Genomic DNA, 57671 nt, shown 5'->3' with positions numbered 1-57671 from the left:
GAAAATCAGCGACGAGGAAACACAATATCTTTGCAATGCGGCCAGCGAATATTTCGCCGAACCGGTCACAAAGGATGATATTGTCTGGACCTATTCTGCGGTGCGCCCGCTCTATGATGACGGCGCCTCCAAGGCGCAGGAAGCCACGCGTGACTATGTCTTGAAGCTTGAGAACACGGATGGCGAAGCGCCATTGCTGAATGTTTTCGGAGGCAAGCTGACGACATATCGCCGATTGGCGGAACACGCGCTGGAGAAGATCGGTGAGGCGATTGGCGGCAAGGGCGCGCCATGGACGGCAAAAAGCTCGCTTCCGGGCGGTGATTTCGCGGCCACCGGTTACGAAGCCGAGGTGAACAAACTCACCACAAAGTATAGCTTTCTATCTGAACGGCAGGCGCGCAGACTGGTGCGTCTCTATGGTACGAAAGCATATGCCATTCTGGGCGATGCAAAAAGCATGGAGGCACTCGGCCAGCATTTCGGCGGCGATCTCTATGAGCGCGAAGTCGAATGGCTGATGCGTCAGGAATGGGCCAGAACGAGCGACGACGTGTTGTGGCGCAGAACGAAGCAGGGCCTGCATTTTTCCAAGGAAGAAGCAGCCGCGCTGAACGACTATATGGCGGCGATTGCCGTCTGACGAATGCCCGCAGGGGCACAAAACACTGACATTGAAGCAGAATCTTGCAGGTTGGGAGGCCTCGGGACGGCATGCTGGAATTACGCAATATCGCCAAGATAGTGGGTGGTGAGTACCACATCTACCCCACCAATCTGACCCTCAAGCGGGGCACGCTCAACGTGCTGCTGGGGCCGACGCTTTCTGGAAAAACATCACTGATGCGGCTGATGGCCGGTCTGGACAAACCGACCGAAGGGCAGTTGCTGTTCGATGGCGCGGATGTGACGGGCAAGCGCGTGCAGGACCGCAGCGTGGCCATGGTCTACCAGCAATTCATCAATTACCCGGCGCTCACCGTTTACGAGAACATCGCCTCCCCGATGCGCATTGCCAAGAAGGACGCAGCCACCATCGACCGCGAAGTGCGGAGGGCGGCGGATCTGCTGCGGCTGACACCTTACCTCGACCGCACCCCGCTCAACCTTTCCGGTGGCCAACAGCAGCGCACGGCGCTCGCCCGCGCCATCGTCAAGAATGCAAGTCTGGTGCTGCTCGATGAGCCGCTGGCCAATCTGGATTACAAGCTGCGCGAAGAGCTTCGCGAGGAATTGCCGAAGATTTTTGCCCTTTCCGGCGCGATCTTTGTCTATGCGACCACGGAGCCATCGGAAGCCCTGCTTCTGGGCGGCAATACCGCGACGCTGCATCAGGGCCGCATCACGCAATATGGCAGTACAATCGACCTCTACCGCAACCCGGTCGATCTGATTTCCGCCCGCACCTTTGCCGATCCGCCGCTCAACATCATCGAACTCACCCGCTCCGGCGCATCATTCCTCAATGACGGCAAACCCGTTTTCGAAGTTCCCGCCCATCTTGCCGGTATTGCGGATGGCCCCGTGACCGTGGCCTTCCACCCGCATCACCTCTATCCCATGCCTGCCCATGACGGTGCGGTCAGACTTTCTGCAAAGACGCTGATTTCCGAAATCGCCGGTTCCGAAAGCTTTGTGCATGTCGATTTTGCCGGCAATCGCTGGGTCATGCTGACGCGCGGCATTCTTGACATCGAGCCGGACAGGCAGATCGATATTTATCTCGACACCCGCCATCTGATGGCGTTCGACGCGAATGGCCGCTCGCTTGGCGCCCCGCAACATCTGGCCGCGTGAGGAGAAGAGATCATGGCACGCATCAGTCTCGATCACATCCGCCACGCCTATAACGCCAAGGCCAAGGCGGCCAATGATTATGCCCTCAAGGAAGTGAACTACGAGTGGAGCGATGGCGGCGCCTATGCGCTGCTCGGCCCCTCCGGCTGCGGCAAGACGACCCTGCTCAATATCATCTCCGGTCTCATCAATCCCTCGGACGGGCGTATCCTCTTCGATGGCAAGGACGTCACCAATCTGCCCACAGAGCAGCGCAACATCGCGCAGGTCTTCCAGTTTCCAGTCATTTACGACACCATGACCGTATACGACAATCTGGCCTTTCCGCTGCGCAATCGCGGCGTTTCGGAAACCGATGTGGACCGCCGCGTCAACGAAATCCTTGAGATGATCGACCTGTCATCCTGGGCCAAGCGCCGCGCACACCGGCTGACGGCAGACCAGAAGCAGAAGATTTCGCTGGGCCGTGGGCTCGTCCGCAACGACGTCAACGCCATCCTCTTCGATGAGCCGCTAACGGTCATCGACCCGCATATGAAATGGGTGCTGCGCTCACAATTGAAGCGGCTTCACAAGCAGTTCGGCTTCACCATGGTCTATGTCACGCATGACCAGACAGAAGCCATGACTTTCGCTGACAAGGTCGTCGTCATGTATGATGGCCAGATCGTGCAGATCGGCACGCCTGCGGAGTTGTTCGAACGGCCAAGCCATACTTTCGTTGGCTACTTCATTGGCTCGCCGGGCATGAACTTCATGCCGGTGGCGCTGGATGGCGCCGAGGCCCGCATCGGCGACCAGAATGTGTCGCTTTCCGCAGCACCAAAGGTGGCGGCGGGCGCAAAGACAGAGCTTGGCATTCGTCCTGAATTCATCTCGCTTGGGCGCCAGGGCATGCCGGTCACCATTAGCAAGGTGGAAGATATCGGGCGGCAGAAGATCGTGCGCGCCAGCTTTGCCGGACATCCGCTGACCGTGGTCATGCCTGAGGATGGCGATATCCCGTCTGAGCCGCATGTCACGTTCGATCCCAATGCCATCGGTATTTACGCCGATAGCTGGCGCGTTGGCACGGGAGCCTGAGCCATGGAAAAAACCGTCAACAACAAGGCCTGGTTTCTGGTCATCCCGGTTCTCATACTCGTCGCATTTTCCGCCGTCATTCCGCTGATGACCGTGGTGAACTATTCGGTTCAGGATACGTTCGGAAACAACCAGTTCTTCTGGGCCGGAACCGATTGGTTCGTGCAGATGCTGCACTCGCCCCGCTTCTGGGATGCGCTGATGCGCAACCTGATTTTCTCCTTCGTCATTCTGGCAATCCAGATACCGCTCGGAATTCTGATCGCGCTGAATATGCCGAAGACTGGACTCGGCGTGCCCGTCTGCCTCGTGCTCATGGCACTGCCGCTTCTCATTCCGTGGAACGTGGTTGGCACGATCTGGCAGGTCTTTGGCCGCGTCGATATCGGCTTCCTCGGCCATTACCTGTCGATGCTTGGCATCGATTATAATTACACGCAGGACCCTGTGGATGCCTGGGCAACGGTCATCATCATGGATGTCTGGCACTGGACGAGCCTTGTGGTGCTGCTGTGCTATGCCGGTCTGGTCTCGATTCCCGACGCTTATTATCAGGCGGCGCGTATCGATGGCGCATCGCGCTGGTCAGTCTTCCGCTATATCCAGTTGCCGAAGATGAAGCGCGTGCTACTGATTGCCGTGCTGCTGCGTTTCATGGACAGCTTCATGATCTACACCGAACCCTTCGTGGTTACCGGCGGCGGCCCAGGCAATTCCACCACCTTCCTCTCGATCGATCTTGTGAAAATGGCGGTCGGCCAGTTCGACCTGGGACCAGCGGCGGCCATGTCGATCATCTACTTCCTGATTATCCTTGCCCTGTCCTGGATCTTCTACACCGTCATGACCAATAGCGACGAACAGGCGTGAGAAAGGAGATTATCATGAGCAATTCAAAGTCCATCACGCGCTTCTCCTTTCTGATCCCGACGATCTACATCCTGTTCCTGCTGCTGCCGATCTACTGGCTCGTCAATATGAGCTTCAAGGAAAACGGCGAGATTCTCGGGGCCTTTTCGCTGTGGCCGCAAAACCCGACGCTGCGCAATTACACCGTCATCTTTACCGACCCGGCCTGGTATAACGGCTATATCAACTCCATCATCTATGTGGTGATGAACACGGTGATCTCGGTTGCCGCCGCACTGCCTGCCGCCTACGCCTTCTCGCGCTACCGCTTTTTGGGCGACAAGCACCTGTTTTTCTGGCTGCTGACAAACCGCATGGCGCCACCCGCCGTGTTTGCCCTGCCCTTCTTCCAGCTCTATTCCGCCTTCGGCCTGATCGATACGCACATCGCAGTGGCCATTGCCCACTGCCTGTTCAACGTCCCGCTGGCGGTCTGGATTCTCGAAGGCTTCATGTCGGGCGTGCCGAAGGAAATCGATGAGACCGCCTATATTGACGGTTATTCCTTCCCGCGCTTTTTCGTGAAAATCTTCATGCCCCTGATTGCAAGCGGCATCGGTGTCGCGGCCTTCTTCTGCTTCATGTTCTCATGGGTTGAACTGCTGTTGGCGAGAACGCTGACGACAACCGCCGCAAAGCCGATTGCGGCCACCATGACACGCACCGTCTCCGCCTCGGGCATGGATTGGGGCGTGCTGGCTGCCGCAGGTGTGCTCACCATCATTCCGGGCGCGCTGGTCATCTATTTCGTCCGAAACTACATCGCCAAGGGCTTTGCCCTCGGCCGCGTCTAAGAAAGGAAGAGGAGATGAGTTTTTCCTGGATGGCGTGGACGTTACCCACGGCACTGTTTTTTCTGACCATTCTGGCGCTTCTGATCGGCATGGCGGTTTGGGAATATGTGTCGCCCGGCGGCAATCCGCGTATCGGCGTGCTGCGCTTTGAAACCACACGCGGCGACCGCCTGTTCGTTTCGCTGCTCGGCTCTGCATTCATCCACCTCGGTTGGCTTGGCCTCGTCGGCCCCGGCCTCTGGTGGGCACTGGCTCTTTCGGTGGTCTATGCGATTGGCGTCTTCCGCTTCGTCTAGGCTCTCCGACTGAAATACCGGGAGGGAGGACCGCCCGGATCTATCGTTACGCAATCGCAAACCTTGGGAGGATGATTATGCGAATGCATCTTTTGACGACGACAGCAGCATCCCTGCTGGCACTGGCCGGCGTGGCAAACGCCGGAATGAACGAGGCCAAGACCTTCCTGGACAAGGAGATCGGCGATCTCTCCAGCCTTTCCCGCGCAGAGCAGGAAAAGGAAATGCAATGGTTTATCGATGCGGCAAAGCCTTTTGCCGGCATGGATATCAAGGTTGTCTCGGAAACGCTGACGACGCATGAATATGAATCCAAGGTGCTTGCGAAAGCCTTCACCGAAATCACCGGCATCAAGATCACCCACGACCTGATTGGTGAAGGTGACGTGGTTGAAAAGCTGCAGACACAAATGCAGTCTGGTGAAAACATCTATGATGCCTTTGTCAACGATAGCGACCTGATCGGCACGCACTGGCGCTATCAGCAGGTGCGCAACCTGACGGACTGGATGGCGAAGGAAGGCAAGGACGTGACCAACCCCGGCCTTGACCTGAAGGACTTCATCGGCACCAAGTTCACAACGGCACCTGATGGCAAGCTCTACCAACTGCCGGACCAGCAGTTCGCGAACCTCTACTGGTTCCGTTATGACTGGTTCAACGACGAGAAGAACAAGGCGGATTTCAAGGCTAAATACGGCTATGATCTCGGCGTTCCCGTCAACTGGTCTGCCTATGAAGACATTGCTGAGTTTTTCACCGGTCGTGAAATCAACGGCAAGAAGGTCTATGGCCATATGGATTATGGCAAGAAAGACCCATCGCTGGGCTGGCGCTTCACCGATGCCTGGCTGTCCATGGCTGGTAACGGCGACAAGGGCCTGCCGAACGGTCTGCCGGTCGATGAATGGGGTATCAAGGTCAACGACAAGTCCCAGCCGGTCGGCTCCTGCGTTGCACGCGGTGGCGATACCAACGGCCCGGCCTCGGTCTACGCCATCCAGAAATATCTCGACTGGATGAAGGCCTATGCTCCTCCTGCCGCGCAGGGCATGAACTTCTCCGAATCCGGTCCCGTACCGGCGCAGGGCGAAGTAGCGCAGCAGATTTTCTGGTACACGGCCTTTACGGCTGATGCCGTCAAGAAGGGCCTGCCTGTCGTGAACGAGGACGGCACGCCGAAATGGCGCATGGCTCCTTCCCCGCACGGCGTCTACTGGAAGGATGGCATGAAGCTTGGCTATCAGGACGTCGGCTCCTGGACGCTGATGAAATCCACGCCTGACGACCGCGCCAAGGCCGCATGGCTCTACGCGCAGTTCGTGACCTCAAAGACAGTGGACGTGAAGAAGAGCCATGTCGGCCTGACTCTGACGCGCGACTCCTCGATCAACCACGAGAGCTTCACCAAGCGTGCGAAGGATCTCGGCGGCCTGATCGAGTTCTACCGTTCGCCTGCCCGCGTTCAATGGTCGCCAACCGGCACCAACGTTCCTGACTATCCAAAGCTGGCACAGCTGTGGTGGCAGGCCGTGGGTGATGCGTCCTCGGGCGCAAAAACCGCGCAGGAAGCCATGGACTCGCTTTGCGCCGAACAGGAAAAGGTTCTGCAGCGTCTGGAACGCGCTGGCGTTCAGGGCGAAATCGGACCGAAGCTGGCCGAAGAGCATGACCTTGAATATTGGAACAAGGACGCCGTTTCCAAGGGCCACCTTGCACCACAGCTGAAGGTCGCCAACGAAAAAGAAAAGCCGATGACCGTCAACTACGACGAACTAGTCAAGAGCTGGCAGAAGTAAGTCTGCGGGATTGAAACGTTGAGAGGGCAGCTTGCTGCCCTCTTTTTCATCGCATCACACTCACCACCGTCATACCGGCCTTGAGCCGGTATCCAGCCAGCCCAAGTCTTTGGGCTGAAAGAACCTTTCTCGGCGCGCAGACGCGCGCCAGCTGGACCCCGGCTCGAGGCCGGGGTGACGGAGAGAAGCGTCATCCGTTCCAAAACTAGAGATGACCGTCAGTTACGCCGAGTTGGCCATGAAATGGCAGAGGTTATACTGTGGAATTGAACCGTGCAGAGGGCAGCTCGCTGCTCTCTTTTTTATCGCACCATACACACCACCGTCATACCGGCCTTGAGCCGGTATCCCGTCAGCCCAAGTCTTTGGGCTGAAAGAACCTTACTTGGCGCGCAGACGCGCACCGGCTGGACCCCGGCTCGAGGCCGGGGTGACGGAGAGAAGTTCTCATCCATTCCAAAAGTAAAGATGACCGTCAATTACGTCGAGTTGGTCATGAAATGGCAGAGGTAACTTGGCGGGGTTGAAACGTGCGGAGGGTGGCTTGCTGCACTCTTTTCATCGCACCACACTCACCACCGTCATACCGGCCTTGAGCCGGTATCCAGTCAGCCCAAGTCTTTGGGCTGAAAGAACTTTCCTCGGCGCGCAGACGCGCGCTGGCTGGACCCCGGCTCGAGGCCGGGGTGACGGGGAGAAGCGTCACGCTCCAAAACAAAAAAGCCGGGACGGTATCACCGCCCCGGCTTTTACTTCAAATGCCAATTACGAAATAACCGGGTCCAGCGAGCCGGACGCATAGCGCTTTGCCATGTCACGCAGCGGAATAGGCGTGATCTTGGACGCCTGTCCCTCGGTCCAGAAGAGTTCGAAACGTTCCTTGCAGAGCTTCGTCATGGCTTCCCGGGCAGGCTTCAGATATTTGCGCAGATCGAACTCTGCCGGTTCTTCCATCAGCACCTTGCGGATCTGGCCGGTGATGGCCATGCGGCAGTCGGTGTCGATGTTGATCTTGCGCACGCCGTTCTTGATGCCGCGCTGGATTTCCTCGATCGGAACGCCCCAGGTCGGCTTGATCGCGCCGCCATAGGAATTGATGATATCCTGCAGGTCCTGCGGCACGGTGGAGGAGCCATGCATGACAAGGTGCGTGTTTGGCAGCTTGTTATGGATTTCCTCGATGACATTCATGGCAAGCACGGTGCCATCGGGGCGGCGGGTGAACTTGTAGGCGCCGTGGCTCGTGCCCATTGCAACGGCCAGCGCGTCCACCTTGGTTTCGCGAACGAATTTCACGGCCTCGTCCGGGTCTGTCAGCAACTGGTCATGGGACAGAACGCCTTCGGCGCCGTGGCCATCTTCAGCCTCGCCCATGCCGCTTTCGAGCGAACCGAGCACACCGAGTTCACCTTCCACGGAAATGCCGCCGTAATGGGCCATGTCTGTGACCTGACGCGTGACGCCGACATTGTAATCCCAGTCACCCGGCGTCTTGCCATCGGCCTTCAGCGAGCCATCCATCATGACGGATGTAAAACCGGCCTGGATGGCGGTCATACAGCTGGCCGGTTCATTGCCGTGGTCGAGATGAACACAAACGGGAATATGCGGATAAATTTCCACAACCGCGTCCATCATGTGTTTGAGCATAATATCATTGGCATAGGCGCGTGCACCACGCGATGCCTGCATGATCACGGGAGAATTGGTCGCATCCGCCGCATCCATGATGGCCAGCGCCTGCTCCATATTGTTGATGTTGAAGGCAGGTACGCCGTAGCCGTGTTCTGCCGCGTGATCGAGCAACTGTCGGAGCGTTATTCGAGCCAAGGTATTTCCCCTTAAACAATCTGATTTGAAAACGAGATGCTTTTTTCACCCATCCGCCAAGGAACGGATGTGTACTATTGCCCCGGGAATAGGAACTATCCAGCTTTTTTTGACAGCTATCAGCAAAGATTGGGCCTTTTCGCGCAGTTTCTCTGGCCATTTCAGGCTTGCGAGAGCCATTTTGGCGCTTCCAGCCGAAAATCTTGACAGAAGATTAAAATCGGGCGGCTGTCGTGGTTTGGCAGATCACCGTCGCATTTTGTGCAGGTTGCGGGCGGCCTTCGCGCCATCATCCCTGCAACCTTGCAAAAGACAAGAACAGTGGCAGGCCCAGCGGCAGGTCTGCTCTCTTATAAGCGCCGCCAATAAAGGGAACAGCGATGAATAAACTGCTTGCATCAACCTGTCTGGTGTTCGGCCTGTTGGCTGGCGCCTCCGCATCCAGCGCCGCAGATTGCGGTAGCCCGACAATCGCCAGCATGAACTGGCAGAGCGCGGAAGTGCTCTCCAATATCGACAAGATCATTCTCAACGAAGGCTATGGCTGCAGCGCCGATATTACCGTCGGCGATACTGTCCCCACCATCACCTCCATGGTGGAAAAAGGGCAACCGGATATCGCGCCTGAGGCATGGGCCGATACATTGCCAGAAGTCGTCAAGCGCGGCGTCGACGAAGGCAAACTTGTCGTTGCCGCAACGGCCTTGCCGGATGGCGGCATTCAGGGTTGGTGGATACCCAAATACGTGGCTGAAGCCCACCCGGAGATCAAGACGATCGGCGACTTGATGAAAAACCCCAAGCTGTTTCCCGATGCAGAAAACCCTGACAAGGGCGCCATCGTGAACGGCCCGCAGGGTTGGGGCGGCACCGTTGTCACGGCGCAGCTCTACAAGGCATTCGGCGCTGAAAAGGCGGGCTTCAACCTCATCGACAGCGGTTCGTCTGCCGGTCTCGACGGCTCCATTGCCAAGGCATATGAACGCAAGCAGCCATGGGTCGGGTACTACTGGTCGCCAACGGCACTTCTCGGCAAATATGAGATGGTCAAGCTGGAGCCGGGTGTTGCCGCCGATCCCGCCGAATGGAAACGCTGCAACACCGTTGCGGATTGTCCGGATCCCAAGCCGAATGCATGGCCTGTCGACAAGGTCGTGACGCTCGTTGCGAAGCCTTTCTCGGAGAAGGCCGGACCTGCCGTGATGGATTATCTCAACAAGCGGTCCTGGAGCAACAACACCGTCAACAAGCTGATGGCATGGATGACGGACAACCAGGCGACGGGTGAAGACAGCGCCAAGCACTTCCTGAAAGAAAACCCCGATATCTGGACCAAATGGGTCTCTGCCGAGGCTGCCGAGAAAATCAAGGCTTCGCTCTGACGCGCATCCCTGCTGCCGGCGCTTGCGCCTGCAACCACGCAAGAGAACAGGCGGCTGGCCATTGCCAGTCGCCCGTCGTCGCGAACTCTGGGGAATTTCATGGACTGGTTTTACGCGTTTCCGCACATGAACGACGATGGCCTTCGCAATCTGAAAAAGATGATCGATGATGGCTTTCGTGAATTTACCCGTGCCTGGGGAGGCACGATTGAAGGTTTCTTCTCACCCCTGCAGCAGTTCCTGATTGCCGCAGAACGGTTCATGACACAGACGCCATGGCCGATCATTATTCTGATCATCATGGTCATTGCCTGGTTTGCCAGCCGCAGCGCCAAGATCGTCGCAGGCTGCATGTTCACGCTGCTGGCCATCGGCTATTTCGACATGTGGACGGATACGATGCGGACGATCTCGATGATCTTTGTCTGCACGGTTCTCTCCATCGTCATCGGCCTGCCCATTGGCATTGCCATGTCCCATTCCAATCGCTTCCAGCGGGTCGTCAATCCCATTCTCGATGTGATGCAGACGATGCCAAGCTTCGTCTACCTCATCCCGGTGGTCATGCTTCTGGGTATTGGCAGGGTTCCGGGCCTGATCGCCGTGGTGATCTACGCCATTCCTCCCATGATACGGCTCACCAATCTCGGCATCCGCCTGGTAGACCGCGATGTGCTGGAAGCAGCCGATGCCTTCGGCTCTTCCGGCTGGCAGAAGCTCTTCAAGGTTCAGCTGCCGCTCGCCCTTCCCACCATCATGGCTGGCATCAACCAGACCATCATGATGGCGCTGGCCATGGTCGTCATCGCCTCGATGATCGGGGTGCAGGGACTGGGTCAGCCTGTCCTCAAGGCAATTGCCAACCAGTATTTCACGCTCGGCATCTTCAACGGCCTTGCCATTGTCGGCATCGCCATCATCTTCGATCGCATCAGCCAGGCTTATGGCAAGAGGCTCCAGAAACATCAGGAGATGACCCATGGCTGAAGGCGCATTCGGCGGCATCAAAATCAGAAATCTCTACAAGGTTTTCGGCAGCAATGCTCAGACCTTTGTCGATGCCGTGAGGAACGGCATGAGCAAGACGGAGCTGAATGAAAAACATGGTCACGTCCTCGGTCTGCGGAATATCAATATCGATATTCCTTCGGGCTGCATACAGGTCATCATGGGGCTTTCGGGCTCCGGCAAATCCACGCTGATCAGACACATCAACCGACTGATTGACCCCACGGCGGGCGAGGTGCTGGTGGACGGCGTGGACGTTGTAAAAATGAACGTGCAGGAGCTGCGCAATTTCCGCCGCCACCAGACAGCCATGGTCTTCCAGAAGTTTGCCCTCCTGCCACACCGCAACGTGCTGGATAACACGGTCTACGGCCTGGAGGTGCAGGGCATATCCCGGGCCCGAAGCGTGGAAGTGGCGATGGGCTGGCTGGAGCGTGTCGGATTGAAGGGCTATGAAACCCGTTTTCCCAACCAGCTGTCGGGCGGAATGCAGCAGCGCGTCGGACTTGCGCGCGCACTTTCCAACGACGCACCGGTGCTGTTGATGGATGAAGCCTATTCCGCGCTCGACCCTCTCATCCGCACCGACATGCAAACGGTGCTTCTCGACATCCAGAAGGAGATCAAGAAGACCATCGTTTTCATCACCCACGATCTCGATGAGGCTCTAAGGCTTGGAGACCAGATCGCAATCCTGCGAGATGGCGAGGTCATTCAGCAGGGCACCAGCCAGGACATCGTGCTTCGCCCGGCAGATGATTACATCGCGACCTTCGTCAAGGAAGTGAACCGCGGACGCGTCATCACCGTCGAAGCCATCATGTCGCCCACCAGGGTGGGCGGCGGCTATCATCGTCAGTCCATTCCAGCGGAAACCAGCGTCGAAGAAGCCATGCGCACATTGTCGATCAGCGGAGAGGACGATGCGGCGGTTACTGCAGCCTCTGGCGAAGTTGTGGGAACGGTCAGTTTCCGCCAGCTTGCCAGCGCGATTGTCAACGCTGGCGTTACGGATACGGGGGCCAAAAGCCGGACTGATGGCACTGCGGCGTCAAGGCCTGAACAGACTGTTCACAATCCTGCCGATACATTCACCGCGTAGCGCACTATATGTTCGGCAACGAAACATATGCGTTACAGGTGAAAACACATGAAGAAGATCGGCTTTTTGTCCTTCGGTCACTGGAGCCCCGGCCCGCACTCGCAGGCCCGTACGGCAAAAGATGTGCTGAAGCAATCCATCGAGCTTTCCGTTGCAGCTGAAGAGATCGGCGTCGACGGAGCCTATTTCCGCGTGCACCACTTTGCCCGCCAGCTGGCCTCTCCCTTTCCGCTGCTGGCAGCCGTGGGCGCGCGAACGAAGACGATCGAGATCGGCACCGGCGTCATCGACATGCGGTATGAGAACCCGCTCTACATGGCGGAAGATGCGGGTGCGGCCGACCTGATTTCGGATGGCCGTCTGCAACTGGGCATCAGCCGAGGCTCTCCCGAACAGGTCATCGATGGCTGGCGCTATTTCGGTTACCAGCCGAAAGAAGGGTCCGATGATGCGGAAATGGGACGGCACAGCGCCGAGGTGTTTCTGGAGGTGCTGAAGGGCGAAGGTTTTGCCGAGCCCAACCCGCACCCGATGTTCCCGAACCCGCCGGGAATGCTAAGGCTGGAACCGCACTCCGAGGGTCTTCGCGACCGTATCTGGTGGGGTGCCGGCTCCAACGCGACGGCAATATGGGCCGCAAAGCTTGGCATGAACCTGCAAAGCTCGACGCTGAAGAACGACGAGACCGGCGAGCCTTTCCATGTTCAGCAAGCGGCGCAGATCCGTGCCTATCGCCAGGCCTGGAAGGAAGCGGGCCACAGCCGCGAGCCGCGCGTATCCGTCAGCCGCAGCATCTTTGCGCTGGTGGATGACCGTGACCGCGCCTATTTCGGTCGCGGCAGCAAGGAAAGCGACAGCATCGGATATCTCGACGCCAGCACGCGCGCCATCTTCGGACGTTCCTATGCGGCCGATCCAGAAACTCTGGTCAAGGAGCTTGCGCAGGATGAAGCGATTGCCGAAGCCGATACGCTGCTTCTGACAATCCCGAACCAGCTGGGTGTCGAATACAACGTCCACGTCCTCGACTCCATTCTCAAATACGTCGCGCCGGAACTCGGCTGGCGTTGATTGCAGGCTGCACGGCATTGATCGGTGCCGTGCAGCTTTTCCGTCATTCGGCAACATCCATCACCAGACCCTTCGTCAACTCCAGCGCCTGCCGCTCGAACAGACCGCGATAGATACCGCCTTTTTTCTGGATGAGGCTGACATGGGTACCCTCTTCCGCAATTTTCCCGTGATCGAAGACGAGCAACCGATCCAGCGATCGCACGGTTGAAAGCCGGTGTGCCACCACAAGGGTCGTGCGCCCCAGCATCAAACGCTCCATCGCGGTCTGGATCAGCATTTCCGATTCCGAATCCAGACTGGATGTTGCCTCATCCAGAATGAGTATCGGTGCATCCGCCAGAAACGCCCGCGCAATCGCGATCCGCTGCCGCTCTCCGCCGGAAAGCTTGACGCCGCGTTCGCCCACCAGTGTGCCGTACCCCTTGGGCAGAGCCGAGATGAAGCCATGGGCACTTGCAAGCCTTGTCGCATTCTCGATTTCCTTCTGCGTGGCGCTTGGCCTTGCATAGGCGATGTTTTCCGCCAGCGTCCGGTGAAACAGGATCGGCTCCTGCTGCACGATGGCAATCTGCTGTCGCAACGACATCTGCGACACCTGCGAAATATCCTGCCCGTCAATGCGTATCGCACCATGGCTCACGTCATGCAGCCGTTGGATAAGCTTGATGAACGTCGTTTTACCTGAGCCCGAATGCCCAACCAGACCGACGCGTTCGCCCGGCTTGATCGTGACCGAAAAGTCCTTGTAGAGCGGTGCCAGATGCTTTCCATAATGGAAGCTCACCCCATCAAACTCGATCCGTCCTTCATTGATGACCAGTGCTTTTGCCTTGGCCACATCGTCGATGCCGAGCGGTTGCGCATGGATTTCGACAAGTTCCTCCATGTCGTTCACCGAACGCTGCAGGTTGCGGATATGCATCCCGATTTCACGCAGATAGCCCTGCAGGATGAAGAACGATGTCAAAACGAAAGTGATATCACCGGCATTGGCTTTGCCAGCGGCCCAGAGCAACAGAGCAAGTCCAACCACACCCGCCCGCATGATGCCGAGCAGACCTGCTTGAAGCGTGCCGTTGATCGTTCCGCGCGTCCAGGTGCGCCGGGTCCGGTCTTCCCATTTGCCCATGACACGCGCCAATCGCTTGTCCTCACGGTCCTCTGCACCAAATGCCTTGACGACAGCATTGCACGTCACCGCATCGGCCAGAGACCCGCCAAGGCGTGTGTCCCAGGCATTGGCAAGACTTGCCATGGGCGCGACAAAGCCCAACGACATGCTGGCCGTGATGCAGACAAACAGCAACGAGCCAAGCCCCACGAGCAGGCCCATCATCGGCCAGTACCACGTCATCAGCACCGTGGAGCCGATGAGCATGACGACGGATGGAAACAGGGCCACGAAAACAGTGTCGTTCAGCAAATCCAGCGCCCACATGCCGCGCGTGACCTTGCGCACTGTCGAACCGGCAAAGCTGTTGGCGTGCCAGTCCGAAGAGAAACGCTGGATGCGGTGGAAGGAATTCGCGGCAATATCCGCCATGGACTGCAACGTGAAGCTGATAATGGTCATGAAGGTGACGTGCCGCAAAATGACAGCCAGAAGCGCAAGCCCGATCAGCCAATAGAAAGCGTTGATTGCATTGCTCCACGCAGCGGGATCACTGCCGGAACCGGACACGACCGCATCCACCAGCCGCCCGGCAAACATGGGCGTCAACACATCGGCAAGTGTGGACATGAGCACCGCGCACAGCATGAAGCCGGCACGGCCCGGCTGCTGGCGCCAATGCGACCAACAGAAACGAAAAACAGTGCTAAACGCCTTGCTCCGGCGTATTTTCAAACCAAAAGACATGAATAGCATCCGGCACGCGGCCGGTCCCATGAAAGAATCTAGTGTGGAATCCGCGCGAGCTTGCGGCGCGAAACGATGGGGAAAACTTGAAAGAAACGACCGGATTATCGGTGTTTGTGGCTGAGTTTCTCGATCAGATCAGAGAACCCGCGGGCGCGGGCGCTGCGGAGGCCACCGGGGAGTTGGAAAAATATGCCATTTGAAACCTCCCTCGCTCAGGTTGAAGCTGGCATAATAGGCAGGCGCCTTTAAAAGCCAACCCGAATTTTTAGGTTTCGGGAACTAAACCTCTAGCTGCGGCAAAGCTGCCACAGTTCCCATCGGTTACGATGGATCACAAAAGCTGTCGGAAGTCCGTTGCAAGCCCGAAAAATACCGGGCCTGCGCCGTCACGAACAGTTCAGACGGATGAGCGCGGCTTGTGCTCAGCCATTGTCGCGCTTGAAGATCCAGTCATGATCCGGGTGGTTCTGGAACCGCCATTTGCGCATGGGGCCAGCCATGACGTTCAGATAATACATCTCATAGCCATAGGGCGCGCCGCAGGGATGGTGCCCCTTCGGTACCAGCACAACGTCGCCATCGGAAACCGCCATGGTTTCGTCCAGCGTGCCATCTTCGGTAAACACCCGCTGGAAGCCGAAGCCCTGGGCGGGATTGAGTCGGTGGTAATAGGTTTCTTCCAGATAAGTCATATCCGGGAAATTATCCTCGTCATGCCGGTGCGGAGGATAGGACGACCAGTGGCCGGAGGGTGTAAACACCTCGGTAACGAGAAGGCTCTCGGCCACATCCCGGTCTTCCATGGCAATCGGGAAGATGTAGCGGGTGTTTGCGCCCTTGCCGCGCTCACTCAGCGAAATGCCTGCTGGACCGATGACCTGCGCCTCCCTGCCGGGCTTTGCCGGGGCCGTGCAGACGCCAATGGTGCAATCGCTTGTCGCCTTGAGCGACCAGGAGGAGCCTGCTGGAATGTAAACGCAATGCGGTGGCTTGCGCTCAAAGACATTCATCCTGTCTCCAAGCTCACCAAAATCTTTGCCGCCGGAGGAAACCTCGGCCTTGCCTTCGACGAGAACCAGAATAACCTCCGTCTCGCCCGTTTCCTCAACTGCCGTTTCGCCCGGCTTCAGCCGATAGAGGCCAAAACCAACATAGCACCATTCGGCGCTTTCAGGCGTGATGTCGTGAACCTTGCCATGGGTGCCGACAGGTTTGCGCAACAGATTAGCCATGGATCATCTCCTTTGCTCAGGCCTTGTCTAGCCCGGCCTGCCTGGCGAATTCCCGAAGGGATTTGAAGCCAAGGCTCTGATATTGATATGGATTGCGCACATCGGGGTCCTGCTCGGCCTCGATAACGAGCCAACCGCTATAGCCATGTTCAGCCGCAATCTTCAGCACCGGCAGGAAGTCGACACCGCCTTCCATATCGCCGGGAACGGTGAAGACACCGCGTCGCACGCCTTCGAGGAAGGAGAGTTTCTCGTCACGCACCTGACCTGCGATGGCTGGGCGAACATTCTTCGCGTGGATATGCCCGACGCGCGCCATGTGTTTCTTTGCCAGCCTTTCAGGGTTGCCCCCGCCAAACAGGCAATGGCCGGTATCGAGCAGCAGCTTGGTGTGGGGTCCCGTATTGTCCATCAGCCGATCGATCTCATCTTCACTTTCGATGATCGTGCCCATGTGATGGTGATAGACGAGTGCAATGCCCTGTTCGGCGGCAAACTTTGCCAGCGCTTCCACGCCTTCGCCAAATGCCTTCCAGTCCGCATCGGCAAGCTTGGGGCGGTCGTTGACGGGCGTAGCGTCATCGCCATGGATTGCGTTGGATGTTTCGCAGACGATGATGACCTTTGAACCCATTGCTTTCAGCAGATCAAGCGCTGGCTGCATAGCCGCTTTTTCGTCTTCGACAGAGTTTGTAAGAAGGTTCAGTGAATGCCACCCGGAAACATAGCGCAAGCCGCGCGGCTCCAGTACCTTCTTCAGCGCATCCGGCTCCTGCGGAAATTTGTGGCCCTTTTCAATGCCATCGAAACCGATTTTCGATGTTTCGTCCAGGCATTGGTCGAGGCTGATATGCGCGCCGAGCGTGCGGTCGTCATCATTGCTCCAGGCGATAGGGTTGGTGCCGTAGAGGATCATCTTACTGTCTTTCCTTCAATGCCGCCTCATAGGCAGCGCGTGCATCATTAACCTCGCTGCGGGCGGAGACTTCCGGCACCGCAACATCCCACCAGTAACCGCCAGCGTCGGGCGTCGGGTACGGGTCCGTATCGATGACGATGACGGTTGTTACCGTGGCCTCGCGGGCAGCAGCCAGCGCCGCTTCCAGTTCCGCAATCGACGATACCTTGCGGGCATCCGCCCCCATGCTGGCAGCGTGAGCGGCAAAATCAATGGCAATGGGGTTGGCATGGGTGGTGTGGGCATAGAGATTGTTGAACTCAGCCCCGCCCGTGCCCATCTGCAGCCGGTTGATGCAGCCATAGCCCCTGTTATCAGTGATGACGACGGTGATCTTCACGCCCATCGCGACAGACGTCGCAAGCTCGGAATTCATCATCATGTAGGAGCCGTCGCCCACCATAACGACAACATCACGCTCGGGCTCGGCCATCTTGATTCCAAGACCACCGGCAATTTCATAGCCCATGCAGGAAAAACCGTATTCCATGTGGTAGGATAGCGGCAGCTTGGCCTTCCACAGCTGGTGCAGCTCTCCGGGCATGGTGCCCGCAGCACACATGACAACCGTATTTTCCCGCGATGCACGCTGCACAGCGCCTATCACCTGCATATCGGTGGGCAGGCTGTTGCCATCCTTGGGCGCCGCCGTCACGGCGTCAGCCTTGGCAAACCATGCCTGCTTCAGACCGGCCTCTGGCGCTTCAAAGCTGTGGTCGCCCAAGGCTTTGGAAAGCTTCTCAAGGCCCACTCTGGCATCTGCGGTCAGGCTGATGGCATTGTGCTTGGCGCTGTCATAGGGCTGAACGTTGAGCGCCAGAAGCCTGGCGGAAGGGTTCTTGAACAGAGCCCAGGAACCCGTCGTGAAATCCTGGAACCGCGTTCCGACGCCGAAGACAAGATCGGCCTTCTCGGCAATGGCATTGGCGCTATCGGCACCGGTCACGCCGACCGGACCGAAGTTCAGATCATGGTCCCAGGCAAGAGCAGATTTACCAGCCTGCGTTTCCACCACAGGAATGCGGTGACGTTCGGCAAAGCTTTTCAGCGCCTCGGTCGCGCCGGAAAAATGCACGCCGCCACCGGCAACGATGACCGGATGGGATGCGGATTTCAAGGCTGCAACGGCTGCTTCGAATTCGCCAAGATCCGGCTCGGGGCGGCGTTGATGCCAGATTTTCTTTTCGAAAAAGCTGACGGGATAATCGAAGGCTTCCGCCTGTACGTCCTGGCAGAAGGCAAGCGTAACGGGGCCGCAATCGGCCGGGTCCGTCATGGTCCGCATGGCGCGCGGCAAGGCCGTCAAAAGCTGTTCAGGACGCATGATGCGGTCGAAATATCGGCTGACCGGCTTGAAGCAATCATTGGCCGAAATCGTGCCGTCACCGAAATCCTCGATCTGTTGCAACACCGGGTCTGGCCCGCGATTGGCGAACACATCTCCGGGAATAAACAGGACCGGCAGGCGATTGACATGGGCAAGCGCAGCAGCCGTCACCATATTGGTTGCACCCGGGCCGATGGAGGATGTTACCGCCATGGCGCGGCGACGCCCGAGCTGCTTTGCATAGGCAATTGCCGCGTGAGCCATGGATTGCTCGTTCTGGCCTCGATAGGTCGTCAGCTCATCGCGGATGCCATATAGTGCCTCGCCCATCCCTGCGACATTGCCATGGCCGAAAATTGCCCAGACACCTGCGATAAATGTCTCGCCATGCTCGTTCATCTGCGCGGCGAGATACCGGACCATCGCCTGCGCTGCCGTCAAACGTATTGTCGTCACGCTGCCTCTCCCTTTTTCCCGGCGGCCCGCGCCTTATCCCAGATCTGGCATAGCGCGTTGTAACGGTCGGCCATCTGGCTTACCGCCTCCCCGTCATTGATGCTGCCCGAAAGCCACGCCCGCGCCGCATCCGCAAAAATCGTCCGCCCGACCGCAAAACCTTTGACCAGATCAAAGCCCGCCGCAAGCTTGAAACTTTCCTCCAGCTCCGCCTGTGGTGCATCCAGCCCCAGTACAACGATCCCTCGCGTATAGGGGTCATTGCGCTTGACCGCGTCGACTGCATTTTTCCATGCGGCTTCGGTTTTCATCGGCTCAAGCTTCCACCAGTCCGGATACACTCCGATCTCATAGAAACGGTCGATGATGCTCGCCGTCGTCTGATCGTCAACCACCGCGACCTTTGATGGTATGACCTCTAAAAGAAGCTCCAGCCTGTTGCGGCGTGCGGCCTGAAACAGGCGCAGCACGGTATCTTCCTGCTGCTTGCACAGTTCTTGCGCGTCTTGCGGATGATAGAAACACAGGACCTTCACGACATTCGTCGCCGGCCACTCGCCCAAGCCGCCAAAATCGAGGCCAAGCTCCGGCTCAAGCGTCAGCGGTCGGGAGCCCGGCCATTCGACGGGCCTCCCAACCCAAAGACCTGTGCCGTTGGCTTCATAAAGCGCGTCACGGCCCAGACGGCTATCACACAGAATGCCGTAGCCCGCCTCGTTACCGGAAACATAAAGCGCTGCTTTCAGGCACAGCTTCTTGAACTCACCGATTCTGGAATGTTCGACACCCGCCTCATCCGCCATGGCTTCCAGCTGCATCCGGTGATCGAAGGCGAACACGCGCATGGTGTTCCAGTCACCCTTGCGGTTGGTGGCCCAATGCACCTGATCCAGCGCCTCGTCCTTGCGCAGCGCCTTGTTTTTAATGCCGGTGCGGAAGAAGTATTGAAGCTCTTCCCAGCTTGGATAGGCGGGCGTGCAGCCATGACGAGACACGGCAAAGGCGCCGCAGGCATTGGCGTATTTCAGCGTTGTCGGCCAGTCCTCGCCCCGCAGCCAGCCGCGAAACAGGCCAGCCATGAAGCCGTCACCGGCGCCAAGCACGTTGAAAACCTCAATCGGAAAGCCTTCCCCGGACTCGCCATCATCAAGACTGGCTGGAATTTCGTCGGGAAACACCACAGCGCCCATCGGTCCGCGTTTGCACACAAGCGTGGCTTTCGAGACGTTGCGGACGGCCTTCAGGGCCTCCAGCGTATCCGTAGAGCCACCGGCAATATGAAACTCTTCCTCCGTCCCGACGATGAGATCGAACAGATGCAGGGTTGATTGGAGCTTTGCCGTGACCTTCTGCGATTCCACGAACCGGCTCTCGCCGTCGCCGTGACCGGCCACGCCCCAGAGGTTCGGACGATAATCGATATCGAGCGCCGTTCTTGCCCCGCCTTCACGTGCCAGCCGCAGAGCCTTGAGAACGGCGGCTTCTGTGCGCGGGTGCGAAAGATGCGTCCCCGTTGCGCAGACGCAAGCAGCATCCGCAATGAACGCAGGATCGATGTCGTCCTCGCAGAGCGCCATGTCTGCGCAATTCTCGCGGTAGAAAATAAGCGGAAATTGCGACTGGTCGCGGATGCCGAGAAGGACGAGCGCGGTCAGGCGTTCCGGGTCGGTCTTCACGCCTGTGGTATCGACACCTTCGCGTATCAGCTGCTCTCGAATGAAACGGCCCATATGCTCATCGCCCACGCGGGTGATGACGGCCGTTTTCAGACCCAGGCGAGCACCGCCCGCCGCAATGTTGGTGGGGGAACCACCAATATATTTGTTGAAGGAGGACATATCCTCCAGCCGGCCGCCAACCTGCGCGCCGTAGAGATCGACCGACGAGCGGCCTATCGTAATGAGATCAAGCTTTTTCACGATCGTCCTCCAATCGCGCTGACGCGGGTTCCGAACTGGAAACGACGCTCCTCAGTCGTTTCCGTTCAGTCTATTTTTGGACTATAAATTCCATTTTTTTCTGTTTCAACATAAATATTCAATTTTGGCGATGCGTACCCACGCCGACAGCCAGCGCGATCGCAACGCATAATGTTGCCGAAAGGGAGCGGAACGCGCCGAAATCCACCTCTGACACCGCAAGGATGGTCGCCCCCAGCTTGCGCATCGGGCTTACGGCTGTATCCGTGATCGCAACGACGGGAATTCTCCGGGCAAGGCTGGACGAGACGAGATCCATCGTTTCCACCGAGTAGGGCGAGAAGGTAATCGCCAGCACCACGTCGCCGTAACGGATCGCGCTTTGATTGTGCAATTGTCCGACCGATGCATGGAGCATGGCCGGAACACCCATCTTCTCAAAGGCATAGGCAAGATAGCTTGCTACAGGAAAAGACCGGCGAAGGCCGACGACGTGAATGGTATTTGCCTCTGAAAGAACCCGGATCGCGGTCTCGAACTCCTGCGGATCGACTGTTTTCAGCACATTTTCAAGCGATGCACGGCCAGCATCGACGAATTCAGCCAGCAACAGGGCGCCGCCATCCTCTCCATTGTCACGCAAGTTGCTGAGCCGCGTCGTATAGTCCGGCCAACCGCCGGTATAATGCTCGCGAAACAGGCGCTGCATCTCCGAATAGCCGGAAAAGCCCATGATCTGGCTGAAGCGCATGATGGCGGATGGCTGCACGCCTGCACTCTCCGCCAGCTCGGCAACGGTGGAAACGGCAATGCGGTCAGCATGAGCGGCGACATAGTCGGCGCACTGACGCAGACGTTTCGGCAGGCTGTCCGTCACCTCCAACAAACGTTCCTGAAAAGCTTCTACCGTGGCCGGAATTGCGTTTGCGCTCATGTCATCTCCCTCATTCACCCGAACTGCTGCCAATATGGAATATCCATTCCAAAATATTTCACAAGCATTCCATGATGATTCACCTGATGACAGCATTGGCACGGCATGGCATAGGGACGCCAAACCTCCAGCTTATCGGTTACTCCTCCATGATCCGCATCGAAAACATCAGCAAATCCGCCAGCCATCGCATCCTCTTCATCGAGGCGTCGGCAGCACTCAACAAGGGTGAGAAGGTCGGCCTCGTCGGCCCCAACGGCGCTGGCAAGACGACGCTGTTTCGCATGATTACCGGCGAGGAGATGCCGGACGAAGGTCAGGTTGCGGCGGAAAAGCACGTTTCCATCGGCTACTTCAATCAGGACGTCGGAGAAATGGCGGGGCGCAGCGCGGTTGCCGAAGCCATGGAAGGGGCAGGCCCGGTCAGCGCGGTCGCTACCGAGCTGCGTGAGCTTGAAGCGCGGATGGTCGATCCCGACCAGCTGGATCAGATGGATGAGATCATCGAGCGGTACGGCGAAGTTCAGGCCCGCTACGAGGAACTGGACGGCTATTCGCTGGAAGGCCGCGCGCGCGAAGTGCTTGCTGGCCTCAGCTTTACGCAGGAGATGATGGATGGCGATGTCGGCAAGCTCTCCGGCGGCTGGAAGATGCGTGTGGCGCTGGCCCGCATTCTCCTGATGCGGCCCGACGTCATGCTGCTTGACGAACCGAGCAACCATCTGGACATCGAGAGCCTCATCTGGCTTGAAAACTTCCTCAAGACCTACGACGGCGCGCTTCTGATGACCTCGCATGACCGCGAGTTCATGAACCGTATCGTCAACAAGATCATCGAAATCGATGCGGGATCGCTGACGAGCTACACCGGCGACTATGGCTTTTACGAGCAGCAGCGCGCCCAGAACGAAAAGCAGCAACAGGCACAGTTCGAGCGCCAGCAGGCCATGCTTGCCAAGGAAATCAAGTTCATCGAACGTTTCAAGGCCCGCGCGTCCCATGCCTCGCAGGTACAGAGCCGGGTCAAGAAACTGGAGAAGATCGACCGCGTAGAGCCCCCAAAGCGCAGACAGACCGTTGCTTTCGAATTCCAGACGCCACCGCGCTCGGGCGAAGATGTCGTTTCGCTGAAGCAGGTGCATAAGGCCTATGGCCAGCGGACGATTTACGAAGGTCTGGACTTCATGATCCGCCGCAAGGAGCGGTGGTGCATCATGGGCGTCAACGGTGCGGGCAAGTCCACGCTGTTGAAACTGATTGCCGGAACAGCCGAACCCGATGTCGGCAGCGTCAATGTCGGCGCAAGCGTGAAGCTGGGCTATTTTGCGCAGCACTCGATGGATCTTCTTGATGGTGAAGCAACGATCCTGCAGTGGCTGGAGCAGCGGTTTCCGAAGGCGGGGCAGGCCCCGTTGCGGGCGCTGTGCGGCTGCTTCGGCTTTTCTGGTGACGATGTCGACAAGAAATGTCGCGTTCTCTCGGGCGGTGAAAAGGCGCGCCTCGTCATGGCTGCCATGCTGTTCGACCCGCCAAATTTCCTCGTACTGGACGAACCGACCAACCACCTCGATCTCGACACCAAGGAAATGCTGATCAAGGCGCTCGCAGAATACGAAGGCACCATGCTCTTCGTCTCGCACGACCGCCATTTTCTGGCAGCCCTTTCAAACCGCGTGCTGGAACTGACGCCGGATGGCATTCATCAATATGGCGGCGGCTACACGGAATATGTCGAAAGAACAGGCGCGGAGGCTCCTGGGCTGCTATAACTGACCCATGCTTCAACGCTAAGCCCTGTTCTGGAGAGAGTGGCAGGGTTCGGGAGGAGAGAAGAATGGGTAAGGCGCAGATCGTCGGCTGGGCGCATGGACAGTTCGGCAAGTCCCCGCTGGAGAATACGGAGCAGCTCATGGCCTCCGTTGTGGCACCGGCTGTGGCCCATGCGGGCATAGAGGTCACCGATATCGATGGCATCTTTGTCGGGGTCATGAACAACGGCTTCTCCCGGCAGGATTTTCAGGCCGCTCTTGTCGCCATGAGCGACGAAAGGCTGGCGCATACGCCTGCCGTGCGCTTTGAAAATGCCTGCGCCACAGGCTCCGCTGCCATCTACAGTGCCATGGATTTCATCGAAGCCGGTCGTGGCCGCATCGCCTTGGTGGTCGGTGCGGAAAAAATGACCGCGCTGCCGACCGATCAGGTTGGAGATATCCTGCTTTCCGCCAGCTACCGCGCAGAGGAAGGCGATATACCTGGCGGGTTTGCGGGCCAGTTCGGGCGTATCGCCCAGACCTACTTTCAACGCTATGGGGATCGGTCCGAAGAGCTGGCAATGATTGCGGCGAAGAACCACGCCAACGGCGTCAGCAATCCCTTCGCCCATATGCAAAAGGACTTCGGGTTCGCGTTTTGCAATACGGTTTCGGAGAAGAATCCCTATGTAGCCGCCCCGCTTCGTCGTACCGACTGCTCCCTGATTTCCGATGGGGCAGCCTCAATCATTCTGGCGGATGAGGAGGTAGCGGCCACCCTGCAACGCGCCATAGGCTTCAAGGCGCGCACCCAGGTCAATGACATCATTGCACTCAGCCATCGAGACCCCCTTGCCTTCGAGGGAGCCCGTCGCGCATGGGCGGCCTCGCTGGAAAAAGCGGGATTGGATATATTCGATCTCTCTCTGGTGGAAACACATGATTGTTTCACCATTGCCGAACTCATCGAATATGAAGCCATGGGCTTATCCAAGCCCGGTGAAGGGCACCGGGTTGTCCGTGAAGGGATTACGCGAAAGGACGGTCGCCTTCCCGTTAACCCGTCTGGAGGGCTTAAGGCAAAGGGCCACCCCATCGGGGCAACCGGGGTATCCATGCACATCATGGCTGCAATGCAACTGGCCGGGCAAGCGGGTGATATGCAAGTTCCCGATGCAAGCCTTGCAGGGGTATTCAACATGGGTGGAACGGCGGTCGCCAACTACGTTTCAATTCTGGAACGCGTCAAATGAGGCGAGTTTCTCGCAAATCCGCGCATAAAAAATGCGGCCTCAAAGACCGCATTTTGGGGTAGAACTGGCAAGACTAGTTCATTGTTTCCCAACCGCTGCGCACATCCGCAGCAGATTTGCTGAGGTGAACGTGGGCGTCGACGTGGTCGACCCAATCAAGCGGGATGAGGTGATGCTTGCCGTCGTCAGCGTCGGTCTTGGTCAGCTTGATACGGTTCTGACCTTCCATGTGGTCAACAGTGCCGACGTGGCTGCCATCAGCCGAACGGACTTCCATATGCTCGCGAATTTTGTCACCAGAAATCATTTCTGTTTCCTCCTGTGTGTTTTTCAACTTGCGAGGAGGAAATGGAAATGCCCGGTTTTCGTTCCAGTTTTTTCGCGCGAAGACTTAGTCCGGCAGGATCACCGTCGCCTAGAAAAGGGCGTCGGCAAAAAGATCATCGTCATCAGACGCCGATGACTGGCTATTCGAGACGGCCGATGCGCTGGAAGATGAATTCGAAACATGAGACGGCAGGAAGCGCGCGTGAATGTCCCGCTCCTGCGACATCGTGTAAAGCTTGTAGACGCGGTGGCTAAAGCCTTCGATCTTGTCCGAGAACCGGGAAACGTCTGCCTCGAAACCTTCCGAGAGCTGCGCTGCAATCTGGCAGCATTCATTGAAGGTGGAGCCGAGCTCGCTTTCGAAATCAAGCGTGACGACCGCGGCGCTGATACGGCTGAAAACCGCCTGCCCTTCTTGCGCCAGCGCTTCCACGCCGGAGTCCATCTGTGACTTGGCGTGGCGGATGGTCTGCAAAGCCTCATTCAGAGGCGATGCCATATCCGTCGTTACTCCGCCTTTTGCGAGCTGCGCCGTGGCTGTCTCAACCTTTTCCAGCTCTTCCACGATCGCATCTGCGGGCGTTTCAAGCTTGGCTGCAAAGATGCGCATCTCACCGCTGACAACGTTGACAGACCGCCCTGCATCGCCAAGCTTGGAACAGCGCAGGTTGGAGTTCAGCGCCATATAGTGAATGTCGATTTTGATGGACCGCAAGATCTCGATGCCGCGCGACAGTTCCTTGGCGCTATTGGTGACGGACATGACGACATCGTCTGCATCAGCGCTGCTGCCCTGGACGCGACCGACAAGATTGGTGGCGTCGACAATGCCCTTCTCCATCAGAGCCAGAATGTTGCTGTCACCGTTGCGGGTCTTGTCGATCAGCTCGTCACGTAAAGACAAAATCCGGGCAGCATCATCCGCGAAGCTGGAAATGCTGGCAAAAATCTTGGAGCAATCCCGGTGAAAATCAGCGGCGGTCTCATCCATCTGGGCACCTGCAAGCTGCAGGACGGCTTCCTGCAGAACCGCAAGCTCCGCTGCGTCAAGCGCTTTACCTTCACTGGAAGAGGCGAATTCCTCAAGCATCTCTAGCGTGCTTTGAATGTGCTCGATACGCTGACGCGTAATGTCGCCAATCTGCAGCGAGGACAGGACAGATCCAATTTTGCCCTGGACCGTCTGTGCAATCTTTTTGGCCTGTGCCGCGATATCGGCCATTTCGCGATGCTGCTTTTCGATCAGCCCTGAATTCTCATTGAGGCTTTCGATGATCTGCGGAATGGTCGAATGGAAATCGGAAAGCGTGTCTGTTGAAAAGGACCGCGCCTTTATCAACTGTTGATGCATTTCTTCGAGATTTTTGGCAAAGCGACCGACTTCGTCCGAACCGGATTGTATACGTTCGCGGATTTCATCAGCAAATCCGGCAAATTCCGTAAGGCCAGCACCGGTGATCTTAACCGTGACAGCGAAGGTCTTCAGATATCTGATCGTCTCATGGATCTCATCAATATGTTCTCCGGTCAGAGAACACATATCGGCAAGATTGTTGAACGCCGCCTGGCGTTCTTCTTCCGTTTTTGGCAACTGGGCCAGATCGTTGATGGTCTGACGCAGGCCTTCAAGCGTGTCGCGGGCCATCTTTCCGTCGATCGTTCCCGTCATCCCGTCGAGAATGCCGATAAGATTGCCGAGAATGTCCATCACCGAGACAAGAACCGCTCCGCCATCAAGAAATTTCTTCTCGATTTTCGCGTGCGCGGCAGAAAGCTTGGCACTGAATTCGGCCTGCCGATCGATCTTGAAGGTCTCTTTTTGCCGCAGCATGGTATTCATCGTCGTTTTCCGATCTTGTGTTGTGCGGAAAAGCTAGACGGATTTATAAAACGACAGGTAAATCTAAGTTCGCGTCAAAGCTGAAATCCGAAACAGAGTTAATATTTCTTACAAGACGATAGTTAACGATACACCCACGCTGCGTGGCTACTTTATGCCCTCAGTTTTTCCATCGATCTCCACTGCCTTGCATTGCTTCTTTGTTGAAGAATCGTGAAGCAGCTTCAGTCCGGTTTCTCACATTCATCTTCTTGTAGATATTACGGACATGAACCTTCACGGTATTTTCGGAAAGATGCAGCCGGTCGGCTATGATCTTATTCTGCGTTCCCTTGCAGAGCAGGTCGAGTATCTGCACCTCCCTCGTCGTCAAAGCGCAGAACTCATTGTTGCGGGCCGCCAACGCATCCGCACGATTGGCAACGATCGATGGTGTATCCTGCACGGTGCGGCTTGATATTTCCGGCCCAGAGGTGAGTTTCCCCAGCAAAGCCGATGGGAAGTGCTCACCGCCTTTTATCAGAAGGTCGACCGCCGCCATGAAGACATCAAGCCGCAGATTGAGTGGAAGAACGCCGTCTATGATGCGCGTGCCCACCAGTTGCTTGAGGTATCCTTCGATCATCTCTATCGCATCGATCACCAGGGCGATCTGTGCATCGGGGTGCTTGGTGCGAACCTCCGTCAGCATTCGTTCCAGCTGTGTTCCCGAGAGCTTGTAGATGAGAACAAGCTTGACATCTCCAATGGGTATGTCCGGCAAAGGCGCCGAAAAAGGCGAGGACATGACGTTGCAGGCGGGAAACTTCTTGGCTAATGCCTCGACGAGACATTCGGAAAAAAGATCCGCATTGGCAACGACAATGATCTTCCCGCCAACCCCCAATGCACTGTTGCTGCTCTTTCCGTCTAGTACGCGTGATGCGACCATGAACATATACGCCTCCCTCGAGCGTTACGCAGATACTGTGTTCTTTCACAAGCGCGCCGAGAGTGTGGAATACCTTGCTGAATGAGCGTTTCCACTTCTCCGAGCTAAGCTATTATGCGTTAGTTATTTATTAATCATAAGAACTAATACAAAAAAACACTAAAATAAATTGCCCAAACGGATTAGTGAATCGGAAGCAACATATCCGGACGAATATGACGCATGGATTTACTCGCTTTTTCTGGCAAAACGCAAATAAAGATGGGTTTTTATACATCCATCGATTTTGCTTGTGACGACGTAGACTAACTAGGGTTGAGTTTTATTCTGAAAATTTTCGCGGTTTCTGAATACCTCATTGCATTTTTTAACCCGCCAGGTTGACGTTTGTCGGGTCTGAACGGGAAACCTTCAACCAACGTGCAACAACCTACGCAATTTAATTAGCATCCCCGATGCACGCAGCCGCATCCCTCTCTGCTTAATCCCATTTAGCAACTGGAAACCTTTCCGCATCTCGGACACATTCAGCGCCGTTGCAACTGACAGCAACCGGTTCGACCCGATCATCCCTTGTGTTTGCGTCCGGATGGCAGGCCGAAAACAACGTACTCAAACAGACAGACCTGACACTCTGCAGTCTTGCCGACTGCGGAACTGGATATGCGCATGTTCGTAACCGCGTCTTGTGCATCTCCCAAAAAACCACGGCCTGACAAGCGGGCCGCTCACCGCAGACGAAATGTTGGAAGTACGTCTGCATTGGATGAACACTCGGAGTAAGCGCGAATAAAATCCCGTTTGAGATGAGAGGGATTTCGAAAGCTGCTCCGAACTTTCTCGGAGGGAATTGAAATGGGAAATTATCCACAGCCAGCTGGCGACGACATCACCAAGATCGGCGCACTTTCCGAAGGCTTTGCCAACACATCCACCAATGACAGTGACGTGGACGACAGCAATGTCGGCGTTGGCAACGGCGGCAACCGCGACAACACCTACACGGACAACAGCCAGAGCCTCGACGTCGACGCCAAGATCCAGGTCGCGACCGACAATGGCGACAATCGCGACAACAGCTACGACTGGGACTACGACAGCAAGACCAATACCTACAGCGACAACGATACGAATTCGAACAACAAGACGACCAACATCAACGACGCCGACACCAATGTGAAGACCGACTACGACTGGAGCTATGACAGCAAGTCCTATAGCGACAACGACACGACCGTCATCACGCACACAGACACGGACACCAAGACGTCCAGCTATTCGAGTGCCGATACCGACACCAAGACGACGACGGACAGCTTCAACGAAAGCTTCTCGAAGTCTGATGATGATTTCGCCACCATCGAAGACGTCAAGGACATCGGCAATCTTGGCGTTGCGGGCGGTGACATCGCGTTCAATCTTGGCGATGACTTCTCCTTCTCGCTCAATGTCGACAACATCCTCAACAACTCGCTGAACGGCGATGGAAACGACTCGGCATTCAGCCTTGTGCAGGCCAGCCACCTTGCTGACCAGGACTCGGCCTACAACGTGCAGATGAACAACCAGGACGCCATGAACGACCTGACTACCACCGGCGGCACAGCGCACGGCGCCGAAGGTATGGACATGGACGGCAAGGGTTGGGATCTCAAGGCCGGCGATGATGCTGCAGGCAGCAGCAACGCAAACGCTTCCTCGATCCTGGCAAACTCCGGCTACCATCTGGAACTGGTACAGGGTGCAAACCTTCTTACCAACTCCTTCGAAGGCAGCGTCATCGGGGGCAACTCGGACAGTGTAGGCGAAGACGCGGGCTCCTGAGCCCCTACTCTCTGGATGGCAAGAACTGCACCGGCTGGCGCCGGTGCAGTTTCCGGTTTGGACAGCCGGCAATCCCCGCGGATGACAACACCCCCTTACGCCAGACCGGCGCACACGGTGATGGCATTGTCGCTCCGGGGCTGAAGAGGAGGGACACAGCATGTATACCGACAAGATTTCCGACATGATCGCCCATTTCATCGGCTTTTTCGACATGGAAATCGATGAAGCACGCATGAGGGCGCACTACATGCAAGGTACTGGCCTGCGTCCAGATGCGGTGCTTCCGCCGTCTGACGATGTCGCGGCCGGTTTTCTAATCGATGACACAAAGCTCCAGGATTTCGATCCGGGCGTGAAATATCGCGCTGGCGATTTCGATTTCATGGGCGGCCGCGCCCGACACGCAATGTCCTTCGATGACGCGATGCGCATGCTCTCGCGCAATGGCGATCAGGACCTTGTCGGCAGCCATTACCAGATGCCTGGCCAGCTCGACGAACTGGAAGAGCAGCCCAGGCTCGTCGTTTACACGGGGCCGGGCTCCGTCATCGCGCACGTCTCCCAGATGACACTGCTTGAAGACGATGACGATCTCAACATGACCGATACGCCTCGCGCCCCACGCGACACGACATTCGTGACAGAACGGACGATGGAATTTTACGATGATGCGGGTCGCTTTACGCCTTTCGCAGACCATCACCGCACCGACACCTATGAAGGATTGCAGGCCATTGCGAAGGATGCGCACGACTTCATTACCCATGCCAGAGACAATCATGTCTCCTCCATGGACACAGGCGCAGACCAGGACGTCGTCATCGCCGACCATTCCCTGACCGGAACCTATGTCAACGGACAGCTGGTGGATGAGCTGCCTGACGTCGACGATTACATGCCTGATCGCGGCCTTGCCAAACCGGCAGCGGAGCCTGAAGAAAGCGACACACCGCAGCACAGCGAGGCCGAAGCGGGAAACAGCTTGGAAGTGGAGGCCGGGGCCAATGTCGTCGCCAATATCGTGTCGGTGGTGAATACGGGTGTCATGACCCCGGTCCTTGCCGTGATGGGCGACTACCATCAGATCGACGCCATCACCCAGTCATATGTTTACAGCGACAATGACGACATAGACGCATCTTTCACCCAGGAAAATCATGCGCAGACCGTCGCGAACAATATTGCAGACTTCCAGCGCACCGATCTCGGCGCGGATTCCGACACAAGCGAGACAGAAAGCGCTGAAGGCGAACCGATCTTCCCGACAGCATGGCGCGTGAGCTATGTCGAGGGAGATGTCTCCTTCGTCCACTGGATCGAGCAATATCATTTCGTATCCGACAACGACACCATCACCGTGACCACTTCCGGTGTCGACATAAGTGTTCTGACCGGCGGCAACGCGGCAATAGATCTCATAAGTTTCCTCGGCATCGGTCTTCAATATGACCTCGTGATTGTTGGCGGCAACGTCCTCGACATGAATATGATCGCGCAGATAGCGATCCTCTATGACAATGACACGGTACGGGCACTGTCCGGCGCCGCGGAAGGCGCAACGGTCCAGTCGAGCAACAACCTGCTGTGGAACGAGGCGACCATCCACAATGTCGGCGCCAATGATCGTTTCGAGGACATGCCGGACTATATGGTCGAGACGGCAAAGGCGATCAACGAGCGAGACCCGAACATGCCGGACGGGCTGGCGACCGATGCCAATTTCGCCGGTTATGCCGGACTGAACGTCCTCTATATCAGCGGCAATCTCTATGACGTCACCTATGTCAAACAGGTCAGCGTGCTGGGCGACTCCGACGATGTGACACAGGCTGCGGCCAAGTTACTCGCCGACAATGAGGGCGCTTCCATCAGTATCGACACCGGAAGCAATGCCGTTATCAACATCGCCCAGATCACCGACTACGACAGTTTCGGCGGCTCGACCTATGTCGGTGGGCAACTCTATTCGGACGCGGTGCTGATACAGGGCGGACTTATCGACAACGAAGGGACGCCGCGGCAAACGGCAGCCCTGGCCAATGAAGTCATCGCCTTTCTGCACGACGATAGCGCAACAGATCAACCTGCAGAGACCGTCATCAATGCGGGGCACGACCTTTCCTGGTCGCAGGCCCATCCCGTCGATGTCATGCAAACAGCTGTCGCCTGACAGGCTCTGGGGGACTGAAACATGGATCATATCTCAAGAAACAAGATCGAGAACGGGCGCATTCTCGACCTTTCCGGCAAACGGGAAGGTGATGTCGAAAGCGACCTGACCGACGCCTGCATCGCAGCGATCAACGAAGCAGTCGATAATCTGCGCCAGCTTTCAGCAGCGACGGCAAAGCACGAAGCAGGAGATGAACCGAAAGCCTCTGCTGCCGAGACGACGCCCGCCGTCAGTGAACCGACGATGCGCGACGCACCCGCCGAAAAAATCGATCTCAAATCCAGCCCGGATCTGCCCTTCATCAAAACCATTGAAAACGACAATGGGCCGATCCGCGAAAACGAACGAAGGCCGACCACCGGTGGGGGCGGCAACGGCAAGGAACCCGATCTCGGCGGTGGAGGTGGCGGTGGCGGCGGTGGAAACAGGCACGGCTTTCACAAACGCAGCGAACCGGTAAATTTTGCAGCCAGTCTGGCAAAGGGCATCGCCGCTGTTCGGCGCAACATGGTCATCGTCATGTTGTTTACGATCGCCATCAATATTCTGCTGCTCGCGATCCCCCTTTATCTCTTCCAGATTTCCGACCGCGTTTTGACCAGCCGGTCCATGGACACGCTTGTCATGCTGACCATTGCCGTCATAGGCGCGGTTTTGTTGCAGGCCTTCATGGATTCCATCCGTCGCTTCATTCTGATGCGGACAGCGGTGGAGCTGGAGGTACAACTCGGCGCACCCATTCTCAGCGCTGCTGCACGGGCATCCCTGCACGGCAGCGGCAAGGATTACCAGACACTGCAGGACCTGCAGCAGCTTCGCTCATTCCTGACCTCGGGAACGCTGATCGCGTTCCTCGACGCGCCGCTGATGCCTTTGTTCGTGCTGGTCGTCTATCTCGTCCATCCGCATCTGGGCATCATCATCATGGCGTGCTGCGCGGTGCTCTTCATCATTGCGTGGTTGAACCAGAAGTTTACCGCAAAGCACTTCGCGGAAGCCAATGGCTTCGTCAGCCGCGCAAATTTTCACCTCGACTCCATGTCGCGCAATTCGCAGATCATCAATGCACTCGCCATGATACCGGAAGCCGTAAAGATGTGGGGGCGAGAAACCGCAGGCTCGCTACGCTCCCATGTTTCGGCACAGGACCGTAACATCATGTTCTCTGGCGTTTCCAAAGCCTGCCGCATGATTACCCAGATCGCCCTTCTGGGATGGGGAGCGCATCTTTCGCTCGCCGGAGAACTGACGGGCGGGATGGTGATTGCGGCCTCCATTGTCTCGGGCCGAGCGCTTGCGCCAATCGAGGGCGCTATCGAAGGCTGGCATCAGTTCAACAAATCCGCTTCTGCCTATGGCCGCATCAAGCAACTCCTCATCAATTCTCCCTTGAATTTCCCCCGTCTTCGGCTGCCCAATCCGGAAGGACGTCTGGATGTGGAGCGCATCCTCTTTGTGCCTCCTCCACAGAAAAAGGTGATCCTCAACGGTATCTCCTTCTCACTCAAGAAGGGCGAGTCTCTGGCTATCATCGGCAATTCGGGATCCGGCAAGACAACGCTTGGCAAGATGCTGGTCGGCTCCATTCTTCCCACATCGGGCAATGTCCGCCTGGACCTGATGGATTTGCGCAACTGGGACCAGCGGCAATTCGGGGAAAGCATCGGATATCTGCCACAGGATGTTCAGCTGTTTCCCGGCACCATCAAGGCCAATATCTGCCGGATGCGCGACGATGTCGAAGACCGCCAGATTTACGAAGCCGCTGTGCTGGCCGATGTGCATGAACTGATTGCAGGTTTTCCGCAGGGCTACGAAACCGTCGTGGCAGCTGACGGAGCACCGCTATCCGGCGGGCAAAAGCAGCGCATAGCGTTGGCCCGCGCATTCTTCGGCGACCCCAAATTCGTAGTGCTGGATGAGCCTAACTCCAACCTCGACACACAGGGTGAGCAAGCCCTTGCGAAAGCCCTGCTGCACGCCAAGACTCAAGGCATCACCACCGTAACGATTACCCAGCGCCCTGCCCTCCTTCAGTGCGTCGACAAGATCATGATTTTGAAAGACGGATCGGTCGCGATGTTCGGCGAGCGGATGGAGGTCTTGAAGGCCCTTTCCGGCAATCGCGGTCCCCAGAACGGCCAATCTTCGCAGATAGAGGGATAAGGCAATGATTTTCGGTAGCAAAAAGAAACAGCCCGAAACCGGTCAGCTGGAGTGGTACAGCGATGTGCCCCGCTCCATCCGCACCTATAGCCTGACGGGGCTCACCGTTCTCTTCGCCTCCTTCGGTGGATTTGGTTACTGGGCCGGAACAGCGCCGCTGGCCTCGGCCATCATCGCCCAGGGCAGCTTCGTGGCGACAGGAAACAACAAGATCGTCCAGCATCTGGAAGGCGGCATCATCAAGGAAATGATGGTCAGCGAAGGTGAGGTCGTAAAAGAGGGCGATGTTCTTGTGGTGCTCGACAAGACGGCAGCGCTTTCCAATCAACGGATGATCAATCTCAAGCGACTTCGGCTTGAAACCATCGTTTCACGTTTGCGGGCAGAGGCGCAGGGCGAAAAGACGTTCAAGGTGCCTGAAATCGTGATGGCGGAAGCCAGCGACCCTGATGTCAACGCCATCATCCAGAGCCAGAATGTCGTGTTCCACAGCAAGCAGATCAAGCTTGAGGAACAGCTCAATCTCGTCGAAAAGAATATCAAGTCGCTCGGTTTCCGCTTCACCGGTTACCAGGGGCAGAAAGCATCCTTCGAACGCCAGCAATCACTGCTGGAGCAGGAACGCAACTCCAAGGCCAAGCTTGCGCAGGACGGGGTGATCCGCAAGACGGACATGCTGGCGCTTGAACGCGCCATCGCCGACGCAATGGGCGATATTTCGCGTCTGGACGGCGAAATGAACCAGAGCGAAGCCGAAATTGCAAAGTTCCGCCAGGAAGCGATCATTGCCATCAATTCCAGCAAGCAGGCCGCGCTGGACGCCCTGGAAACGGCTGAAGCCGATCTGGACGGTGTGCGGCAGCAATTGCGCGAAGCATCGCAGGTGCTGGAGCGAACGGTTATCCGCTCGCCCGTCAACGGCACCGTTATTCGCTCCTATTATCATACGGCAGGCGGGGTCATCACGACTGGCAAACCCATCATGGAAATTCTGCCCGCCCATGTTCCACTGATACTGGAAGCTCAAGTACTCAAGACATCCATCGACCAGTTGCATGAGGGGCAGACCGCAGCCATCCGCCTCTCCGCATTGGACCGGCGCACGACCCCGGTGCTGGAGGGCAAGGTGTTCTATGTCTCGGCAGACAGTATCGAGGAAAATGCCGGGATGCAGGTCAAGGATGTCTACATTGTCCGGGTCCAGATTTCGGATGCGGAAATTGCAAAGGTTCACGGCTTTCATCCTGTTCCCGGAATGCCCGCCGATGTGCTGATCCAGACATCCGAGCGCACCTTCTTCGAGTATCTGACCAAGCCGATTGCAGACAGCATGTCGCGCGCCTTCAAGGAGCGTTGACGGACACGTAAGGCCGTCTCCGCCCGATTGGCGTGAGGATCAGAAAAGCTTATGGTCTTTAGGTCCGGCATAGTATGATGACGTCAGGCTTTGGGTGGAGGATCGAATGGCAGCCATGTCTGACGTCTTGTTGCTGGTTGGCCGTCTGAACTATGTCTGGACGAATACGGAAAGCCTTCTCATCTACATCATCGCCCATCTTTTAAGGGTAGAGAAAGAAGCCGCCGTCATCGTCTTTCTTACGTTGAACACCACCCGCGCGCGCATTGATCTGGTGGAGCGTCTGGCGAAGCTTCGCTCGACGCCTACGGCTGATCGCAAGACGATACTCGGCACCATGGCGCGCCTTAAAAAACAGTCCAGAATGCGCAACAAATACAATCACTGCATTTATGCCTTCGATGAAAATGGCGACATTTCCAGCACCCAGTTGATGCGGCTGGTGGAAGACGACAAGCGGGTGCGTTACGGCAAGGTCGAGCCCGTAGATGCTGCCGAAATATCGATGCTCGAACAATCCATCGCTGAAATCGCTGATATCAGCAAGGACATGTGGATCTTCATCAAGGAAAGCAAATACGTTTCTGGCGCGTTATAGGACGGCGCGCCGGAACGTCAGGTTAAAGCGGGCACGACCTGTCTTTTCGTGGGTGCCTTCCTTCAAAGGCAATATTCCGTGGTAAAACAGCCGCGACGAGCCACCCCAGACCACGACATCGCCGTGAACAAGCGGGTATTTGCGCACCGCATCCTTACGGCTCAACCCGCCGAACTGGAAGGTTGCGGGCAGGCCCAGCGAAACCGACACGATGGGATTGCTGAAATCCTTCTCGTCCTTGTCCTGATGGAGCGACATTTTCGCGCCCGGCTCATAGCGGTTGATGAGGCAGGCATCCGGCTTGAAATCCGGATATCCGGCTTGTTTCGCCGCGCCGACCGCTAACGATACCATCACCTCCGGCATGGCTGGCCATGGCTGCCCGCTCAAGGGGTCGGTGTTCTGGTAGCGGTATCCCCGCCTGTCCGTTACCCAGCCGAATTGCCCGCAATTCGTCATACCGACAGACATCGTGAATCCACCGGGCGTTACCATGTGACGCAAGGGTGCGGCAGACATGACGGTGCCGATGTCAGTAAGCAGGTCATCGGCTTTGTCGAGCGCAAACCGGCGAAGCAACACCGCACCATCGGCCATCTCTTCGTTGGTGGTGTCGAGGCCACCAAAAAGGTCGTCCATCATGCCTGCAGCTCCAAGAAAGAGGAAAGTGATGAATGAATGAGCGGCCGATAACCCGCCTGCAAAGTGCGCAACACGGATGGTGGCGTCAGCAGGCCATCTACGAAAGGCAGCGTTGCGGTCCGCTCATATCCCTTGGCAGTCCAGCGAAAAGCCTGGCCTCGGGCAACGAGAAAGGCTGTGCCTGCCGCTGCAATCATCGTTCCGTCGGGCAGGTCATCCAAGGGAGACAGAAGCATGTTGACCCGCTTGCGGCGCGCCTGCAGCCGCTCCCTGTGCAAGACAGTATCAATATCCCCGGCACTCGGCAAAGGCACAGCGTTACCGGCAGCCCAGCAGGCACGAAAACGGTCTGCATCCGGCTTGCGGCAGAGGAAACATGGGCGATGTCCAGCGGCCAGTGCCGTTGCCTCGTCGAAGAAGAAAAGCTCCGTCCAGCTTCTCGTCGCCATCACTTCTCGACGCACATTCTTGTAATTGCAACTGCAGACAAGCCATGCCTTTGATGTCCAGCGTTTAGCCGTCAGCGTTCTGGTGTGAGGGTCATGAAGAATTCCACGATTGCCGGTGAACATGCCGCGCAATGGGAGGTCGAGAATATCGCCAAACGGATCAACACGGTTTTGCAGCGGCATTTTTCCTCCCAGCCCTGAACAGGTAACCAGAACACATGGGAATAAAGACGATTTTAGGGAAAGCGTCCGACATGGTCCATCGTAAATACCGCGTTAAGTACAATGCTCCATATCCTGTCAGCAGCCGTCGCCACGCCCTCAACATTCAAGGAGGTTCGCCCAAACGATGAACACGCTGGAAATGCGCCGTAAGTTGTTTTCTCGCGAAAGACCCGACATCATTTACGCGATCGGCGACGTGCATGGCTGCTACGATCTTCTCCTGCCGCTTCAAGAAAAGATCTTGAGCGACGCGGCCAATCATCACGGTTCCAAATGGATTGTGATGCTCGGTGACTATGTGGACCGCGGGCCAAAGTCCTGCGAGGTCATAAATGAGCTGATGACGCCAATGTCGGGGGATTTCGAGCGATTTTGCCTGGCCGGGAATCATGAGCAGATCATGCTCGATTTTCTCGATGAACCGCGCAACGATCACGTCTGGCTTCAATTTGGCGGTATCGAAACCCTGCAATCCTATGGCATCAGGCAGCTTCCCGAAGAGATGAAGGCGCGTAAAGCACTGCTTGCCGAAAAGATACCGGGCGAGCACATATCCTTCATGGCATCCCTGCCATCGCTGCTTGCGGTGCCCGGCTTCTGTTTCGTTCACGCAGGCGTCGTCAATGGCGTGCCGCTGCAGCGACAGGACGACCGGCATCTTCTCTGGATCCGCCCCAAGGAGCAGACCAGACCCGGAAGTGAAAACCTGTTTTTGACCGTGCACGGGCACACCCCGGTCCGTACCGTATCGTTGAGCGACAACAGGCTGAACGTCGACACAGGTGCCTTCATGACGGGGCGATTGTCTGCGGCGAAGATTACCCGAAGCGGCGAGATAACCGTTATGCACGCCGAGTAGATACAGCCTCACTTGCTCCGTGTCATACGGATCGCGAAATGAAACGTCGTACAAAACAAAACCACCGCCTGATAAACAGACGGTGGTTTCTTGTTCATATGGCCATGTTTAGTGGTTGTCGCGCGGCAGACCCTTTGTCTGGGCAATGCGCTGATACTTGACCGCAGATTCCAGAACCGCACCGGTCTCCATCTGGCCGACGAGGCTGCGCTGGATTTCCTGCCATGGCGTCTGGTGATCCGGGAATTTGTATCCGCCTTCAGCCGCAAGCGCTTCGTAACGCTTGGCCAGTTCCTCGGCAGAAATCAGGATGTCCGCCTTGCCCTTGCCAACATCGATACGAACCTTGTCGCCGGTCTGAAGGATTGCCAGACCGCCACCAGCTGCCGCCTCGGGCGATGCATTGAGGATGGACGGGCTGCCTGACGTGCCGGACTGGCGACCGTCGCCAATGCATGGCAGCGATGTGATGCCCTGCTTCAAGAGGTAGTCCGGCGCGCGCATGTTGACGACTTCCGCCGCACCCGGATAACCGATTGGACCGGCGCCACGCATGAACAGAACCGTGTTTGCGTCAATGCCGAGCGACGGGTCATCGATGCGGTGGTGGTAATCCTCGGGACCATCGAACACGACGGCCTTGCCTTCGAAGGCTTCCGGGTCGTTGGGGTTCGACAAGTAGCGTTCGCGGAATTCCGGCGAGATCACACTTGTCTTCATGATGGCGGAAGAGAAGAGGTTGCCACGCAGAACGCGGAAACCTGCACGCTCCTTGAGCGGCTGATCGAACGGACGGATAACCTTCTCGTCCTCGATGATCGCGCCGCGGCAGTTTTCACCAATCGTCTTGCCGTTCACCGTCATGGCGTCTTCCATGATGAGACCCTGGGTCATCAACTGGTTGACGACGGCGGGAACACCGCCTGCGTGATAATAGTCTTCACCGAGATATTCACCGGCTGGCTGAAGGTTGACCAGCAATGGCACCTCTTCGCCGTAGGTCTGCCAGTCATCGACCGTCAGTTCGACGTCGAGGTGGCGCGCCAGACCATTCAGGTGGATCGGCGCATTTGTCGAACCGCCGATTGCCGAGTTGACGCGGATGGCGTTGATGAACGCATCCTTTGTCATGATGTCGGAAGGCTTGAGGTCTTCGCGGACCATTTCAACGATGCGAAGGCCGGTCAGGTAGGAGATTTCCTGACGATCGCGGTATGGGGCGGGAATAGCGGCAGAGCCCGGCAGCTGCATACCAAGAGCCTCGGCAAGCGAGTTCATGGTGGTGGCGGTGCCCATGGTGTTGCAATAGCCTGTCGACGGCGCCGAGGAGGCAACCAGCTTGACGAAGCCCTGATAGTCGATCTCGCCCTTCGCCAGAAGTTCGCGCGCCTTCCAGACGATTGTGCCGGAGCCGGTGCGTTCGCCGCGGAACCAGCCGTTCAGCATGGGGCCGACAGACAGGGCGATGGAGGGAATGTTGACGGTGGCCGCCGCCATAAGACAGGCAGGCGTCGTCTTGTCACAGCCGATGGTCAGAACGACGCCATCGAGCGGGTAGCCGTAGAGAACTTCTACGAGACCGAGATAGGCAAGGTTACGGTCGAGACCAGCAGTCGGGCGCTTGCCGGTTTCCTGGATAGGGTGAACCGGGAATTCGATGGCGATACCACCGGCTTCGCGAATGCCTTCACGCAGGCGATTGGCAAGCTCAAGGTGGTGGCGGTTGCAGGGAGAAAGATCGGAGCCGGTCTGTGCAATGCCGATGATCGGACGGTCGGACTGCAATTCCGCCTGGCTGAGGCCGAAATTCATGTAGCGCTCAAGATAGAGCGCCGTCATATCCGCGTTGGCAGGATTATCGAACCAGGCGCGCGAACGCAGCTTACCGCCCTTTGCCTGTGTTGCGGGAAGATTGTTCTGGTCTTTCATGATTTTGGTCTCCAGCCGAAAGTGGCGAATGGGTACGACAACAGGATTGCGACGACCTTGTGGTGAGCGGCAGAGAAAAAATTCTGGCGGTCGGCAGCGCGCGGCAGCCAAACCCGAGGACAGTCCGACACAGAACCTGCCCCTTCAACAAAGTCGATGACTACTGTCACGAATTTCCACCCTGAATCTTCTCGTTCCACTTCCTCCGAAACATCGGGCCCTGATCATCCCTGCTTCGGCATCGCGCGGTATTCATATTACTATTTTGCCGGGGAATGGCTTGTCAAGTAAAGCCTCAGAGCGATCCGTCCGGTCAGATAAATTTATTTTATCCGCTGTTTTTATTGTTAATTCACAAGAAATTCCCGTTTCCTAAGGCGTAATGCGCGTATCAACTTAAGAAATCGCTCAAAAGTCTCTTTTCAAATATCATACTATATGCTCATATCGCCCCGTCATAGCCGAATTCATCTCTGGGAGGATATAAGATGAAAAAAGCACTCGCGGCGGTTACCGTCGCATTTTCCGTGTGTCTGGCATCAGGCGTTTCCGCTCAATCTCTGACCGTCGGCTTCTCGCAGATCGGCTCCGAATCCGGTTGGCGCGCGGCTGAAACCACAGTCACCAGGCAGCAGGCTGAAAAGCGCGGCGTAACCCTGAAGTTCGCGGACGCCCAGCAGAAGCAGGAAAACCAGATCAAGGCTGTTCGCGGCTTCATCGCGCAGGGCGTGGATGCAATCTTCATTGCACCGGTTGTCGCAACCGGCTGGGATGCGGTGCTGAAAGAAGCCAAGGAAGAGAAGATCCCCGTCATTCTTCTCGACCGCCAGATTGAGGCTCCAGACAGCCTTTACCTGACCGCTGTCACCTCGGACCAGGTTCACGAAGGCAAGGTTGCCGGGGAATGGCTGGCCAAGGATGTAGGCTCCAAGGATTGCAAGGTTGTAGAACTGCAGGGAACGACCGGTTCTTCGCCTGCCATCAACCGCAAGAAGGGTTTTGAGGAAGGCATTGCCTCCCACGCAAATATCAAGATCGTTCGCTCGCAGACCGGCGACTTTACCCGCACCAAGGGCAAGGAAGTCATGGAAAGCTTCATCAAGGCAGAAGGCGGCGGCAAGGACATCTGCGCGGTTTATGCCCATAATGATGACATGGCTGTCGGCGCAATCCAGGCCATCAAGGAAGCGGGCCTGAAGCCCGGCACCGACATCAAGGTCGTTTCCATCGATGCCGTTCCGGATATCTTCAAGGCCATGGCCGCTGGCGAAGCCAATGCGACCGTGGAACTAACACCGAACATGGCCGGCCCTGCCTTCGACGCGCTGGATGCGTATCTGAAGGACAAGAAAGAGCCACCAAAGTGGATCCAGACGGAATCCAAACTCTACACGGCCTCCGATAATCCGATGAAGGTTTACGAGGAGAAGAAGGGACTTGGCTACTAAGCCATTTTCCGGCTTCGGGAACGGCGCGCAAGCGTCGTTCCCACCAACATACCGTGCAGGAAACCAACATGTCCGAAACCAGCCCACTTCTGGAAGCGCGCGCCATTGGAAAATCCTTCCTTGGCATACCCGCTCTGGACAATGTCGACATATCCCTCAACCGTGGCGAAGTGCACGCGCTTCTCGGTGAAAACGGCGCGGGAAAATCGACCCTCATCAAGATACTGACCGGTGTGTACCACCGCGACCGGGGCACGATCCGCCTCGACGGCGCGGAAATCTCTCCGACAACGGTGGCAGAGGCACAGGATCTCGGCATCGGCACCGTCTATCAGGAGGTCAATCTTCTCGAGAACCTTACGGTTGCCGAAAACCTGTTTTTGGGCAGGCAACCACGCCGCTTCGGCCTGATCGATAGACGCGAAATGCGCGTCCGGTCTCAGGCGCTGCTTGCGCGTTATGGACTCAGCATCAATGTCGATGCTCTTCTCTCCAGCTATTCGGTTGCGATCCGTCAGATCATCGCGATTGCGCGTGCCGTCGATCTCTCCGGCAAGGTGCTCGTCCTCGATGAGCCGACGGCCAGCCTCGACAATCATGAAGTGGAAATGCTGTTTACCGTGTTGCGGCAGTTGCGCGCCGAAGGGCTTGGCATTGTCATCATCACGCACTTCCTCAATCAAGTGTACGATATCGCCGACCGCGTAACGGTTTTGCGCAACGGCAAGCTGGTCGGCACGCGCAAGATTTCCGAATTGCCCAGAGGTGAGCTCATATCGATGATGCTGGGCCGTGAGCTTCAAAGTGTCACCCATGATCGCCATGCCCCGGAAGCAACGGTCGTGGAGGGTGAAGCGCCCATACGCTTTCAGGGATACGGAAAGCGCGGCAGTGTCGAACCCTTCGATCTCGATGTGCGGCCCGGCGAAGTTGTTGGGATCGCCGGATTGCTCGGTTCCGGGCGCAGTGAGACCGCGTTCCTGCTTTTCGGCATAGACAGACCGGATGGCGGACAGGCCAGTATCGACGGCAAAACCGTGGCCATTACCTCGCCGGAAGCAGCGATCGAAAACGGCTTCGGCTTTTGCCCCGAGGAACGCAAGACGGATGGCATCATCGGCGATTTTTCGGTCGCTGATAACATCGCCCTTGCGCTGCAGGCCCGCCAGGGCTGGATGCGGCCCTTGTCCCACAAGCAGAAGGCTGCACTGGCGGACGGCTTCATCAAATCGCTCGATATCCGCCCGGCCGACCGTGAGAGGCCCATCAAGTTTCTGTCCGGCGGCAACCAGCAGAAGGCAATTCTGGCGCGTTGGCTGGCGACCGACCCAAGGCTCCTCATTCTGGACGAGCCGACACGCGGCATCGATATCGGTGCCCATGCGGAAATTCTGAAAATGATCGAGCGGCTCTGTTCGCAGGGCATGTCTCTGATCGTCATTTCCTCGGAGCTGGAAGAGCTGACGGCTGTCGCGCACCGCGTCATCGTGCTTTCGGACCGCAAGCATGTGGCGGAACTCAAGGGAGACGATGTGACGGCCGATAACATCATGCAGGCCATTGCCAGCGCAGCCAGAACGGAGGCAGCGTGATGAAGACCATCACTCACCGCCTGAAGAGGCTGGCGCCCCAGCTTGCCGCGCTGATCATCATTCTTGCCGCAATCGCGGCGATCTCGCCCGGTTTCCTGAATCTGTCGTTCCAGAACGGTAGGCTCTATGGCAGTATCATCGATATTCTGGTGCGTGCAGCACCGGTGGCACTGCTGACAATCGGCATGACGCTGGTGATTGCAACCAAGGGCATCGACCTTTCCATCGGTGCCGTCATCGCCATATGCGGCGCGGTTGCCGCGACCTTGATCAGCGGCGGGCACTCCATTCCAACGGTCATCGCCATATCGCTGGCGGTCGGCATTGCCTGCGGCATCTGGAACGGCATTCTGGTTGCCATACTCGACATTCAGCCCATTATCGCAACGCTGATCCTGATGGTGGCGGGGCGCGGCATCGCACAGCTGATCACCGAAGGCGTGATCCTGACATTCAACAATGACAGCTTTTCCGCGCTCGGCTCCGGCTCTTTGGCGGGCATACCGATGCCAATCGTCATCTGGGTTCTGACAGCACTTCTGATCGGCACACTGGTGCGAAAATCGGCACTCGGCTTTCTCATCGAAGCGACGGGTGTAAACCGCCGTGCCGCTGCCCTGGCTGGCGTGCGCGCCCGTTTCCTGCTGTTCTTCGTCTATGCCGTGTCAGGCCTTTGCGCGGCCGTTGCCGGCATGATCGTGACGGCCGACATACGCGGTGCGGACGCCAATAATGCCGGGCTGTGGCTGGAACTCGACGCCATTCTCGCTGTCGTCATTGGCGGGACATCGCTGAACGGCGGGCGTTTTTCCATTACCGCTTCGCTGATCGGCGCACTCATCATCCAGACCATCAACACCGGCATTCTGGTTTCCGGGTTTCCACCGGAGTTCAACCTCATCATCAAGGCGGGCATCATCATCGTCGTGCTGACACTTCAGTCGCCTGCAATCGGCACCGTCATCGGCTTTGCCAGATCGCGCAAGCCACACAACACCGCGCCCGCAACCAAGGCCGCCAACAACAAGGAAGCCGCGCGATGATACACACCCGCAATCTTCCGTTTCTGACAACGCTTGCCGTCTTTATCGTCGCCTATGCCCTGTGCGTCATGCAATATCCCGGCATGTTTTCAACGCGGGTTGTTGGCAATCTCCTGACAGACAACGCCTTTCTCGGCATAGCCTCTGTCGGCATGACCTTCGTCATTCTGTCCGGCGGTATCGATCTCTCGATTGGCTCCGTCATTGCCTTCGCCAGCGTTTTCGTGGCCGTGCTGGTGGGAACGTATAATGTGCATCCGCTGGTGGCCTTTGCCGCTGTGCTCGTCATTTCCACCCTCTTTGGCTGCCTGATGGGCGCAATGATCCGGTTCCTGTCTATACCGCCTTTCGTGGTGACGCTGGCCGGCATGTTTCTCGCCCGTGGCGCCGCCTACCTTATCTCGACGGAGTCAGTGCCGATCTCTCATCCGGTCATCGATGCGATACAGGGTTTCTATTTCCGTTTTCCAGGCGGTGGACGGCTAACGGCGCTGGCCATTGTGATGCTGATCGTGTTTGCGGTCGGAATATTCCTGGCAAGCCGCACACGATTTGGCGCCAATATCTATGCCCTTGGCGGAAACCAGCAATCGGCGGAATTGATGGGCGTTCCCATTGGAAAGACGATCATCGGCATTTATGCCCTGTCCGGCTTTCTCTCAGGCCTCGCTGGTATCGTCTACACACTCTACACCTCGTCCGGCTATTCGCTGGCAACCGTCGGCATGGAGCTTGACGCAATCGCCGCCGTCGTAATCGGCGGAACGCTTCTGACGGGTGGCACCGGCCTTGTGGCTGGCACCTTCATCGGCCTGCTGATCCAGGGCCTGATCCAGACCTATATCGTTTTTGAAGGAACGCTTTCATCCTGGTGGACGAAAATCGTCATCGGCGTACTATTGTTCATATTCATCGTGTTGCAACGCACAATCATCTGGTATTCAAACAGAAGGCTTGCCGGGGGACATCCGGCGTAAACCGAGCGGAGGCATTTGTTGGGGCTGCTGGAAACGACGATCACGGGACGTAAGCGACGCAGCAGCCACGCGCATGTCGTCGCGGAGCTTGGCAGCGCCATCGTTTCGGGCCGCATCCCTGAGGGGTCGCTTCTGCCCAATGATGCGGAGCTTTCGCTGCGCTTTGGCGTCTCACGCACCGTTCTGCGCGAAACCATGAAGACGCTGGCGGCCAAGCGGCTGGTTGAAGCCAAGGCCAAGGTCGGCACCCGCGTCCTTGAGAAATCCAGCTGGAATTTCTTCGATCCCGACGTTCTGGGCTGGCGGTGCGATGCGGGGCTGGACCCGGAATTCATCACGCATCTGGCTGACATCAGGCTGGCACTGGAGCCGGCGGCAGCCGCGGCCGCTGCGCGCCATGCTTCGAGCGAGGATATCGTCTCGCTTTATGCGATTGCTGCGCGGTTTGACAATGTGAACCATACGCCGGAAAGCATCGCCAAGGTCGATCTGGAGTTTCACCTGGCCGTGGCGCGCATTTCCGGCAATCCGTTCATGCGCTCGGCCAGTGGCCTGATCGAAGCGGCCCTTGCCATCTCGTTCCAGCTGTCGTCACCCGCATCCTCGCCGGAGACGATTTCGGAGATTGCGTCCAACCATCTGCGTATCGTCCACGCCATCGCTGCCCGTGATGAAGCAGCTGCCATCAAGGCCATGCGGCAGGTCATTCTGGTGGGCAAGGACCGGATCAAGAACGCGATCTTGGGTTAGTCTAACGCGATTGCGCCAATGAGCCTCAATGAAAATTGCGGCCCTTGACCGTGATATGCGCCTCTGTATCCGCAGGAATTTCAGACCGTCTTGGCAGGCCACGCCGGTCTGGAGACGGGCTTCCACGATGGAACTCATCGCCGCGCCCGTGAGGCAGCGGAAACGGCCCTTCCCTTTCGCCCACGCTTCTCAGCGCCTCCGAAAGATCCGTCACGCGACGCGCCACCAGATGCACGACTTCTCCTTCACGCTGGATCTTTCCATAAATTCCGACCATTCCCGCAGACAGGATGACAGGACGGTATTTTTCGAAGGTCTTGACCCAGACCACGGCATTGGCAATGCCCGTCTCGTCTTCCAGCGTCATGAAGATGACACCCTTTGCCGAGCCCGGCCTTTGACGCACCAGAACAAGACCCGCCACTTCCAGCCATGTTCCATCGCGCGCGTTGGCCGCTTGCTCGCAGGTGGCGATGCGCCGCCGCGAAAGATCCTCCCGCAGAAAAGACAGTGGATGCTGGCGCAGGCTAAGCCCCATATGGCCGTAATCCTGCACCACCTCTCCCCCAGCCGTCATGGGGCGCAACGCAACGTCAGGCTCGTTCAGTTCCGCAATGACGCTGTTGCGACTGGCGGCAGCGGCGGCAAACAGGGGCAGTGGCTCGTCCCGCAACGCCTTGATGGCCCAGAGCGCCTGACGGCGAGACAGCCCAAGGAATGGCAGGAACGCATCCGCTTCCGCAAGGCAGACCAAGGCGCTGGCGGGAATGCCCGCCCTGCGCCATAGATCGTCAATGGAAACGAAAGGTCGGTCCTCCCGGCACGCAACGATGGCGGCAGCGTGAGCGTTGGACAGGCCCTTGACCAGCCGCATACCCAGCCGCACGGCATTGCGGTTGTGACCCATCTCTTCCTCAAGCCTGCAATCCCACCGGCTGTGGTTGATGCAGACAGGGCGCACGACGACACCGTGGTCGCGTGCATCGCGCACAAGCTGCGCAGGTGCATAGAAACCCATGGGCTGGGAATTCAGGAGAGCGACGCAAAAGATATCCGGGTGATGGCATTTCACCCAGGCGGATGCGTAAGCGATCAGCGCAAACGACGCTGCGTGGCTTTCGGGAAAGCCGTAGCTGCCGAAACCTTTGATCTGCTCGAAAAGTCGTTTTGCAAACTCTTCAGGAAAGCCGTTTTCGATGAGCCCGCTGACCAGTTGCTTTTCGAAATTGGCAATCGTCCCGACATTCTTGAATGTCGCCATCGCTCTTCTGAGCTGATCCGCGTCATTGGGTGTAAACCCCGCGCAATCGATGGCAAGCCGCATGGCATGTTCCTGAAACAGCGGAACACCGAGTGTCTTCCACAGGACTTTTTCAAGTTTTGGATGCTCATAGATGATTTGCTTGCCTTGTGCTCTTTCCTGTCTGCGCTTGAGATAGGGATGCACCATGTTACCCTGAATGGGACCGGGCCGAACGATCGCCACCTGGATAACGAGGTCGTAGAGTTCCCGAGGCCTGAGCCGCGGCAGCATGGACATTTGCGCCCGGCTTTCGATCTGGAACGTGCCGATCGTATCGGCCTTGCAGATCATGTCGTAGGTTTTCTGATCGTTCTGCGGCACCGTGACAAGCTCGTATCGCTTGCCCTCCCGCTCCTCCAGCATATCGAAGGCACGGCGCATACAGGACAACATGCCGAGAGCCAGACAATCCATCTTCATGAAATCGACGACATCGATATCGTCCTTATCCCATTCGATGATGCGGCGATTATCCATGGCGGCTGGCAGGATGGGAACGAGCTCATCCAGCCTGTCATGGGTCAGCACGAAGCCGCCCGGATGCTGGCTGTGGTGGCGAGGCGTGCCGATGAGTTGGCGGGCAAGGTCGAAGGCCAGCTTCACCCGGCGGTCATCGAGATTGATGTTGAGGTCCTTGGCTTCCTTCTCACCCGCATCCTCGGTCCACCACCAGATTTGCGAGGACATGAGCTTGGTCAGGTCTTCCGGCAGGCCCAACACCTTGCCGACATCACGAATGGCACCCTTGCCGCGGTAGCGGCTGATGACGGAGCACAGCGCTGCCTTGTCGTGGCCGTAATGATTGTAGATCCATTGAATGATCTCTTCGCGTCTCTGATGCTCGAAATCGACGTCGATATCCGGTGGCTCATTGCGGTCTTCCGAGACGAAACGTTCAAACAGAAGATCGCTTTCCTTCGGATCGATGGCAGTGATGCCAAGAACATAGCACACGGCGGAATTGGCGGCAGAACCACGCCCCTGGCACAGAATATTCATCTTGCGTGCCTGACGGACGATTGCATTGACCGTCAGAAAATAGGGAGCGTATTTCTTTCGTGCGATGATCGCCAATTCATGTCTGAGGCTCTTTTCCACCTTTTCAGGCACGCCATCGGGATAGCGCCCCGGCACCTCATCCCAGACATATTTCTCAAGCGCTTCCTGTGCGCCCATTCCCGGCAGGATATTTTCTTCCGGATATTGATATTTCAGTTCTTTCAGCGAAAAATTGCAGCGTCGTACAATCTCCAGCGTCCGTCTCAAGGCATCCGGATAGGCCGAAAACAGCCGATGCATTTCCTGCGGAGGCTTCAGATAACGGTCTGCGTGGCGCTCCCGCCGGAAACCGGCATCGTCAATGGTGCAGTTATGGCGGATGCAGGTCACCACATCCTGCAACATGCGGCGTTCCGGCTCATGAAACAACACGTCATTGGTCACAACGGTCGCAACGCCTACATGCTGCGCCATAAGGGAAAGCTCGTGGAGCCGCATGTGGTCATTGGGGCGACGGCGCAGGCTCATTGCCACATAGGCCCGATCCCCGAAATCCGCCTTCAGGCGTCGCAACCGCCCGGACAGCCCTTCATCCGCAAGATCAGGCAGCAGAATAACGAGTAGCCCCTCCCCGTAGGTGACGAGATCGCGCCATTTCAGATCGCACTTTCCCTTTGCTGCCTCTTTCTTCCCATGGGTCAGCAAGCGGCATAGCCGACCATAGGCCGCCCGATCGGTTGGATAGACCAAGACCGAGATATCGTCTTCCAGGTCAAGCCTGCAGCCGATGACCAGCCGGACGCCGAATTTTTCCGAAGCTTCAAAGGCCCGGGGAATGCCGGTAAGCGTATTGCGATCCACCACGCCCAGCGCTTCAATGCCAAGAGCCTTGGCCTGGGCGAACAGATCCTCGCAGGAACTGACGCCACGCAGAAAAGAAAAATGCGTGGTGACCTGAAGCTCGGCATAACGAAGATCGTTGTTCATCCGAACAGCCCATGCATGAACCAGCCTTGCGAGCCGGTATTGGCGTGCTCACCATCGCCGGAGCGGAAGATCCAGAACCTTTCGCCGACCTCATCTTCCACCGTGAAATAATCGCGAACCGCAGCCTGTTCGCGGTCCCGCTTCCACCATTCACCAAAGACGCGCTCCGGCCCATCGGCCCGTTTCACAACACGCCGGACACCGCGCCATGTAAAGCTCCTGGGCGGGTGATCCGGCAGGAGCGCCATGGTTTGAATTGGCTCAGGCCTGGCAAGAAGCCGTACCGGTCGCGGCCAGTGATCCGGCCAGCCAAGACAATCATCGGTAGCCTGAACGGAAACTTTCTGAACGGAACGCTCCGGCACGTCGCTCGCCACGGCGGCGTAACGATAGACCCGGTGGCCGCGATTGATGATGACATCGACCGTTTCTCCGATATCGGCCCTTGCGTCATCCAGCAGCGTGGAGCGGGTCTGCCCCACCACAAGCGCTTCCGCATGGGTTGCCGTCAGAACCATTTTCTCGATGCCGAAGCCGGGATTGATGGTATCGATCCGGTCCGCCAACAGGCGCGTCAACTGTTTGACATCACGAACCGGCCTGGACGTTCCGGCGCGAATGGCTTGCAAGCCGCTATCGACACGATGCAGCAAAAGATCCACACGGCGCGCACCCAGCCCACGCTTTTCCAGATCCTGACAGAGCTGGCGGACCAGTTTTTCGGTATAGCGGGCAATGGTTTCGGCAGCAGAAATGGGCTCTGCAAAGAAGCGGAATGCTTCGACAAGTTCCGGCACGCGCACAGGCTCTATCGGTTCCGACAGAAAACCGTGGGCCTGATCCAGCCTGCGCCCCACTTCCGGTCCGAACCGCAGGGTCAGCGGCGCGCGCGCGGTCGTCATCAGTTCCGTGACCGTGCGAAAACCAAGCACTTTCAAATCTCTTATTATCCTGTCTTCAAGGCGAAGTGCAGCCAAAGGAAGATGTGCGATTGCTTGACCGGCACCATGTTCCGGCACGATGGTGATCTGATCCCGCCCGAAGCGGGCAAGGGCATGGGCGGCACCCCAACTGTCGGCAATGGCTGCACGCGCGGCAAAGCCGATGCCGTGCAGACGGTTTATCATGCCTGTCAGCATGAGGTGTTCATTGCCATGCAGATGGTCTGCACCCGTCGTATCCAGCACAAGGCCGGCAGGTGGATCAGGCGAAACGATGGGCGCGTAAATTCGCAGGAACCACAGGGCAAGATCACGCAGTGCTCTTGCATCTTCGGCTGCCTTCAGTTCCTCCACGATCAGGCCGGAAACGATAGCCTGCGCCTTGCTGGCCGGCATGCCGAGACGCAGGCCCGCAGCAGAGGCCGCCGCATCCTGCGCCATCACGACACGGCGGTTGCCCTGGCGGCCAATCATGACGACGGGCTGGTCAACCGGTGGCGCCTGCTTGCCAAGCGCCCTGCGGTATCGATCCGTCGACCATGTCGGCAGGTAAAGCGAGACGACCCTTTGCATCACAGGCTTCCACTTCAAAATCGGCACATTCACCGCCACGACAGCGCACAAGCTCCAGAAACCAGCGCGCCCTCCCAACCCCCCGCACGGGCAGCGGTGTGGATGGGCGAACAGAAACACGCCAGCGCGTAACCGCGGCCGTTGGTTGTCCGAACTCGGCTGCACCGGAGGGATGCCGCCAGCGGCGGATCGCAAGGCCGACGACGCCGGAGCTTTCTGCGGCCAGTTGCAGACGCCGCGACATGTTCATCGGCAGTTTCGACATCTCGCCAATGACCGCACCGAAGCCGTTGCAACGCAGCCCCTCTTCAAAACAATCCAGCACGCCTTTCTCATCGCGGCATTCCACCATGATCAGCCGGTTTTGCGACAGCCCGGCCTGAGCCAGCGCCGGCATGAACAGATCAGGCCTTGTCACACACCACAGGATCTTGCCTTTGACACGTGCCGCGATGCCGGCTGAAAACAGGGCTGAAGCAGCACCGTCTACCGCACCGTTTCCACCACCGCTCACCTCATGCAGGCTACCGAGCTTGAGGCCCCCACCCGGCAAATGATTATCGATCGGGGGAATGCCAAAGGGCAGGATTTCATGATGGCGGGCCGGACCGTGCGTGATCCGCTCCAGCCTTTCCCGCAATTCCTCGACAACAAGCTGTTCGGCGCGTTTATGCATGACACAAGACTTTTCAAGACATTCACGCTAAAAGATATAACTGTTCACTTTTTGTTCCAATTTCAGCAAAGAGTCAACAAGAGTCATGGAAGAGTCTGTGGAGGAACTTAAATGAGGAATTACGGACCGGCCACGGGCCGCATCTCGACCTGCGATAATAGCCCTGCCCTTGCCGGTGCCCGCCGCGGCAGGGTCAGCTTGCCTGCTGCGTAGTACAAGAGGAATGTACCGACCTGATAGGGATATGTGACATCGATCTCAACGAAAGACCGCACCACAAACAGTGCACAGAGAGCAAAGAGGACCAATCCTTGAGGATCGTTCTTCTTGACGAGAATGGATCGCAGATGCCCTAGGAGGGTCCCATAAAGCAGGATCAACAGCAATATCAGTCCAACAAAGCCGTTCTCCACCACCGTTTCGATATAGGTATTGTGGAAGTGGAATCCGCTGCGGGTGGTGATGAAGAAATCATCCCACAGGCGTTCGGCATCAAAAAAGCCGACGACCCAGAAGCCTTGATATCCTACGCCGAGAATGGGTGCGTCTTTGGCCGCTTCGATGCCCTGCTGCCAAAGATAGGTACGCCCTGTCAGGGTGGAATCCTTGCCAAATATGCCAAGCACAGCATCGAGCAGACCAAATTGCAGCGACGCCACAACGAGAAGAGCCCCCACACCGACGAGCGCCAGAAATATCATCTTGCGATTGGCAGGAGACAACATGCCCATGGGCATGAAGCCTATGATGAGGGCAACCACTGCGACTGTGGTGATAACCGACGTCGCCGATTGCGATGCCAGCAGGCAATAGGCCGAGATGAGACCAGCGACGCCCGCAACGCCCAGCCAGAGAATGTCACGCTGACGCAGCACCAGCACGGACGACACTGCAAAGATCACGCCCAGTGACGCAAAGAAGCCAAGCTGGTTTTTGGAGGAGAAGGCGCCGACAAAGCTGACGGTCCCGTCCAAAGCATCGAAGAGATAGAGTCCGAAAAGCAGGGAATAGAGAAGCACCAGGACGATGCCAATCAGCGCGCCGCGTGTGAGCGTCGTAATCGAGATCACTCTCATGGCGATCAGGGCGCAAACAATATGCGTTAGGTACTGAATGGACGCGCGCATCGTAACGGACATGGCATCCGACCAGAAACTGGACAGAACGGCCAGAATGCCGAAAGCGAAAATCCAGAGATATCTGGTGTAGTTGCCAAGTACCCGACGGTAATCCACCACGACGAGCGGAAACCACATGGCGTAATAGGCAAGAATGGAAACCTGACCGAATTTGGACGAATAGGCAAAGACGAAGAACGACAGCGCGACTGCCGCCGTTCCGTAAAGGCCGTTTTTATTCGGATCGATCAAGGCCGATTTGGCAATCCGCATCTTGGCCTCACTGCATCAGAACATCTGATGACACCTTGATTACGTCGCCAGGCTGGATCGGCGTGTTTTCATCAGCCTTGATTTCCTTCGCCTTGCCATCCTCTTCACGCACGATGACGTAGTTGATGCTGGCAGATTTGCCCGAAGGATCGAAGCGTAGCGCCTCGGCAGATTGCGCCAGAGCTTCAGACATCAGTTCCCGGCTGGTGCCAAGCTGCAGGTTCAGCTTCTGCAGTTCGGCCTCGGTATCCTGCAATTCCTTGGAACGCTGGGCGTCCCAATCGTTGCGCAGGTTGATTTCGTCCTGGGTCGCCTTGTTGATATCCTGCTTGGCGCGCAGCGCCGACGTATCGATATCGAGAAGGGTGGATTCCACTTCTGCGGCACGTTCCTCGGCTGAGATCCGACGTTGTGCAAGCGCGAGACCCTGTTCATTCAGCCGGTTGACCTTTTCACGGTCCTCATTGGCCAGCTGCAACTGTCTGTTTTGAGTTTCGGCCTTTTTCTGAAGGGATTCGACTTCTGTTTCCAAAAGCTGCCGGAGATCCGTCAAGGCTTTCAACTGAAGCGTATAGCGCTCCGTCCGCGATTTCATGAGAGCAGTTTCGCTCTCAAGAAGCGCATCAATGTTGAGAATCTTTTCCAGTTCAGGTGTCTTGGTGATTTCCTTGTCACCCCTGACCTCGGCGCGCAGACGGGCTTGGCGTGCAAGAAGACGGCCGCGCTGGTCATCGTAAACAACAGCGTCGCCACGGGCGTTGATGAAATCGCGAGCAAAACGCTGCCCAGCCTCGGAACGGCGCAGGCCACCAGAAAGGCTGACTGCCTTCAATACCGTGAGATTAGGCGCATAGGGGTATTCACCCGGCGTCTGCACATCGCCGGTCAGGAAGACGGGTCGGAATTGCGAGACCTCGACGGAAGCTGAGGGAAGATTGCGAAGGGCAAACTTGCTCTGAAGCTGTGCCCCGATTTCAGAGCCGACTTCACCTGCCGTTTTGCCAGCAACATCAAGCTCGCCGATAAAAGGTAGCGAAAGGGACCCGGAAGCGCCGACAGAATAATCGCCGTTGATGGCTTCCCAGTTGCGGATGGTACCATCTGCAGGCTGCCATTCTGCAACACGGATACGCAGCTTGTCTGCGGTGCCCAGCCTGTATTGCTTGTCCTGCTGAGCAAAGGCAGTCAAGGGTGAGGTTGCGACCAGCGTGGCCGCGATAACAAGCGCAGGAATTTTGCGCAGGGCAAGATTCAATGAAAAACCGGTGGCAACGCCAACCATATTGAACTCCATAATTACAGCTGTCGTTACAGCCGGTTTACGACCAGCTTTTAAGGCTGGTCGCAAATGCCACCCAATGGCGGCCGCAATAACTTAATGCCACAAAACGCCGAACTATGAATTTGGTTCAATAGCTGCCGCGTGACATGCACACAGCCGGAATGGTTTTAACGATGATGGACACGTCCTGCATCATGGACCAGTTGCGCACATATTGCGTATCGAAGTCCACGCGTTCCTTGTAGGACACGTCGTTACGACCACTGATCTGCCACAGGCCGGTCAGGCCCGGTCGGGTGCTGAGGTAATAAGAAGCTGCACTTTCGTAATAGTTCAGCTCTTCATCAACGACAGGACGAGGACCCACGACACTCATCTCACCACGAATGATGTTGATGAGCTGTGGCAGCTCGTCCAGGCTCAGCTTGCGCAGGACAGATCCGATCGATGTTACCCGAGGATCGTTCTTGAGTTTGCGTGTCGTCTTCCACTCTTCCGCTGCTTCTGGATTGGCAGCAAGATAGTGTCGCAGGACGTCATCGCCGTTCATCACCATGGTGCGGAACTTGAGGCAATGGAACATACGTCCGTTATGCCCGACGCGGCGATGACCATAAAAGGCCGGACCGCGGTCGGTGAATTTAACCAAAGCCATGATCATCAAAAAGATCGGGCTAAGTACGAGGAGTGCTAGCAGTGCTGACGAAACGTCAAAGCTGCGTTTAGCGATTCCTCCGATCGGAAAGCTCACATCGAATTCATCTGAGCTACTAAGCGGCGAAACAGCCGATCGAGTCGCGGACTTCATAGAGAGGACTCCATTTATGTTTTGCGATGGTCGGTACCCGTTGGGCGCGTCATTTCGAGTATCATCAGATAGCAATGCTGTGACGACAATTTGGTGCTTTTGAATTTTTTGTGAGGCGTGCCGCCTTAGTTCTTTTGGGTGAGGCAACCAGAAATAATCACAAAAGAAGTGAATTCAGTATAAAAACCGATCTACTGAAGAACAACACCGTGGTGCCAGCGAAACCCTCACACCTTGTTTAGGTTTTGGCATGTATTCGATGCTCAATTAAAACTCATTTAATCTTATAGCATTCTATAGAGCCATGCATATTTGCAGTGCGAAGGCGACATAAGGGACGCATTTTAAGCATATTGGACCATTGTGCACCGCAATAAAATTGCGGCGACGCACACTCAAAATGACAAGGAATGTCTGTATTTTTATGAAGAAAAATTAATCTCGTCTGTAAATTAGGTTGATTGAGGGGAGAAAATGGACGCAATCGTGACGCAAATAAGGCGAAATAGTGGCAAAACGCTTTTGCATAGCTCTCAATTATGTTCAACGAATTCTGATAGGCGAATATAATCGATTCAAACAGTGACGTTTGCGTGATTCCGCGTAAGCTCAGACGTTAGATATATCCCGGCGGTGGCGACAAATGGGCAACTCGAGCTCATACTCACTTCGGATAGCATAAGCAGGCGGACCGCAGGAGCGCTGCCGCCAACGACTGGCCGATCGATCACTGAGGAGAGTGATCGGTAGGCTCGATAAACTGGGAGGAACCATGCATGTTCGTCAACGCGATGAGCTTCGACCTGGGTGAAGACATCGGCGCACTGCGCGATGTGGTGCACCGCTTCGCGCAGGACCGCGTCAAGCCACTTGCGGCTGGCATAGACAAGGCAAATCTCTTCCCGCACGAGCTTTGGGAAGAGATGGGCGAGCTCGGGCTTTTGGGCATAACGGTGCCGGAGGCCTATGGCGGAGCTGACATGGGATATCTGGCCCACACGGTCGCTGTCGAAGAGATTGCCCGCGCCTCGGCATCAGTAAGCCTGAGTTATGGCGCGCACTCAAATCTTTGCGTCAACCAGATCAAACTCAACGGTAACGACGACCAGAGGCAACGATATCTTCCCAAGCTGGTTTCCGGTGCTCATGTGGGTGCTTTGGCAATGTCGGAAGCGGGTTCGGGCTCCGACGTGGTTTCAATGGCTTTGCGCGCGGAGAAACACGGGGATCATTTCCGGCTGAATGGGACGAAATACTGGATTACCAACGGGCCGGATGCCGACACGCTGGTGGTCTACGCAAAAACCGACCCCGGCGCAGGCAGCCGCGGCATCACCGCCTTCATCGTTGAAAAGACCATGAAGGGTTTTTCGACCAGTCCGCATTTCGACAAGCTTGGAATGCGCGGGTCGAATACCGCCGAGCTGGTTTTCGACAATGTCGAGGTCCCCATCGAGAATGTCCTTGGCCAAGAGGGCAAGGGCGTTCGCGTCCTGATGTCAGGGCTGGATTACGAGCGCGTCGTTCTTTCCGGCATCGGCACCGGGATCATGGCGGCCTGTCTGGACGAAATCATGCCCTATCTTAAAAGCAGGAAACAGTTTGGGCAGAGCATCGGCAGTTTCCAGCTCATGCAGGGCAAAATCGCGGACATGTATACCGCGCTCAATACCGCGCGTGCCTATATGTATGAAGTCGCCCGCGCCTGCGACGCAGGCAGGGTAACCAGACAGGATGCTGCAGCCTGCGTACTCTACGCATCGGAACAGGCGATGGTCGTCGCGCATCAGGCCGTGCAGGCGATGGGTGGAACGGGGTTTATGAATGAAACGCCTGTCAGCCGAATGTTCCGCGACGCCAAGCTGATGGAGATCGGCGCGGGCACATCGGAAATTCGCAGAATGCTGATCGGGCGCGAACTCATGGAACAACAGGCACCATGATGGCCCCCACCAACGCATGAAAAAGGCCGCCAAAGGATGGCGGCCTTTCTAACTCTTGTGCCGGATCAGGCTGCGTGGCGCTCGTGGCGGCCCTCTTCAACCTCTTCGACAATCTTTGCAACAAATGCATCAAGGTCGTCTGGGGAGCGCGAAGTGATGATGCCCTTGTCGGTAACGACCTTCTCGTCCTTCCACAGACCGCCGGCATTCATGACGTCAGTCTTTATGGAGCCGTAGGATGTGACCTGACGGCCCTTGACGGCATCAGCTTCAATCAGCAACCAGGGTGCGTGGCAGATGGCTGCGACGACCTTGCCGGATTTGACGAACTGGCGGACGACACGCATGGCGTCATCGCTGGCACGCAAGACGTCGGGGTTGATCTGGCCGCCGGGCAGTACCAGGGCGTCGAAATCTTCGATGTTGACGTCCTTTGCCAACATATCGACCTTAATGCTGTCGCCCCAGTCCTTCTCGTCCCAGCTCTTGATTTCGCCGTTTTCGACCGACGCGATCTTTACGTCAGCCCCCCTCTTCTTCAGTTCCTCGTAGGGCACCCGAAGTTCGGAACGTTCGTAACCGTCTGTTGCAAGAATCACGATTTTAGCAGCGTTGATAGCTGTCATGGCTTTCTCCTTTGCTTGATTGTCTGGAATATCAGTTCGCTTCGTCTGAATTGACGGATGGAAGAAAGAATTCGACATCCTCCCTGCGTGCCTGCTCGAGGCTGGCTATACGTTCCTGCCAGAAGCGCTCGGCTTCATCGGGTTCGTTCTCATATTGGCGGATGAAGGTCTTGTTATCGTCGATCATCACCTGACGCGTACCGCCAAGCAGCATATATTCTTCCGCAAGCTTGCGCGTTTCGGT

At 57.1% G+C, this 57671-nt stretch carries 46 protein-coding genes (2 of these 46 running past the window's edge); 25 read left to right on the top strand and 21 right to left on the bottom strand.

Annotated elements, in window-relative coordinates; genetic code table 11:
- The 7 genes from glpD to QRN85_RS02420 all read left to right on the top strand — a co-directional run.
- A protein-coding gene (gene glpD / locus QRN85_RS02450; protein WP_284757112.1) for a glycerol-3-phosphate dehydrogenase crosses the window boundary here: on the top strand, nt 1–643 show its 3' end. It extends 866 nt beyond the left edge of the window; the window shows 643 of its 1509 coding nt (coding positions 867–1509); its start codon lies off the left edge, out of view; its stop codon occupies nt 641–643.
- A 71-nt stretch (nt 644–714) separates the two neighbouring features.
- Nucleotides 715–1797 carry an ABC transporter ATP-binding protein gene (locus QRN85_RS02445; protein ID WP_284757111.1) on the top strand — a complete coding sequence of 361 codons (1083 nt, stop codon included), beginning with the start codon at nt 715–717 and terminating at the stop codon, nt 1795–1797.
- A gap of 12 nt (nt 1798–1809) precedes the next feature.
- Nucleotides 1810–2880: an ABC transporter ATP-binding protein gene (locus tag QRN85_RS02440; RefSeq protein ID WP_284757110.1), complete on the top strand. Its 1071-nt coding sequence runs from the start codon at nt 1810–1812 to the stop codon at nt 2878–2880.
- 3 nt (nt 2881–2883) lie between these two features.
- Entirely contained in the window at nt 2884–3750 is an 867-nt protein-coding gene (locus QRN85_RS02435) for a carbohydrate ABC transporter permease (protein ID WP_113091834.1), read from the top strand.
- Between the two features lie 14 nt (nt 3751–3764).
- On the top strand, nt 3765–4583 hold the full coding sequence (locus QRN85_RS02430; protein WP_042616922.1) for a carbohydrate ABC transporter permease: 819 nt from the start codon (nt 3765–3767) through the stop codon (nt 4581–4583).
- 14 nt (nt 4584–4597) lie between these two features.
- Nucleotides 4598–4879, top strand: coding sequence for a DUF2160 domain-containing protein (locus QRN85_RS02425; RefSeq protein ID WP_284757109.1), 282 nt, complete (start codon nt 4598–4600; stop codon nt 4877–4879).
- Nucleotides 4880–4956: 77 nt separating this feature from the next.
- A complete protein-coding gene (locus tag QRN85_RS02420; RefSeq protein ID WP_113091836.1) occupies nt 4957–6678 on the top strand; it encodes an ABC transporter substrate-binding protein in 1722 nt (573 codons plus the stop codon).
- 765 nt (nt 6679–7443) lie between these two features.
- Here QRN85_RS02420 and fba read toward each other — a convergent pair.
- A complete protein-coding gene (gene fba / locus QRN85_RS02415; protein ID WP_062588084.1) occupies nt 7444–8508 on the bottom strand; it encodes a class II fructose-bisphosphate aldolase in 1065 nt (354 codons plus the stop codon).
- 380 nt (nt 8509–8888) lie between these two features.
- Between fba and QRN85_RS02410 the strand changes: the two genes are divergently transcribed.
- From QRN85_RS02410 to QRN85_RS02395, 4 genes are all read left to right on the top strand, one after another.
- The gene (locus QRN85_RS02410; RefSeq protein ID WP_062588086.1) at nt 8889–9890 is read left to right on the top strand and encodes an ABC transporter substrate-binding protein; all 1002 of its coding nucleotides are present in this window, start codon (nt 8889–8891) and stop codon (nt 9888–9890) included.
- A gap of 99 nt (nt 9891–9989) precedes the next feature.
- Complete coding sequence (locus tag QRN85_RS02405; RefSeq protein ID WP_062588415.1) at nt 9990–10877, top strand: ABC transporter permease; 888 nt, start codon at nt 9990–9992, stop codon at nt 10875–10877.
- Entirely contained in the window at nt 10870–12000 is a 1131-nt protein-coding gene (locus QRN85_RS02400; protein WP_284757108.1) for a quaternary amine ABC transporter ATP-binding protein, read from the top strand. Before QRN85_RS02405 ends, QRN85_RS02400 begins: the two co-directional genes overlap by 8 nt.
- Nucleotides 12001–12048: 48 nt before the next feature.
- The gene (locus QRN85_RS02395) at nt 12049–13071 is read left to right on the top strand and encodes an LLM class flavin-dependent oxidoreductase (RefSeq protein ID WP_284757107.1); all 1023 of its coding nucleotides are present in this window, start codon (nt 12049–12051) and stop codon (nt 13069–13071) included.
- A gap of 43 nt (nt 13072–13114) precedes the next feature.
- Here QRN85_RS02395 and QRN85_RS02390 read toward each other — a convergent pair whose 3' ends face one another.
- From QRN85_RS02390 to QRN85_RS02365, 6 genes are all read right to left on the bottom strand, one after another.
- The gene (locus QRN85_RS02390) at nt 13115–14932 is read right to left on the bottom strand and encodes an ABC transporter ATP-binding protein (protein ID WP_284757106.1); all 1818 of its coding nucleotides are present in this window, start codon (nt 14930–14932) and stop codon (nt 13115–13117) included.
- A 425-nt stretch (nt 14933–15357) separates the two neighbouring features.
- Nucleotides 15358–16167 (bottom strand): 5-deoxy-glucuronate isomerase, encoded by an 810-nt coding sequence (gene iolB / locus QRN85_RS02385; RefSeq protein ID WP_284757105.1) that lies wholly within the window; start codon nt 16165–16167, stop codon nt 15358–15360.
- A 16-nt stretch (nt 16168–16183) separates the two neighbouring features.
- Nucleotides 16184–17083, bottom strand: coding sequence for a myo-inosose-2 dehydratase (gene iolE / locus QRN85_RS02380; protein WP_284757104.1), 900 nt, complete (start codon nt 17081–17083; stop codon nt 16184–16186).
- Nucleotide 17084: 1 nt separating this feature from the next.
- Complete coding sequence (gene iolD, locus QRN85_RS02375) at nt 17085–18908, bottom strand: 3D-(3,5/4)-trihydroxycyclohexane-1,2-dione acylhydrolase (decyclizing) (protein WP_284757103.1); 1824 nt, start codon at nt 18906–18908, stop codon at nt 17085–17087.
- Nucleotides 18905–20830: a bifunctional 5-dehydro-2-deoxygluconokinase/5-dehydro-2-deoxyphosphogluconate aldolase gene (locus QRN85_RS02370; RefSeq protein ID WP_284757248.1), complete on the bottom strand. Its 1926-nt coding sequence runs from the start codon at nt 20828–20830 to the stop codon at nt 18905–18907. The genes iolD and QRN85_RS02370 overlap by 4 nt, the downstream gene beginning before the upstream one ends.
- A 115-nt stretch (nt 20831–20945) precedes the next feature.
- Complete coding sequence (locus QRN85_RS02365; protein WP_062588099.1) at nt 20946–21761, bottom strand: MurR/RpiR family transcriptional regulator; 816 nt, start codon at nt 21759–21761, stop codon at nt 20946–20948.
- Between the two features lie 149 nt (nt 21762–21910).
- On the opposite strand from QRN85_RS02365, the gene QRN85_RS02360 reads away from it, so the two are divergent.
- Nucleotides 21911–23530, top strand: a complete 1620-nt coding sequence (locus QRN85_RS02360; protein WP_062588417.1) for an ABC-F family ATP-binding cassette domain-containing protein — start codon at nt 21911–21913, stop codon at nt 23528–23530.
- Nucleotides 23531–23595: 65 nt separating this feature from the next.
- A complete protein-coding gene (locus tag QRN85_RS02355) occupies nt 23596–24765 on the top strand; it encodes an acetyl-CoA acetyltransferase (protein ID WP_284757102.1) in 1170 nt (389 codons plus the stop codon).
- Nucleotides 24766–24838: 73 nt separating this feature from the next.
- Here the strand turns inward: QRN85_RS02355 and QRN85_RS02350 are convergent, their stop codons facing one another.
- From QRN85_RS02350 to QRN85_RS02340, 3 genes are all read right to left on the bottom strand, one after another.
- Nucleotides 24839–25072 carry a DUF2171 domain-containing protein gene (locus QRN85_RS02350; protein ID WP_062588103.1) on the bottom strand — a complete coding sequence of 78 codons (234 nt, stop codon included), beginning with the start codon at nt 25070–25072 and terminating at the stop codon, nt 24839–24841.
- 108 nt (nt 25073–25180) lie between these two features.
- Nucleotides 25181–26932 carry a methyl-accepting chemotaxis protein gene (locus QRN85_RS02345; RefSeq protein ID WP_284757101.1) on the bottom strand — a complete coding sequence of 584 codons (1752 nt, stop codon included), beginning with the start codon at nt 26930–26932 and terminating at the stop codon, nt 25181–25183.
- A 160-nt stretch (nt 26933–27092) separates the two neighbouring features.
- Entirely contained in the window at nt 27093–27869 is a 777-nt protein-coding gene (locus tag QRN85_RS02340) for a helix-turn-helix domain-containing protein (protein WP_502870746.1), read from the bottom strand.
- Nucleotides 27870–28718: 849 nt separating this feature from the next.
- On the opposite strand from QRN85_RS02340, the gene QRN85_RS02335 reads away from it, so the two are divergent.
- The 5 genes from QRN85_RS02335 (at nt 28719) to QRN85_RS02315 (ending at nt 35984) form a co-directional block, all read left to right on the top strand.
- Nucleotides 28719–29687 (top strand): fibrinogen-binding protein, encoded by a 969-nt coding sequence (locus QRN85_RS02335; RefSeq protein ID WP_284757100.1) that lies wholly within the window; start codon nt 28719–28721, stop codon nt 29685–29687.
- Nucleotides 29688–29847: 160 nt separating this feature from the next.
- A complete protein-coding gene (locus QRN85_RS02330) occupies nt 29848–31860 on the top strand; it encodes a hypothetical protein (protein ID WP_284757099.1) in 2013 nt (670 codons plus the stop codon).
- 21 nt (nt 31861–31881) lie between these two features.
- Nucleotides 31882–34029 (top strand): type I secretion system permease/ATPase, encoded by a 2148-nt coding sequence (locus QRN85_RS02325; protein ID WP_284757098.1) that lies wholly within the window; start codon nt 31882–31884, stop codon nt 34027–34029.
- A gap of 4 nt (nt 34030–34033) precedes the next feature.
- On the top strand, nt 34034–35386 hold the full coding sequence (locus QRN85_RS02320) for an HlyD family type I secretion periplasmic adaptor subunit (RefSeq protein ID WP_062588112.1): 1353 nt from the start codon (nt 34034–34036) through the stop codon (nt 35384–35386).
- A gap of 106 nt (nt 35387–35492) precedes the next feature.
- Entirely contained in the window at nt 35493–35984 is a 492-nt protein-coding gene (locus QRN85_RS02315; protein ID WP_062588114.1) for a hypothetical protein, read from the top strand.
- Here the strand turns inward: QRN85_RS02315 and alkB are convergent.
- Nucleotides 35979–36623 (bottom strand): DNA oxidative demethylase AlkB, encoded by a 645-nt coding sequence (gene alkB / locus QRN85_RS02310; RefSeq protein ID WP_284757246.1) that lies wholly within the window; start codon nt 36621–36623, stop codon nt 35979–35981. The two genes, QRN85_RS02315 and alkB, sit on opposite strands and share 6 nt — an antisense overlap.
- A complete protein-coding gene (locus tag QRN85_RS02305; RefSeq protein WP_062588116.1) occupies nt 36623–37258 on the bottom strand; it encodes a hypothetical protein in 636 nt (211 codons plus the stop codon). The genes alkB and QRN85_RS02305 overlap by 1 nt, the downstream gene beginning before the upstream one ends.
- 166 nt (nt 37259–37424) lie before the next feature.
- Here QRN85_RS02305 and QRN85_RS02300 point away from each other — a divergent pair, with 166 nt between their 5' ends.
- On the top strand, nt 37425–38159 hold the full coding sequence (locus tag QRN85_RS02300; RefSeq protein WP_284757097.1) for a metallophosphoesterase family protein: 735 nt from the start codon (nt 37425–37427) through the stop codon (nt 38157–38159).
- A 108-nt stretch (nt 38160–38267) separates the two neighbouring features.
- On the opposite strand, the gene QRN85_RS02295 is transcribed toward QRN85_RS02300, so the two are convergent.
- The gene (locus tag QRN85_RS02295) at nt 38268–40088 is read right to left on the bottom strand and encodes an IlvD/Edd family dehydratase (RefSeq protein WP_062588120.1); all 1821 of its coding nucleotides are present in this window, start codon (nt 40086–40088) and stop codon (nt 38268–38270) included.
- A 488-nt stretch (nt 40089–40576) separates the two neighbouring features.
- On the opposite strand from QRN85_RS02295, the gene ytfQ reads away from it, so the two are divergent.
- From ytfQ to QRN85_RS02270, 5 genes are all read left to right on the top strand, one after another.
- Nucleotides 40577–41536 carry a galactofuranose ABC transporter, galactofuranose-binding protein YtfQ gene (gene ytfQ, locus QRN85_RS02290; protein WP_062588121.1) on the top strand — a complete coding sequence of 320 codons (960 nt, stop codon included), beginning with the start codon at nt 40577–40579 and terminating at the stop codon, nt 41534–41536.
- Nucleotides 41537–41604: 68 nt separating this feature from the next.
- On the top strand, nt 41605–43128 hold the full coding sequence (locus QRN85_RS02285; protein ID WP_062588123.1) for a sugar ABC transporter ATP-binding protein: 1524 nt from the start codon (nt 41605–41607) through the stop codon (nt 43126–43128).
- The gene (locus QRN85_RS02280) at nt 43128–44171 is read left to right on the top strand and encodes an ABC transporter permease (RefSeq protein WP_062588125.1); all 1044 of its coding nucleotides are present in this window, start codon (nt 43128–43130) and stop codon (nt 44169–44171) included. Before QRN85_RS02285 ends, QRN85_RS02280 begins: the two co-directional genes overlap by 1 nt.
- Nucleotides 44168–45148, top strand: coding sequence for a galactofuranose ABC transporter, permease protein YjfF (gene yjfF / locus QRN85_RS02275; RefSeq protein ID WP_113097956.1), 981 nt, complete (start codon nt 44168–44170; stop codon nt 45146–45148). The genes QRN85_RS02280 and yjfF overlap by 4 nt, the downstream gene beginning before the upstream one ends.
- A gap of 18 nt (nt 45149–45166) precedes the next feature.
- On the top strand, nt 45167–45898 hold the full coding sequence (locus QRN85_RS02270; RefSeq protein WP_062588127.1) for a FadR/GntR family transcriptional regulator: 732 nt from the start codon (nt 45167–45169) through the stop codon (nt 45896–45898).
- A gap of 25 nt (nt 45899–45923) precedes the next feature.
- Here QRN85_RS02270 and QRN85_RS02265 read toward each other — a convergent pair whose 3' ends face one another.
- From QRN85_RS02265 to QRN85_RS02240, 6 genes are all read right to left on the bottom strand, one after another.
- Nucleotides 45924–49187 carry an error-prone DNA polymerase gene (locus QRN85_RS02265; RefSeq protein ID WP_284757096.1) on the bottom strand — a complete coding sequence of 1088 codons (3264 nt, stop codon included), beginning with the start codon at nt 49185–49187 and terminating at the stop codon, nt 45924–45926.
- Entirely contained in the window at nt 49184–50701 is a 1518-nt protein-coding gene (locus QRN85_RS02260) for a Y-family DNA polymerase (protein WP_284757095.1), read from the bottom strand. Before QRN85_RS02260 ends, QRN85_RS02265 begins: the two co-directional genes overlap by 4 nt.
- Nucleotides 50616–51377: an ImuA family protein gene (locus QRN85_RS02255; RefSeq protein ID WP_284757094.1), complete on the bottom strand. Its 762-nt coding sequence runs from the start codon at nt 51375–51377 to the stop codon at nt 50616–50618. Before QRN85_RS02255 ends, QRN85_RS02260 begins: the two co-directional genes overlap by 86 nt.
- Before the next feature lie 119 nt (nt 51378–51496).
- A complete protein-coding gene (locus tag QRN85_RS02250; protein WP_284757093.1) occupies nt 51497–52768 on the bottom strand; it encodes an O-antigen ligase family protein in 1272 nt (423 codons plus the stop codon).
- 7 nt (nt 52769–52775) lie between these two features.
- The gene (locus tag QRN85_RS02245; RefSeq protein WP_284757092.1) at nt 52776–54050 is read right to left on the bottom strand and encodes a polysaccharide biosynthesis/export family protein; all 1275 of its coding nucleotides are present in this window, start codon (nt 54048–54050) and stop codon (nt 52776–52778) included.
- Nucleotides 54051–54177: 127 nt separating this feature from the next.
- Complete coding sequence (locus QRN85_RS02240) at nt 54178–54858, bottom strand: sugar transferase (RefSeq protein ID WP_284757091.1); 681 nt, start codon at nt 54856–54858, stop codon at nt 54178–54180.
- A 776-nt stretch (nt 54859–55634) separates the two neighbouring features.
- On the opposite strand from QRN85_RS02240, the gene QRN85_RS02235 reads away from it, so the two are divergent.
- Complete coding sequence (locus QRN85_RS02235; RefSeq protein WP_284757090.1) at nt 55635–56801, top strand: isovaleryl-CoA dehydrogenase; 1167 nt, start codon at nt 55635–55637, stop codon at nt 56799–56801.
- A gap of 65 nt (nt 56802–56866) precedes the next feature.
- Here QRN85_RS02235 and QRN85_RS02230 read toward each other — a convergent pair whose 3' ends face one another.
- Complete coding sequence (locus QRN85_RS02230; protein WP_284757089.1) at nt 56867–57427, bottom strand: DJ-1/PfpI/YhbO family deglycase/protease; 561 nt, start codon at nt 57425–57427, stop codon at nt 56867–56869.
- Nucleotides 57428–57458: 31 nt separating this feature from the next.
- On the bottom strand, nt 57459–57671 hold the 3' portion of the coding sequence (locus QRN85_RS02225) for a hypothetical protein (RefSeq protein WP_062588141.1). Its footprint extends 9 nt past the window's final position; 213 of the gene's 222 nt are visible here — the last part of the coding sequence; its start codon lies beyond the right edge, outside the window; its stop codon occupies nt 57459–57461.

The organism is Agrobacterium sp. fls2-241-TYG-188a, assembly GCF_030209845.1.
The sequence above is the reverse complement of the archived record's forward strand: the minus strand, read 5'-3'. Positions and strand labels throughout refer to the sequence as shown.

Bases quoted from the DNA above. Each gene is read 5' to 3' on its own strand.
- QRN85_RS02425 (WP_284757109.1), top strand. From the start codon at position 4,598: ATGAGTTTTTCCTGGATGGCGTGGACGTTACCCACGGCACTGTTTTTT.
- QRN85_RS02365 (WP_062588099.1), bottom strand. From the start codon at position 21,761: ATGAGCGCAAACGCAATTCCGGCCACGGTAGAAGCTTTTCAGGAACGT.
- QRN85_RS02390 (WP_284757106.1), bottom strand. From the start codon at position 14,932: ATGTCTTTTGGTTTGAAAATACGCCGGAGCAAGGCGTTTAGCACTGTT.
- QRN85_RS02315 (WP_062588114.1), top strand. From the start codon at position 35,493: ATGGCAGCCATGTCTGACGTCTTGTTGCTGGTTGGCCGTCTGAACTAT.
- ytfQ (WP_062588121.1), top strand. From the start codon at position 40,577: ATGAAAAAAGCACTCGCGGCGGTTACCGTCGCATTTTCCGTGTGTCTG.
- QRN85_RS02280 (WP_062588125.1), top strand. From the start codon at position 43,128: ATGAAGACCATCACTCACCGCCTGAAGAGGCTGGCGCCCCAGCTTGCC.
- iolE (WP_284757104.1), bottom strand. From the start codon at position 17,083: ATGATCCTCTACGGCACCAACCCTATCGCCTGGAGCAATGATGACGAC.
- QRN85_RS02325 (WP_284757098.1), top strand. From the start codon at position 31,882: ATGGATCATATCTCAAGAAACAAGATCGAGAACGGGCGCATTCTCGAC.
- QRN85_RS02345 (WP_284757101.1), bottom strand. From the start codon at position 26,932: ATGAATACCATGCTGCGGCAAAAAGAGACCTTCAAGATCGATCGGCAG.
- QRN85_RS02305 (WP_062588116.1), bottom strand. From the start codon at position 37,258: ATGCCGCTGCAAAACCGTGTTGATCCGTTTGGCGATATTCTCGACCTC.
- QRN85_RS02265 (WP_284757096.1), bottom strand. From the start codon at position 49,187: ATGAACAACGATCTTCGTTATGCCGAGCTTCAGGTCACCACGCATTTT.
- QRN85_RS02405 (WP_062588415.1), top strand. From the start codon at position 9,990: ATGGACTGGTTTTACGCGTTTCCGCACATGAACGACGATGGCCTTCGC.
- QRN85_RS02440 (WP_284757110.1), top strand. From the start codon at position 1,810: ATGGCACGCATCAGTCTCGATCACATCCGCCACGCCTATAACGCCAAG.
- alkB (WP_284757246.1), bottom strand. From the start codon at position 36,623: ATGGACGACCTTTTTGGTGGCCTCGACACCACCAACGAAGAGATGGCC.
- QRN85_RS02320 (WP_062588112.1), top strand. From the start codon at position 34,034: ATGATTTTCGGTAGCAAAAAGAAACAGCCCGAAACCGGTCAGCTGGAG.
- QRN85_RS02335 (WP_284757100.1), top strand. From the start codon at position 28,719: ATGGGAAATTATCCACAGCCAGCTGGCGACGACATCACCAAGATCGGC.
- QRN85_RS02240 (WP_284757091.1), bottom strand. From the start codon at position 54,858: ATGAAGTCCGCGACTCGATCGGCTGTTTCGCCGCTTAGTAGCTCAGAT.
- QRN85_RS02350 (WP_062588103.1), bottom strand. From the start codon at position 25,072: ATGATTTCTGGTGACAAAATTCGCGAGCATATGGAAGTCCGTTCGGCT.
- QRN85_RS02445 (WP_284757111.1), top strand. From the start codon at position 715: ATGCTGGAATTACGCAATATCGCCAAGATAGTGGGTGGTGAGTACCAC.
- QRN85_RS02355 (WP_284757102.1), top strand. From the start codon at position 23,596: ATGGGTAAGGCGCAGATCGTCGGCTGGGCGCATGGACAGTTCGGCAAG.
- QRN85_RS02245 (WP_284757092.1), bottom strand. From the start codon at position 54,050: ATGGTTGGCGTTGCCACCGGTTTTTCATTGAATCTTGCCCTGCGCAAA.
- QRN85_RS02260 (WP_284757095.1), bottom strand. From the start codon at position 50,701: ATGCAAAGGGTCGTCTCGCTTTACCTGCCGACATGGTCGACGGATCGA.
- QRN85_RS02420 (WP_113091836.1), top strand. From the start codon at position 4,957: ATGCGAATGCATCTTTTGACGACGACAGCAGCATCCCTGCTGGCACTG.
- QRN85_RS02235 (WP_284757090.1), top strand. From the start codon at position 55,635: ATGTTCGTCAACGCGATGAGCTTCGACCTGGGTGAAGACATCGGCGCA.
- iolB (WP_284757105.1), bottom strand. From the start codon at position 16,167: ATGGCTAATCTGTTGCGCAAACCTGTCGGCACCCATGGCAAGGTTCAC.
- QRN85_RS02340 (WP_502870746.1), bottom strand. From the start codon at position 27,869: ATGTTCATGGTCGCATCACGCGTACTAGACGGAAAGAGCAGCAACAGT.
- QRN85_RS02330 (WP_284757099.1), top strand. From the start codon at position 29,848: ATGTATACCGACAAGATTTCCGACATGATCGCCCATTTCATCGGCTTT.
- QRN85_RS02395 (WP_284757107.1), top strand. From the start codon at position 12,049: ATGAAGAAGATCGGCTTTTTGTCCTTCGGTCACTGGAGCCCCGGCCCG.
- QRN85_RS02250 (WP_284757093.1), bottom strand. From the start codon at position 52,768: ATGCGGATTGCCAAATCGGCCTTGATCGATCCGAATAAAAACGGCCTT.
- QRN85_RS02360 (WP_062588417.1), top strand. From the start codon at position 21,911: ATGATCCGCATCGAAAACATCAGCAAATCCGCCAGCCATCGCATCCTC.
- QRN85_RS02400 (WP_284757108.1), top strand. From the start codon at position 10,870: ATGGCTGAAGGCGCATTCGGCGGCATCAAAATCAGAAATCTCTACAAG.
- yjfF (WP_113097956.1), top strand. From the start codon at position 44,168: ATGATACACACCCGCAATCTTCCGTTTCTGACAACGCTTGCCGTCTTT.
- QRN85_RS02300 (WP_284757097.1), top strand. From the start codon at position 37,425: ATGAACACGCTGGAAATGCGCCGTAAGTTGTTTTCTCGCGAAAGACCC.
- QRN85_RS02295 (WP_062588120.1), bottom strand. From the start codon at position 40,088: ATGAAAGACCAGAACAATCTTCCCGCAACACAGGCAAAGGGCGGTAAG.
- QRN85_RS02435 (WP_113091834.1), top strand. From the start codon at position 2,884: ATGGAAAAAACCGTCAACAACAAGGCCTGGTTTCTGGTCATCCCGGTT.
- QRN85_RS02285 (WP_062588123.1), top strand. From the start codon at position 41,605: ATGTCCGAAACCAGCCCACTTCTGGAAGCGCGCGCCATTGGAAAATCC.
- QRN85_RS02255 (WP_284757094.1), bottom strand. From the start codon at position 51,377: ATGCATAAACGCGCCGAACAGCTTGTTGTCGAGGAATTGCGGGAAAGG.
- QRN85_RS02410 (WP_062588086.1), top strand. From the start codon at position 8,889: ATGAATAAACTGCTTGCATCAACCTGTCTGGTGTTCGGCCTGTTGGCT.
- QRN85_RS02430 (WP_042616922.1), top strand. From the start codon at position 3,765: ATGAGCAATTCAAAGTCCATCACGCGCTTCTCCTTTCTGATCCCGACG.
- QRN85_RS02230 (WP_284757089.1), bottom strand. From the start codon at position 57,427: ATGACAGCTATCAACGCTGCTAAAATCGTGATTCTTGCAACAGACGGT.